This window comes from Propioniciclava sp. LT432 (genome assembly GCF_059515965.1).
On the sequence record NZ_JCAKNE010000021.1, the window covers coordinates 54,424 to 96,478 of the forward strand.

The window sequence follows — 42,055 nt, forward strand, 5'->3', positions numbered from 1 at the left end:
GTCCAGCTGGGCCAGGGAGGGGCGCCTGCGGGGTACGGAGAAGACGATCAGGCTGGCCAGCGTCATGATCCCGAGACCGCCGACCTGGATGAGGCCGAGGATGGTGAGCTCCCCGAAGGTGCTCCAGTGGCTCGCGGTGTCGACGACGGTCAGCCCCGTGATGCACAGGGCCGACATCGCGGTGAACCCGGCCTCCCAGAAGCTCGTGGGCCGTCCCGCCTCGGATGCGGCCGGCGACATGAGCAGCACCGTCCCGATGGACCAGCCGACGAGGTACGCACCGGGTGCGACACGGCCGGGGTGGGCCAACCAGCGGAGGATGCCGAGCACGGGCAGTCACGCTATACCCCGCGACCACGATCCTCCAGCGGGTTGCCGAGCCGGCGTCCCCAGCCACCCTGCCGGGACACGACGAAGGGCGCCCCCGGAGGGACGCCCTTCGTGGACTCGTTCAGATCACAGCTCGTTGGCGGTGCCGCCGGCAGCCTCGATCTTGCTCTTGGCCGACGCGGTGTAGGCGTGGGCGTCGATGTCGAACTTCACCGTGGACTCACCGGTGCCGAGGATCTTGACGAGCTTGCCCTTGCGGACGGCGCCCTTCTCGACCAGGTCGGCGACGGTGACCTTCCCGCCCTCGGGGAAGAGCTCGACCAGCTTCGCGATGTTCACGACCTGGTACTCCACCCGGAACGGGTTCTGGAAGCCACGGAGCTTCGGCAGCCGCATGTGCAGAGGCATCTGCCCGCCCTCGAACGCCGCGGGGACGTTCTTGCGCGCGCCGGTGCCCTTGGTGCCACGGCCGGCGGTCTTGCCGCCCTTGCCGGCCTCACCGCGACCCACGCGGTGCTTGTCGGTCTTGGCCCCGGGGGCCGGGCGCAGGTGGTGTGCCTTGAGCGCCATGTCAGTCAACCTCCTCGACGGAGACGAGGTGGATCACGGTGTTGACCATGCCGCGGTAGTGCGGGAGGTCCTCCCGCTCCACCACATCGCCGATCTTCCGCAGGCCGAGAGTCTTCAGGGTCTCGGCCTGGTTCTTCTTCGCGCTGTTCGCGCTCTTCACCTGGGTGACGCGGAGCGTGGCCATCAGGCTGCACCCTCCTTCCGAGCCCGCAGCAGCGCTGCCGGCGCGACGTCCTCGACGCGGAGACCGCGACGGCGGGCGACCTGCTCCGGCTCCTCGAGCTGCTGCAGGGCCTCCACCGTGGCGTGCACCACGTTGATGGCGTTGGCGCTGCCCAGCGACTTGGCGAGGACGTCGGTGATACCGGCGCACTCGAGCACGGCGCGGGCGGAACCACCGGCGATCACGCCGGTACCGGGCGAAGCCGGGCGCAGCATGACCACGCCAGCCGCCTTCTCACCCTGGACGGGGTGGGGGATGGTGCCCTGGATGCGGGGGACGCGGAAGAAGTTCTTCTTCGCCTCCTCGACACCCTTGGCGATCGCCGCGGGCACCTCCTTGGCCTTGCCGTACCCGACACCCACGGTGCCGTCACCGTCACCCACCACGACCAGCGCGGTGAAGCTGAACCGACGGCCACCCTGGACGACCTTGGCGACGCGGTTGATCGCGACGACCTTCTCCAGGTACTGGCTCTTCTCCTCACGGGCGGCGTTGTCCCGGCCGCCTCGACGATCGTCGCGGCCGCGACGCTCGCCACCGCCCTGGCCACCACGGCCACGGGCAGACGCGTTTTCGTTCGCCATTGTTTTCCTTTCCGCTTCGATCAGAATCCGAGGCCGGCCTCGCGCGCAGCATCAGCCAGCGCGGCGATCCGTCCGTGGTACTGGTTGCCGGCGCGGTCGAACACGACGGACTCGACGCCCGCCTTCTTCGCCCGCTCGGCCACGAGCGCACCGACCTGCTTGGCCTTCGCGCTCTTGTCGCCGTCCGCACCGCGCACGTCGGCCTCCATGGTGGAGGCGGACGCCAGCGTGTGGCCGGCCGTGTCGTCGATCACCTGCGCCAGGATGTGGCGCGCAGACCGGGTGACCACCAGGCGAGGACGCTCGGTGGTGCCGAAGATCTTCTTGCGGCCACGTGCCTGACGACGGAGGCGCGACTTGGTACGCGCCGCCATGCCCTTGTTGTTCACCGGGGTAGCCATCGTCACTTACCAGCCTTTCCGACCTTGCGGCGCACGCGTTCACCCGAGTAGCGAACGCCCTTGCCCTTGTAGGGCTCCGGCTTGCGGAGCTTGCGGATGTTGGCCGCGACCTCACCGACGACCTGCTTGTCGATGCCCTGCACCGAGAAGGCGGTCGGCTTCTCGACGGCGAACGTCACGCCCTCGGGGGCGTCGATGATCACCGGGTGGCTGAAGCCCAGCTGGAACTCCAGCTGCTGCGGGCCCTTGGAGATCACGCGGTAACCGACGCCGACGATCTCGAGCTTCTTCTCATAGCCCTCGGTGACACCGATGACCATGTTGTTGACCAGCGTGCGGGTCAGGCCGTGCAGCGAGCGCGACTCGCGCTCGTCGTCCGGACGGCTGACCTCGATCTGGCCCTCGTCGTTGCGCGCGATCTGGATCGGCTCGCGGACGGTCAGGGAGAGGGTGCCCTTCGGCCCCTTGACCTGGACATCCTGGCCGTCGAGGGTGACCTCGACGCCTGCCGGGATCGCGATGGGGAGCTTTCCAATACGAGACATGTTCAGCTACCTCCCCGTCACCAGACGTAGGCGAGCACTTCGCCGCCAACGCTCTTGAGGGACGCTTCCTTGTCGGTCAGCAGGCCCTGCGAAGTGGAGATGATGGCGATGCCGAGGCCACCGAGGACCTTGGGCAGCGCGTTGCTCTTCGCGTAGACCCGGAGACCGGGCTTGCTGATGCGGCGCAGGCCGGCGATGGAACGCTCGCGACCGTTGCCGTACTTCAGCGTGATCTTCAGGGTCTTGCCGACCTCGCCCTCGGCGGGCTCGACGACCTCGTAGGACGTGATGTAACCCTGCTGCTTCAGGATCTCGGCGATGCCGACCTTGATCTTGCTGTGGGGCATCGACGTCGAATCGTGGTACGCCTGATTGGCGTTGCGCAGACGCGTGAGCATGTCTGCGATCGGATCCGTCATTGTCATGGCTTGATGAGCCTCTTTCTCGCCGCGGTTTCCGCCGGGGTCTCTCCCCCGCCGGACCTACGACGTTTAGTGAATCGTGGGTTGGGAGTCGCTCACCAGGAGGACTTGATGACGCCGGGCAGCTCGCCCTTGTGCGCCAGCTCGCGGAGGCAGATGCGGCACAGCCCGAACTTGCGGTACACGGACTTGGGACGCCCGCAGCGGTTGCAACGGGTGTACGCGCGCACCTCGAACTTGGGCTTGCGGCTCTGCTTGACCTTCAGACCTGTCTTAGCCATCAGTGGGTCACCTTCTGCTCATCTGCTTCTTGATCTGGCTCTTCGAGCCGGTGAAGGCGCGACGGCGGGCCACGGCCTTCTTGGGGTCGTTCTCCGGAGCCTTGAACGGGAAGCCGAGCGCCTTGAGCAGCGCGCGCCCCTCCTCGTCGGTGGTGGCGGAGGTGACGAACGTGATGTCCATGCCGCGCACGCGATCGATCTTGTCCTGGTCGATCTCGTGGAACATGACCTGCTCGTTCAGGCCGAAGGTGTAGTTGCCCTGGCCGTCGAACTGGCGGGCCGACAGGCCGCGGAAGTCGCGGATGCGGGGCAGGGCCAGCGTCAGCAGGCGGTCGGCGAACTCCCACATGCGATCACCGCGGAGGGTGACGTGGCAGCCGATCGGCATGCCCTCACGCAGCTTGAACTGCGCGATCGACTTGCGGGCCTTGGTGACCTGCGGCTTCTGGCCGGTGATCGCAGTGAGGTCGCGGACGGCCCCGTCGATCACCTTGGAGTCACGCGCGGCCTCGCCCACACCCATGTTGACCACGATCTTGACCAGACCGGGGATCTGCATGACGTTGTCGTAGGAGAACTCGGAGTTCAGGGCGTCCCTGATCTCCTCGCGGTACTTCTTCTTCAGGCGGGGCAGTTCCTTGACAGCGGTCTCAGCCATCTCAGATCTCCTCTCCGGTGGCGCGGGCGATCCGGACGGAGCGCTCGGTGGTGTACTCGGTGCCGTCGGGACGACGCTTGGTCACCTCGACGCGCTTGTAGCCGATGCGCGTGAGCTTGGCCTTCTTGCCCGACCCGATCACCAGCTGGACGTTGCTGGCGTGGATCGGGGCCTCGGTCTCGATGATGCCGCCGGCGTTCTTGCCGCCCTGGGGGTTGGCCGGGGTGTGCTTCTTGACGAGGTTGACACCCTCGACGACGACGCGGTTCTCCTTCGGGAACACGGCGATGATCTCGCCGATCGCGCCCTTGTCGTCACCGGAGATCACCTTGACGGTGTCGCCTTTCTTCACGTGGAGCGAGTTCGCCATGTCAGATCACCTCCGGGGCCAGCGAGATGATGCGCATGTACTTCTTGTCACGCAGCTCACGGCCGACCGGGCCGAAGATGCGGGTCCCACGGGGCTCGCCGTCGTTCTTCAGGATGACGGCGGCGTTCTCGTCGAACTTGATGTAGGAGCCGTCCGGGCGACGGGTCTCCTTGGTGGTGCGGACGATGACGGCCTTGACCACATCACCCTTCTTGACGTTGCCACCGGGGATGGCGTCCTTGACCGTGGCGACGATCTTGTCGCCCAGGCCGGCGTAGCGACGCTTCGAGCCACCGAGGACACGGATGCAAAGGATTTCCTTCGCCCCCGTGTTGTCGGCGACCTTCAGTCGCGATTCCTGCTGAATCATTTCTTCTCCTCTGTTCGCCGGTTCCCACGAGGGGCCTTGCGGAACGATGTCGGATGCCACGCGCACGTGGCCCGCCGACGGTCTTCGCTGGTCGGGTTTCCAAGCCGGTGTCAGCTCGTCGTCGGCTCCGAACGGGCTCTGGAGAGGGGACCCTGAGGGCCCCCTCTCCATCAGTCGATGAGGCGTGCCGAAGCAAACCTCACCCATGCTACGGGATTACTTCGCCTTCTCCACAATTTCGAGGAGGCGCCACCGCTTGGTTGCCGAGAGCGGGCGGGTCTCCATCACCTTGACACGGTCGCCGATGCCCGCCGAGTTCTCCTCGTCGTGCGCCTTCAGCTTCAGCGTCTTGGTCATGACCTTGCCGTACAGGGCGTGCTTGACGCGCTGCTCGATGGCGACGGTGATGGTCTTGTCCATCTTGTCGCTGACGACGATGCCCTCACGCACCTTGCGTGCGTTGCGCTCAACAGTCTCACTCATGAATCAGGTGCCTTACTTCTCGAGGTCCGGGTCGGGGACGATGCCCAGGTTGCGCTCCTGGAGCACGGTGTAGACGCGGGCGATGTCCTTGCGGACCTCACGAAGGCGTCCGTGCGACTCGAGCTGGCCGGTCGCACCCTGGAAGCGGAGCGTGAACAGCTCCTCCTTCAGCTCCAGGACCTTCTTGTTCAGCTCCTCGCGGCTGAGGCCGCGCAGGTCTGCGGCGACAAGTGCCTTCGCCATCAGAGCTCACCTGCTTCCCGCTTGATGAAGCGTGCCTTGAACGGCAGCTTGTGGATGGCCAGACGCATGGCCTCGCGGGCCACGTCCTCCGGCACGCCGGCCAGCTCGAAGAGCACACGGCCCGGCTTGATGTTCGCGATCCACCACTCCGGCGAACCCTTGCCGGAACCCATGCGGGACTCGGCGGGGTGCTTGGTCATGGGGCGGTCGGGGTAGACGTTGATCCACACCTTGCCACCACGCTTGATGTGGCGGGTCATGGCGATACGAGCGGACTCGATCTGACGGTTGGTCAGGTACGAGGACTCCAGCGCCTGGATGCCGTACTCGCCGAAGGCGAGCTTGGTGCCACCCTTGGCCATGCCGTCACGCTTGGGGTGGTGCTGCTTGCGGTGCTTGACGCGACGCGGAATCAGCATGGTCACGCTCCTTCGGTGTTCGACGCCTCGGCCGGGGCCTCGGCGGCGGCTTCGGCGCGGCGGCGTCCGCCACGCTCCGGACGATCGCCCCGGGGGCCACGGTCATCGCGACGCGGGCCACGGCCCGGACGACGCTGACCGCCACCGGCGGCGGCGCGGGCGGCCTTCTGGGCGGCGCGCTCGGCGCGCGTCCCGGAGACATCACCCTTGTAGATCCAGACCTTCACGCCGATGCGGCCGAAGGTCGTGCGGGCCTCGTAGAAGCCGTAGTCGATGTCGGCGCGCAGCGTGTGCAGCGGCACGCGACCCTCGCGGTAGAACTCCGAGCGGCTCATCTCGGCGCCGCCGAGACGGCCGGAGCACTGGATCCGGATGCCCTGCGCGCCGGACCGCATCGCGGTCTGCTGCGCCTTGCGCATCGCGCGGCGGAAGGCCACGCGGGCGCCGAGCTGCTCGGCGATGCCCTGGGCGACGAGCTGCGCATCGGTCTCGGGGTTCTTGACCTCGATGATGTTCAGCTGCACCTGCTTGCCGGTCAGCTTCTCCAGCTGGGCACGCACGCGCTCCGCCTCGGCACCGTTGCGGCCGATGACGATGCCCGGACGGGCGGCCTGCAGGAAGATCGTGACGCGCTCGGAGCGACGCTCGATCTCGATACTGCTGACACCGGCCCGCTCGAGGTTCTTCGTCAGCCACTCACGGATCTTGACGTCCTCGGCGACCAGCTCGGCGTAGTTCTTGTCGGCGTACCAACGGGTCTTGTGGTCGGTCGTGATGCCCAGGCGGAAGCCATAGGGGTTGATCTTCTGTCCCATGCTCAGGCTCCCTTCGTGCCCTTGGGCTCGACGACGACGGTGATGTGCGACCCGCGCTTGTTGATCCGGCTGGCGGAGCCCTTGGCCCGCGGTCGGATGCGGCGGAGCGTCACGCCCTCGTCCACGAAGGCCTGGGAGATGAACAGGTCGTCCAGTCGCAGGCTCTCGGTGTTCTCGGCGTTGGCGGCGGCGGAGGCCACCACCTTGTAGACGGGCTCGGACGCGGCCTGCGGTGCGAACCGCAGGACGGCCAGGGCCTCGTTGACGTCCATGCCGCGGACGACGTCCACGACACGACGGACCTTGGTCGGGGACATCCGGACGTGACGCGCGATGGCGTACGAGCCCGGACGGTCCCCGAGCAGCGCAGCGCGGCGGCTGGGCCGGCTCTCGTTGTTGCTCATGTGTTGGTTTCCTCTTCTCAGACTCAGCGCCGGCGCGACTTCTTGTCGTCCTTGACGTGGCCGCGGTAGGTGCGCGTCGGGGCGAACTCGCCCAGCTTGTGACCCACCATGGCCTCGGAGACGAAGACCGGGATGTGCTTGCGACCGTCGTGCACCGCGATGGTGTGCCCGATCATGTCGGGGCTGATCATGGAGCGGCGTGACCAGGTCTTGATGACGTTCTTGGTGCCCTTCTCGTTCTGCACATCGACCTTCTTGGCCAGGTGCTCGTCGATGAAGGGACCCTTCTTCAGGCTGCGTGGCATTTCTTCCTACTCCCCGATCAGCGCTTCTTGCCGGACTTGCGGCGACGGATGATGAGCTTGGAGCTCGCCTTGTTCTTGTCGCGGGTGCGACCCTCGGGCTTGCCCCAGGGGCTGACCGGGTGACGGCCACCGGACGTACGGCCCTCGCCACCACCGTGCGGGTGGTCGATCGGGTTCATGACGACACCGCGGACGGTCGGGCGGATGCCCTTCCAGCGGTTGCGACCGGCCTTGCCCCAGTTGATGTTCGACTGCTCGGCGTTGCCGACCTCACCGACCGTCGCGCGGCAGCGCACGTCGACCATGCGCATTTCACCGGACGGCAGGCGCAGGGTGGCGAAGCGACCCTCACGGGCGACCAGCTGGACGCCCGCGCCGGCCGAACGGCCCATCTTCGCGCCGCCACCGGGGCGGAGCTCCACCGCGTGCACCGTGGTGCCCACGGGGATGTTGCGCAGCGGCAGGTTGTTGCCGGGCTTGATGTCGGCGCCCTCACCGGCCTCGACCATGGCGCCCTGCTTCAGGCCGTCGGGGGCGATGATGTAGCGCTTCGCGCCGTCGACGTAGTGCAGCAGCGCGATGCGGGCGGTGCGGTTCGGGTCGTACTCGATGTGAGCGACCTTGGCCGGAACCCCGTCCTTGTCGTACCGCTTGAAGTCGATGATGCGGTACGCCTGCTTGTGGCCACCACCGATGTGGCGGGTGGTGATGCGACCCTGGTTGTTGCGGCCACCGGTCTTCTTGATGGGGACCAGGAGCGACTTCTCAGGGGTCGAGCGGGTGATCTCGGCGAAGTCCGAGACCGACGAGCCGCGACGACCCGGGGTCGTGGGCTTGTACTTGCGAATGGCCATTGTTCTTCTCAGTCCTTCTGCCTCAGTTGCCCTGGCCGAAGATGTCGATCCGCTGGCCCTCGGCCACGGTGACGATCGCACGCTTGGTGTCGGGCCGCTTGCCCGTGCCATAGCGCAGGCGGCGGCTCTTGCCCTGGCGGTTGATGGTGTTGACCGCGGTGACCTTGACGCCGAAGACCTTCTCCACGGCGATCTTGATCTCGGTCTTGTTGGCGCTGGGGTCGACGAGGAACGTGTACTTGTTCTCGTCGAGCAGGCCGTAGCTCTTCTCGCTGACCACGGGCGCGAGCAGGATGTCGCGGTGGTCCTTGATCTTCAGGACGTTCACTTCTCGGTCTCCTCGGCAACCTCGACGGCGTCCACCTCGGAGGAGGCGGCGACGGCCTTGACGGACTTGCCCGTGGCAGGCCCGGCGACGAACGCGTCCAGCGCCGCGGTGGTGAACACCACGTCGTCAGCCACGACCACGTCGTAGGCGTTGAGCTGGTCGGGGGCGATCACGTGCACGCTGGCCACGTTGCGGAGGCTCAGCCACGCGATCTCCTCGTCGCGGGACAGGACGACCAGGACGCGCTTGCCCGACACCGTCTCCAGCGCCTGCAGCGCCGACTTGGTGGACGGCTTCTCGCCAGTCACCAGGGTGTCGATCACGTGGACGCGGCCGTCACGGGCGCGGTCGGACAGGGCCCCACGCAGGGCGGCGGCCACCATCTTCTTGGGGGTGCGCTGGGCGTACCCGTGGGGCGTCGGCCCGTGGACGATGCCACCGCCGGTCCACTGCGGGGCGCGGCGCGAACCCTGGCGGGCGCGGCCGGTGCCCTTCTGGCGCCACGGCTTCGCCCCACCGCCGCGGACCTCGCCGCGGGTCTTGGTGGAGTGCGTGCCCTGGCGAGCGGCCGCGAGCTGGGCCACCACGACCTGGTGGATCAGCGGAACGTTGGTCTGCACGCCGAACACCTCAGCGGGCAGCTCGGCCTTCTTCTTGGTGCCGATGATGGCGACACTCAGGGACTCGCTCATGCTCAGGCTCCCTTCTTGGCTGCGGTGCGCACGACGACGAGGGCGCCCTTGGGGCCGGGCACGGAGCCCTTGACCAGGATGAGCCCGCGCTCGGCGTCAACCGAGTGGATGGTGAGGTTCTGGACGGTCACCTTCTCGACGCCCATGCGGCCGGCCATCTTCATGCCCGGGAACACGCGGGAGGGGGTCGAGGACTGACCGATGGAGCCGGGCGAGCGGTGCTTGCGGTGCACACCGTGGCTGGCGCGCAGGCCGTGGAAGCCGTGGCGCTTCATGACGCCTGCGGTGCCCTTGCCCTTGGAGACGCCGGTGACGTCGATGACCTGACCGGCCTCGAACACGTCGGCGCCGACCTCCTGGCCGAGGGTGTACTCCGAGGCGTCAGCGGTGCGCAGCTCGACGAGGTGCTTGCGCGGGGTGACGCCGGCGGCCTCGAAGTGGCCCGTCTCCGGCTTGTTGATGTTCTTCGGCTTCACGGCGCCGAAGGCGAGCTGGACGGCGTTGTAGCCGTCCTTCTCCGGCGTGCGGACCTGGGTGACGACACAGGGACCGGCCTGGATCACGGTGACGGGGACGACCTTGTTGTTCTCGTCCCAGAGCTGGGTCATGCCGAGCTTGGAGCCCAGGATGCCCTTGACAGTGCGGTTGTTGTTCATGGCAGCGGACCTCACGGAAGCTTGATCTCGATGTCCACACCGGCCGGAAGGTCGAGACGCATCAGCGAGTCAACCGTCTTCGGCGTGGGGTCGAGGATGTCGATGAGCCGCTTGTGGGTGCGCATCTCGAAGTGCTCGCGGCTGTCCTTGTACTTGTGGGGCGACCGGATGACGCAGTACACGTTCTTCTCGGTCGGGAGGGGCACCGGCCCGGCGACCTGAGCGCCGGTACGCGTGACCGTGTCGACGATCTTCTTCGCCGACGTGTCGATGACCTCGTGGTCATAGGCCCGGAGTCGGATCCGGATCTTCTGTCCCGCCATGGGTTTCCTTCGTTGGTCGTGGTCGGGGGCATCACTCCCCTACCTCGCTTGGGGCTTCTCGGGTGAGAAACCCCTTGTCACTCCGACCCCCGCGGTCGGGCGTGTCGCGCCTTTCAGGCCGCACAAGCTGATCTTTTCGATGAACTTGGTTGGGCCCGGCGAGGACCGCCAGACTTGCTCGGGTTGGCTTTACCGGCGGAGCCACCTGCCCGGACACGCCGGAAGACGGCCTTGCCGCCACCGGCGTCAAAGCAACCCCGCAATGCTACGACGGAGGCCTTGTCCGGGGCAAATCTCGGGGCCACGCCGTCCACCCCGGCCGACACACGGCGGTGGGAGGATGGCCCCATGCGCGTGTTCAACTTCTCCGCCGGTCCTGCAACGCTGCCGCTCGAGGTGCTCGAGCAGGCCCAGTCCGAACTTCTCGACTGGCAGGGCTCCGGCATGTCCGTCCTCGAGGTCTCGCACCGGGGCAAGGCCTTCGTGGACGCCGCGGCCGCGGCCGAGGCATCCCTGCGGGAGGTCATGGGGATCAGCGACGACTACGCGTGCCTCTTCCTCCAGGGCGGGGCGATGGGCCAGTTCGCGGCCCTGCCCCTGAACCTGAGTTCCCCGGGCCAGACCATCGAGTTCCTGAACACGGGCGACTGGAGCACCAAGGCCATCAAGGAGGCGGGCAAGTACGCCGGCGTGCGCGTGCTGGCGGACGAGGCGGACAGCGGGTACACGCGCGTCCCCGCATCGGGTTCCTACACGGTGAGCCCCGACGCCGCCTACCTGCACTACACCCCCAACGAGACCATCCGCGGTGTGGAGTTCGACCACGTCCCCGACGCCGGTGACGTCCCGCTGGTGGCCGACATGAGTTCGACCATCCTGTCGCGCCCGGTGGACGTGTCGCGGTTCGGAGCCATCTTCGCCGGCGCCCAGAAGAACATGGGTCCGTCCGGACTGACCACGGTGGTCGTGCGCCGCGACCTGCTCGGACGCCCCCGCCCCGAGACCCCCACCGTCTGGGACTTCACCGCGCAGGCCGGGGCCGACTCGATGGTGAACACTCCCCCGGTGTTCGGCTGGTACCTGCTGGGCCTGGTGCTGGAGTGGGTCAAGGCCCACGGCGGTCTGGCCAGCATGGCCGAGCGCAACCGCGCCAAGGCGGAGTTGCTGTACGCCGCCATCGACGGCTCCGACTTCTACAGCAACCCCGTCGACCCCCCTGCCCGCTCGTGGATGAACGTTCCGTTCCTGGTCACCGACCCCGCCCTGGTGAAGCCCTTCGTAGCCGAGGCCGAGGCCGCGGGCCTGACCAACCTCGCCGGGCACCGGTCGGTCGGCGGCATGCGGGCCTCCCTCTACAACGCCATGCCGATCGAGGGCGTGCGGGCCCTGGTCGACTTCATGGCGGAGTTCGAGCGCACCCGCGGCTGACACTCCTCCTACCCCATGTAGGAGAAACCTGCTGCAACGGTCCACGCGGTAGGCGCAGGCCCTCGTCAGGCAATAGACTTGCCCTTGTCCGGCACCCGTCCGGGGTGTCGGCGGACAACACAGAGGTAGGTCCGCATGTCGGCTGAGTCCGATCAGCTCACGCTGGCCGGTGGCTTCGATCCCGCCACCGACGCCCAGTGGGAGCGAGAAGTCCTGAAGGTCCTGAACAGGGGGCGTCCCGAAGACAAGATGCTGACCGTCGAGCAGGGGCTCAAGCGCCTGACCTCGACGACACTCGACGGCATCGACGTCGCCCCCCTGTACACCGCGTCGGACGACGACGCCCCGCTGGGCCACCCGGGCGCGATGCCGTTCACCCGCGGCTCCGTCGTCCGCACCGGCGAGGCCGTGGCGTGGGGCGTCCGCCAGTACCACGAAGACCCGGACGTGGCCGTCACCCGCCACGCCATCCTGGACGACCTGGAGCGCGGCGCCACGTCCGTGTGGATCCGCGTCGACCCGGACGCGGTCGGCTTCAACTCCCTGGCGACGGTGCTCGCCGACGTCGAGGTCGACCTCGCCGCCGTGCGTGTGTTCAGCCGCACCGACCAGGCGCGCGCCGCCCAGGCGCTCCTCGACGTGATCCGGGGCTCCGGCAAGGACCTCACCCGCGTCAAGGGCAACCTCGGTATCGACCCGCTCGCGCACACCGCCCTCACCGGCGAGGAGCCCGACCTGTCCGAGCTGGCCCGTTGGGTGGCCGAGACGCAGCACAAGCTGCCGCTCGTGCAGGCGCTCAACGTGTCGGTGATGGTCCACCACAACGCCGGCGCCACGGATGTCCAGGAGTTGGCCTTCGCCGTCGCGACCGGCATCGAGTACCTGCGGGCTCTGGACGCAGCCGGGGTTCCCCCGACGCAGGCCGTCGCCCAGCTCGAGTTCCGGATGGCCGCCACCGCCGACCAGTTCGCCACCATCGCCAAGCTGCGTGCCATGCGTCGCCTGTGGGCGCGCGTGACGCAGGAGTGCGGCGTCCCGGAGTCCCGCCGCGGCGCGGGCATCCACGCGGTCACCAGCCCGCGGATGATGGCCAAGGTCGACCCCCATGTGAACCTGCTCCGCACGACGATCGCCACGTTCGGCGCCGCCGCGGGCGGGGCGGACGCCATCACCGTGTACCCGTTCGACCACGCCGCCGGGTTGCCGACGCCGTTCTCGCGACGCATCGCCCGCAACATCCAGGTCATCGCCGCTGAGGAGAGCCACCTGGGCCGCGTGCAGGATCCGGCGGGAGGCTCGTGGTACGTCGAGGCCCTCACCGACGACCTCGCCAAGGCCGCCTGGGCGCAGGTCCAGGAGATCGAGGCGGCCGGCGGCATGGCCGCGGCGCTGGCGTCCGGTGAGGTCGCCCGTCGCATCGACGCCGTGAACGCCGAGCGCGCCACCCAACTGGCCCACCGCACGATCGAGCTGACCGGCGTGAGCATGTTTCCGCTGGCCGGCGAGAAGCCCTACGAGGCCAAGCCCCGCCCCGAGGCCCCCGAGTACGGAGGTCTGAAGCAGATCCGTGACGCGGAGGTCTTCGAGGGGCTCCGCGACCGCGCCTGGGCCCACGAGGCGTCCACCGGGTCGGCCCCCGACGTGCTGCTCGCCTGCCTGGGCGCCCAGCGCGACTTCGGTGCACGGCAGGGCTTCGCCTCCAACGTGCTCCTGGTCGGCGGCATCGACGCCACCCAGAGCCACGGCGGCACGCCCGAGGAGATCGCCGGCAAGGCGTCCGAGCAGGGCCAGAAGGTGGCCGTGCTCGCCAGCTCCGCGAAGGTCTACGCCGAGCAGGCCGTGGCTGTCGCACGGGCGTTGAAGGACGCCGGCGTGCAGAAGGTCTACCTGGCCGGACAGCTGAAGGAGGCCGGGGAGGTTCCCGAGGGCCTGTTCGACGGCACCCTCGCGATGGGCATGGACGTCGTGAAGTTCCTTGAATCCGTCTTCGAGACCCTGGGAGTGGCCCGATGATCCCCCGCTTCGATTCCGTCGACCTCGGCGACGGCCGGCCGTCCGAGTCCGCCGCCCAGGCGTACGCGGACGCGCTGGCCGCGGCCGGGGCGTCCGACGCCGTCTGGGAGACCCCCGAGCTGATCGGCGTCAAGCCGTTGCTCGGCGAGGCCGACCTGGCGGGCCTGGACTTCCTGGACACCCGCCCCGGCATCCCGCCGTTCCTGCGTGGCCCGTACTCGACGATGTACGTGAACCGGCCGTGGACGATCCGGCAGTACGCCGGCTTCTCCACCGCCGCCGAGTCCAACGCGTTCTACCGCCGCAACCTGGCCGCCGGCCAGAAGGGCCTCTCGATCGCGTTCGACCTGGCGACCCACCGCGGCTACGACTCCGACCACCCGCGCGTGGCCGGCGACGTGGGCATGGCGGGCGTCGCCGTGGACTCGATCCTCGACATGCGCCAGTTGTTCGAGGGCATCCCGCTGGACCAGATGTCGGTGTCCATGACCATGAACGGCGCGGTGCTGCCGATCCTGGCGTTCTACGTGGTCGCCGCCGAGGAGCAGGGCGTCAAGCCCGAGCAGCTCGCGGGGACCATCCAGAACGACATCCTCAAGGAGTTCATGGTCCGCAACACCTACATCTACCCGCCGACGCCGTCGATGCGGATCATCTCCGACATCTTCGCGTTCACCTCCGCGAACATGCCGAAGTTCAACTCGATCTCGATCTCCGGCTACCACATGCAGGAGGCGGGCGCGACGGCCGACATCGAGATGGCCTACACGCTGGCCGACGGCATCGAGTACATCCGTGCGGGCCAGGAGGTGGGCCTGGAGGTCGACCAGTTCGCTCCACGACTGTCGTTCTTCTGGGCCATCGGCATGAACTTCTTCACCGAGGTGGCCAAGATGCGTGCCGCGCGCATGCTCTGGGCCCGGCTGGTGAAGGACGCCGGCGCGAAGAACCCCAAGTCGATGTCGCTGCGCACGCACAGCCAGACGTCGGGCTGGTCCCTCACCGCCCAGGACGTGTTCAACAACGTGACCCGCACCGCGCTGGAGGCCATGGCCGCCACGCAGGGCCACACGCAGTCGCTGCACACGAACGCGCTGGACGAGGCCATCGCCCTGCCGACCGACTTCTCCGCCCGCATCGCCCGCAACACCCAGCTGTTCATCCAGCAGGAGTCGGGCACCGTGCGCCCGATCGACCCGTGGGGTGGCTCGGCCTACGTGGAGCGCCTGACGGCCGACCTGGCCGCGAAGGCGTGGGCACTGATCCAGGAGGTCGAGCAGGCCGGCGGCATGGCCAAGGCCATCGAGGCCGGCATCCCGAAGATGCGCATCGAGGAGGCGGCAGCCCGCACCCAGGCCCGCATCGACTCCGGCCGCCAGCCCGTCATCGGCGTGAACAAGTACACGCTGGACGAGGAGGAGGGCATCGAGGTCCTGAAGGTCGACAACGCCCAGGTGCGCGCCGAGCAGGTCGCCAAGCTCGCGAAGCTCCGTGAGACGCGCGACGAGGCGGTCACGCAGGAGGCACTGCGGAAGCTGACCTGGGCCGCGGGCAACCCCGACCCGACCGACCCCGAGCGCAACCTGCTCAAGCTCGCCATCGACGCCGCGCGTGCGATGGCGTCCCTCGGCGAGATCTCGGACGCCCTGGAGTCGGAGTTCGGGCGCTACACCGCGCAGATCCGTACGATCAGCGGGGTGTACAACAAGGAGTCGGGCGCGACGGTCGCAACCGAGGCCACCAAGGCGCTGGTGGAGAAGTTCGAGGAGCTGGAGGGACGCCGTCCGCGCATCCTGGTCGCCAAGATGGGCCAGGACGGGCACGACCGCGGCCAGAAGGTGATCTCGACGGCGTACGCCGACCTCGGCTTCGACGTGGACGTGGGCCCGCTGTTCCAGACGCCGGAGGAGGTCGCCCGCCAGGCGGTCGAGGCGGACGTGCACGTGGTGGGCGTGAGCTCGCTGGCGGCCGGCCACCTCACCCTCGTCCCGGCCCTGCGGGCCGAGCTCGACAAGCTCGGACGTGACGACCTGATGATCATCGTCGGTGGCGTCATCCCCAGCCAGGACTTCGACGAGCTTCGTGAGCACGGTGCGGATGCGATCTACCCGCCCGGCACGAAGATCCCGGAGTCCGCGCAGGAGCTGCTCGAGATCCTCATCAAGCGTCTGGAGGAGACCCAGTAATGCGGCAAGCACTGGACCCGGCGGCCCTGGCAGACCAGGTTGTCGCCGGGTCTCGTGCTCACGTGGCCCGTGCGCTGACGCTGGTGGAGTCGAGCAGGCCCGACCACCGCGCGCGAGCCCGTGAGCTCCTGGCCCTCCTCCGTCCCCACACGGGCGACGCCGTCCGCGTCGGCGTCTCGGGGGTGCCCGGGGCCGGCAAGTCGACCTTCATCAACGCGATGGGCACCCGGCTCATCGAGCGCGGCCACAAGGTGGCCGTCCTGGCCGTCGACCCGTCGTCGTCCCGGTCGGGCGGGTCGGTGCTCGGCGACCGGACGCGCATGGCCGACCTGGCCGTCACGGACAACGCGTTCATCCGGCCCTCCCCCTCCGGAAACCACCTCGGCGGCGTCGCCCGAGCCACCCGCGAGGGCATGCTCATCATGGAGGCGGCCGGCTTCGACACGATCATCGTGGAGACGGTCGGCGTCGGGCAGTCCGAGGTGGCCGTCGCCGGGATGGTCGACACCTTCCTGCTCCTGATGATCGCGCGCACGGGCGACCAACTGCAGGGCATCAAGCGCGGCATCCTGGAGATGGCCGACGTCATCACCGTCAACAAGGCCGACGGTGACGGGCTCACCGAGGCCCGGGTCGCCGCGCGGGAGCTCACCATTGCCATGCGGCTGATCAAGCCCGAGGGCGAGCGCCGGACGCCGGTGCTCACGTCGTCGTCCTACACCGGCGACGGCCTGGACGAGGTCTGGCAGGCGGTGCTCGACCACCGGGCCCGCCTGGCATCGGAGGGCCACCTCGACGAACGCCGGGCCGCCCAGCAGCAGGAGTGGATGTGGGCGCTGGTCCGCGACGAGCTCTCCACGGCGCTGCTGCGCAGCGCGTCCGTCAAGAGGATCCGGAAGGGGTTGGAACAGAGGGTGGGGGCCGGCGAACTCTCGGCCCTGGAGGCCAGCCAGGAGATCCTGGACGCCTTCACCCACGACTTGGCCGAATCCGGCTGGCAGCTCTAGGGGCTTCGCTTCGGACCCGGAGCACTCTCTCCCAGGACTGTACGAGTGATGCACACCTGCATCACTCGTACAGGTCGCTGAACCTCACCCAGCGGCCGCCACAGACCTGACCGTCCACGTCACCGACGGCTTGGGCGCCTTGCCGCAGGAATCGGGGACCTCCTCCCCCACGGCCTGCTCGGGCACGAGTTCCCACGTCCGGCCGTCGACGTGTTGGACGGTGACGCTGTCGCCCCCACCCATCACCGTCAGGGCCGCCGGGTCGACGACGCCCTCGTGGGCGCGGACCCACGACGCAGCCGCCTGCTCCGGTGGCGAGAGGTGGGTGATGCCACGGTCGTGGCGCTCGTCGAGCGTTCCGATCGCCAACTGGCCGGACGCCGCGGCGTCCAGCACGTGCACGCCCAGCTCGGGGGTCAACCGGGCCAGCATCTGCCCCAGCGGAAGGATGATCCCGGTCGGCGCGAAGCGGTGCCCGCCAGTGTGGGAGCACTCCCAGACCTGGCCGGGGCGCCGGCCCGCGACCGCGTGGGCGACCGGACGCCCCTTGAGCGCGCAGCAGACGTCGCGCTTGGAGTTCGCGCAGACCAACAGCACGGGGGCCTCGGCGGGCCGCAGCCACGGGCAGGCCTCGAGCGCGGCGTCCGCACCGCCGGCGGACAGCTCGTGCCACGGCAGTGCCTCGAGGAGAGCCGGGTCGTCGATCCTGCCCGACAGCAACCACGGCCGTCCGGCCAGGGCGCCGGCCACGAAGACCTGGCGCGTCGCCACGCCGCTGCGGTCGCGGTGCGCCCCCGGGGTGCGGATGAGCAGGACCCGGCCCCCCGCACCGGCCGAGGCCTCGGCGAGGCGCGCCCCCAGCCGCGGGTCCAGGTGGGACTGCGTCAGCGCGTCCCGCCCCCAGGGGCCGGCCTGCTCGACAGCCACCCAGAAACTCGCGCGAGTGGCGCTCCCCCAAGCGGGCAGGGAGTCCCAGAGCGAGGAGCAGGCACGCGTGTCCTTGGTCGGCTGGTCCATGGACCCAACCTACTCGTTGGCCTCAGGGCCGGCCGGTCACCGCGGCATGCGCCGCCACACCGGCCGTGGCACGAAGGGCGCCACGGAGAACAGAGCACGCAGCTGCCACGGAATCCAGAGGACCGGGGATCCTCCCTTGGCGAGGCGCTCGACCACGGCGTCCGCGACCTGGGCGGGCGTGGAGCTGAACGGGGCCGGGTCCATGCCGTGGGTCATCCGGCCGATGACGAACCCCGGGCGCGCGATGACCAGGTCGACGCCGGAACCGTGGAGAGCGTCGGCGAGACCGGACGCGAAGCCGTCCAGCCCCGCCTTCGCCGAGCCGTAGACGTAATTCGCCCGCCGGACGCGCACGCCGGCGACCGAGCTGAACGCGACGATGCGACCGCGATGACGGGGACGCAGCACATCGGCGAGCACAGTGAGGAGCGCCGCTTGGGCGACGAAGTCGGTGTGCAGGATGCGGGTGACCTCGGTCTCGTCGTGCTCCGCCACGCCCTGGTCGCCCAGGACCCCGAAGGCGAGCACCGCGGTGTCGATCTCACCGAAACGGGCCTCGATGTCCGCGACGACGGCGCGGTGCCGGCTGGTGTCGTCGGCCTCGAAGTCCACGACCTCGACCCGGGGAGCCCCGGCGGCGCGCACCTGCTCCACCGCACCCGCGGCGTCCGACTGCGGCCGGACGGCCAACACCACGACGGACGCGCTGGGCGCGAGCCGCTCGGCGATGGCCACCCCGATCTCGGAGCGGCCACCGAAGATGACGACGACGTCGCCGGCTCCCCGGCTCACAGGACGGCGCGCAGCGCCCGCAGGCGGGTCAGCGAGGAGTCGCGGCCCAGGATCTCCATCGACTCGAACAGCGGCGGCGACACGCGCGAGCCGGTGATGCCGACGCGCGCCGGGCCGAACGCGAACTTGGCCTTGATGCCCAGGTCGTCCACGAGGCGCGCACGCAGGGCGGCCTGGATGGCCTCGGCGTCCCACGTCGGAAGCCCCTCCAAGACGGCCAGAGAGGCGTCGAGGATGCCCGCCGCGTTGTCGGGCAGCCTGTCCACCGAGTCGGCGTCGAGTTCGAGCTCGTCGTCGGGCGTGAGGAGGAACTGCACCTTCTCCAGCGCCTCGCCCAGCAGGACGAGGCGCTCCTGGATCAGCGGGGTGGCCGCGCGCAGGGTCGCCGCGTCGGCGTCCGACACCTCGGTGCCGGTGAAGCGGAGGTGCTCGACGATCCGGTCGGCCAGGTCGTCCGAGGACAAGGAACGGATGTAGTGCCCGTTCAGCCAGTTGAGCTTGTCGAGGTCGAAGACCGGGCCCACCGTGTTGACCTTGGCCCAGTCGAAGGCCGCCACGAAGTCCTCGAACGACTGGACCTCCCCCTCGTCGTCGCCGGCGTACCCGAGCAGCTGCAGGAAGTTCACCAGCGCCTCGGGCAGGTAGCCCTGTTCCCGGAACCACATCAGCCGCGCGGCCGGGTTCTTGCGCTTGGAGATCTTGCTCTTGTCGGTGTTGCGCAGCAACGGCATGTGGGCGAACGCCGGGACGTCCCAGCCGAGCCACTGGTACAGCAGCACGTGCTTGGGCGTGGAGCTGATCCACTCCTCCCCCCGGACGACGTGGGTGATGTTCATGAGGTGGTCGTCGACCACGACGGCCAAGTGGTAGGTCGGGAAGCCGTCCGTCTTGAGGATCACCTGGTCGTCCGGCACGGGCGCGGCCACCGGACCCCGGATGAGGTCCTCGAAAGTGGTTTCCACGTCGTCGGGGATGAGCATGCGGACGACCGGCGTCTCGCTGAAGCCGGGCAGGGCCGCCCGCTCCTCGCGGGTCAATCCGAGGCAGAGGCGGTCGTACCCCGTGACGGCCTGCTTGGACGCCTGCTGCTCGGCCCGCATCGCGGCCAGTCGATCCGAGGAGCACCAGCAGTGGTAGGCGTGCCCGGAATCGATCAGCTGGTCGACGTAGGGCCGGTAGGTGTCGAGGCGCTCGGACTGCCGGTACGGGGCGTACGGGCCGCCGACGTCGGGGCCCTCGTCCCAGACGAGGTCGAGCCAGCGAAGCGTGTCGAAGATCTGCTGCTCAGACTCGGCGATGTAGCGGGCGTTGTCGGTGTCCTCGATGCGGAGGACGAACTGTCCCCCCGTCTTGCGGGCCCACGCCAAGTTGAACAGCGACATGTAGGCCGTCCCGACATGCGGGTCACCGGTCGGGGACGGCGCCACGCGCAGGCGCGCGGGCTGGAGAGCGGCATCAGTCATGGTGCGGTCCAGACTATCGTTTCGGCCGTGACCTCCCGACTCGCGCCGTACACCGTCCCCGACCTGACGGGGCGCACCGCCCTGGTGACCGGGGGGTCCAGTGGCATCGGGCTGGAGACCGCCCGAGCCCTGGCCGCGGCCGGAGCGACCGTGGTGCTCACGTCCCGCACGCTCGCCCGCGCAACGGACGCCGCGGACGCCGTTGGCGGCCGCCCCGAGGTGCTGGACACGTCCTCGTTCGCGTCCGTGGAGGGGCTGGTCGAACGCTGGGGCAGCCGTGGGCTCGACATCCTGGTGCTCAACGCCGGAATCGCCGCCCCACTGCGCCGGACGGACAGCGTCGACGGCCACGAGTTGACGCTGGCCACCAACATCCTGGGGCACATCCGCCTGGCCCATGGGTTGCGGACGGCCCTGCGCGCCGCGTCCGGTCGCGTGGTGACCGTCGGTTCGGTCGCAGCACTGGCGGCGGACGGCACGCCGCGTGACCTGGAACTGAGAAGGCGCTGGGCCCGCGGCCCGGCCTATGCCCGCAGCAAGCTCGCCTGCATCATGTTCGGCCTCGAACTGCCCGGACGCACCGGCATCGCCGCGACCCCCGCCCACCCGGGCTGGGCGACGACCCCGTTCTTCGGGTCCGCGGGTCCCATGCAGGTGCTGGCCCCCGTCGGGCGCGCCCTGCGGATCGGGCAGGACGCGGCGGACGGAGCGCAGCCCCTGGTGGCGGCGGCCCTGGGCGCGACGTTCGACCGCGACACGGGCTACATCGGCCCCCGCCGGGGTCTGGCTGGTTCCCCCGGCCCTGCCACAGTGCCCCGCCCGGCGCGCGAGGCGTCCGTCAGGGAGGCCTGGTGGCACGCCCTGTGCGCCCTGGCAGGCGTCCCTCAGGACTGGCGGTAACGGCCGCGCTCGTGCACGAGCGGCCGGCCCTCACCAAGGCGCACGTGCTCGATCGCGCCGACGACCTCACGCGACCAGCCGATGCCGCGGGTCGACTCAACACGGACGCCGGCCCACGAGTGGCCGGGCATGATGGGCCCCCAGTCGGTGTCCTCGAAGCCTTCCCGGAAGAGCCCCCCGGGCGCCGGTGCGAGCCCGGCGAAGGCGTCGGCCAGACCCTGCTCTCCGGGCTCGAGGAGCACGACGGTGAAGGTCTCGTCCAGCGCGTGGGCGAAGTCGGAATCCGGGTCGACCAGCCCGATCACACGGGCGGGCTCGCCCAGGGCGACGAGCATGGAGGAGACGGTGAGGCCCGCGCGTCCGGCTCCGGCACCGGTGAGCCAGAGCGTGACGGTCGGGGAGAGCCGCCCTCGCAGGCGTCGTGCGGCGTCGCGCTGCTCGGGCGGCGTGGCGAACGGGTGCTCGGAATGGATGGTCACCCTCCCACCTTAGGTCTTGGGTCCGAAGACGACATCAGGGGGCACCGGCGAACCGGTGCCCCCTGATGAGGGGAATCAGCTGAGGGTCACACGCGCGAGGCGCCCTCGGTGGAGCGGGCAGCCGCGACGGACTGGCCACCGACCTTGTTGAGGGCCCAGCCCAGGACGAGCAGGGTGGCACCGACACCGATGGCGAACAGCGAGACACCGTAGGCCAGGACGGAGGTGAACAGCGACGCACGGAGGAACGAACCGTTCATGACGGTGGTGCGCTGCTTGGTGAGCTCCTCGGCCTTGGCGGTGTCGCCGGCGTTCCGGGCCTTGGTGGCCTCGGCGCCGAGCTCGGCGTAGGTGAGGCCGTTGCTGCCCTTGAGGGCGTGCTTGTTGATGATGTCGGCCTGCGCGAGCGCGGCGAGCGGGTTGTTGACGGCGGCCCCCGGCAGGAAGGCGTCACTCGGCGTGGTGATGCGCTCGTCGTTCAGCTGCGCGGTGATCACACCCCACGTGACGGCACCGGTGAGGACGAACAGGATACCCATGACCAGTGAGACGAGACCGGCGGTCTTCAGGGGCTTGAGGTTCATTGGAGTTGCTCCCTTCGAGCACTTGCTGTGGTGGCTCATCCCTGAGCCTCTGACCAATGAAAAGTTTACTACTACCTGTCGTAGCAGAGCAACTTTTACCCGGGGGGGGTATGTCTCGAAACGGTAACAGGCCCGTACCCCCATCAGGGGACACGGGCCTGTTGAGCCTGGCGTGGGCCTAGATCACTTGAGGATCTTGGTCACGTTGCCGGCGCCGACGGTGCGGCCACCCTCACGGATGGCGAACTTCAGCGCCTCCTCCATGGCGATCGGCTTGTTGAGGTGCACGGTCATGCCGGTGTTGTCACCGGGCATGACCATCTCGGTGCCCTCGGGCAGCTGGACGACACCAGTCACGTCCGTGGTGCGGAAGTAGAACTGGGGGCTGTAGTTCGAGAAGAACGGCTTGTGGCGGCCCCCCTCCTCCTTGTTCAGGATGTAGACCTGAGCCTCGAAGTCGGTGTGCGGGGTGACCGAACCCGGCTTGCAGACGACCATGCCGCGCTCGACGTCGTCCTTCTTGGTACCGCGGAGCAGCAGGCCGACGTTCTCGCCCGCGCGACCCTCGTCGAGGATCTTGCGGAACATCTCGACACCGGTGATGGTCGAGGTTTGCTTCTGCTCGCGGATGCCGATGATGTCGACGGTCTCGCCGGTGCGGACGATGCCGCGCTCGATACGACCGGTGATGACGGTGCCACGACCGGTGATCGTGAAGACGTCCTCAACGGGCATCAGGAAGGGCTTCTCGGTGTCGCGCTCGGGCTGCGGGATGTACTCGTCCACCGCGTCCATGAGCTCGAGGATGGTGTTGCCCCACTTCTCGTCGCCGTTCAGCGCCGGGAAGGCCGCGACGCGGACGATCGGCAGGTTGTCGCCGTCGAACTCCTGCGAGGAGAGCAGCTCACGGAGCTCCATCTCGACGAGCTCGATGAGCTCCTCGTCGTCGACCATGTCGCACTTGTTCAGCGCGACGACGATCGCCGGCACGCCGACCTGGCGGGCGAGCAGGATGTGCTCACGGGTCTGCGCCATCGGGCCGTCGGTGGCGGCGACCACGAGAATCGCGCCGTCCATCTGGGCCGCACCGGTGATCATGTTCTTCACGTAGTCGGCGTGACCGGGGCAGTCGACGTGCGCGTAGTGGCGCTTCTCGGTCTGGTACTCGACGTGCGCGATGGAGATCGTGATACCGCGCTGGCGCTCCTCGGGGGCCTTGTCGATCTGATCGAAGGCGGACACGGCGTTGAGGTCCGGGTACTTGTCGTGGAGCACCTTCGTGATCGCCGCCGTGAGCGTGGTCTTGCCGTGGTCGACGTGCCCGATGGTGCCGATGTTGCAGTGCGGCTTGGTCCGCTCAAACTTGGCCTTTGCCACTTGTGGCTCCTCCTGGGATCTTCCGCCACGCGTTCGCGGGGCGTGCTTTTCGCCCCGCAGGTTGCGAGGCAAGTTCTAAGGCTGCGCCGCCCGGGCGAACACCCACGCGACAACCTTTCCAATCGTATCGTTCGGAGCCCCCCAGTCAAACTCGGTCACGACTGGTTGCTGCGCGCGACGTCCGGCGTCCGCCCCGGGCTCGCTGCGCCGGGACGCCGACGGCCCCGCAACCGATCAGGTTGCGGGGCCGGCGGGTTGTCACAGGGACCGCGGCGTCACTCGTTGCTGCCGCCGCGACCCTTCTCGATGATCTCCTCGGCCACCGACTTCGGCACCTCACCGTAGGAGTGGAACTCCATGGAGTACGACGCCTGGCCGGAGGTCTTCGACCGCAGGTCGCCGACGTAGCCGAACATCTCCGACAGCGGGACGAGCGCGCGGACGACCTGGTTGCCGTGCGCCTCCTCCATGCCCTGGACATGGCCACGGCGGGAGTTGATGTCACCGATCACGGTGCCGAGGTAGTCGTCCGGCGTGGTGACCTCGACGGCCATCAGCGGCTCCAGCAGGGCCGGGTCGGCCTTGCGCGCGGCCTCCTTGAAGACCATCGAGCCGGCGATCTTGAACGCGAGTTCGGAGGAGTCGACGTCGTGGTAGGCGCCATCCATCAGCGTGACCTTGATGTCCTCGACCGGGTAGCCGGCGAGCGGGCCGAAGGCCATGGCCTCCTGGATGCCCTGGTCCACCGCGGGGATGTACTCCTTCGGGATGCGGCCACCGGTGACGCCGTTGACGAACTCGTAGCCCGCGCCCGCCTCCTGCGGCTCCAGGGCGACGAGCACCTTGGCGTACTGGCCCGAACCACCCGACTGCTTCTTGTGGGTGTACTCGACCTTCTCAACCGGGCGGCGGAGGGTCTCACGGTAGGCCACCTGCGGCTTGCCGATGTTGGCCTCGACCTTGAACTCGCGGCGCATGCGGTCGATCAGCACCTCGAGGTGCAGCTCGCCCATGCCGGCGATGATGGTCTGACCGGTCTCCTCGTCGGTGTGGACGCGGAAGGTGGGATCCTCCTCGGCGAGGCGCTGGATGGCCGTGCCGAGCTTCTCCTGGTCGGACTTGGTCTTCGGCTCGATCGCCTGCTCGATGACGGGGTTCGGGAACTCCATCGACTCGAGGATGATCGGGTTGCCCGGGTCGGAGAGGGTCTCACCGGTGGTGGTGTCCTTGAGGCCCATGACCGCACAGATCATGCCGGCGCCGATCTCTTCGATCTCCTGACGCTTGTTGGCGTGCATCTGGTAGATCTTGCCGATCCGCTCCTTCTTGCCCTTGGTCGCGTTCAGCACCTGCATGCCCGACTTCAGCACCCCGGAGTAGACACGGACGTACGTGAGGCGACCCAGGTGGGGGTCCGCGGCAATCTTGAACGCCAGCACCGAGAGGGGCTCGTCGTTCGACGGATGCCGCTCGAGCCTCACAGACTCGTCGCCGGGCTTGAAGCCGTCGATGGCGGGGATGTCCAGCGGGGACGGCAGGTAGTCGATGACCGCATCCAGCATCGGCTGGACACCCTTGTTCTTGAACGAGGTGCCACAGACGACGGCGGTGAACTTCGACGCCAGCACACCGCGGCGGATGGCCGCCTTGATGGTCGGAACGTCGAGCTCATCCCCCGAGTCCTCGGCCAGCAGCCAAGCCTCGGCGAACTCGTCGTCGTGGTCGGCCAGGGTCTGGATGAGCTCCTCGCGAGCCTCGGCGGCGCGATCGGCCATGTCGGCCGGGATCTCCTCGACGGTGTAGTCCTCGCCGATCTTCGTCTCGCCGCGCCACATGAGGGCGCGCATGCCGACCAGGTCGATGACACCCTGGAAGTCAGCCTCGGCCCCCACGGGCAGCTGGAGGACGGCGGCGACGGCGTTGAGGCGCTCGCGGATGGTCTTGACGACGAAGTCGAAGGACGCACCGGTGCGGTCGAGCTTGTTGACGTAGCAGATGCGGGGGACGCCGTACTTGTTGGCTTGCCGCCACACGGTCATGGACTGCGGCTCGACGCCGGCGACGCCGTCGAACACCGTGACCGCACCGTCGAGGACGCGGAGCGAACGCTCCACCTCGACCGTGAAGTCCACGTGGCCGGGGGTGTCGATGATGTTGATCTGGTTGTCGTGCCAGAAGCAGGTCGTCGCGGCGGACGTGATGGTGATGCCGCGCTCCTGCTCCTGCTCCATCCAGTCCATCGTGGCCGAGCCCTCGTGCGTCTCACCGATCTTGTAGTTGATGCCGGTGTAGAACAGGATGCGCTCGGTGGTCGTGGTCTTGCCCGCGTCGATGTGGGCCATGATGCCGATGTTGCGGACCTTGGCCAGGTCGGTCTTGATGTCAATGGCCACGGGTTGTTTCCCCTCTAGTTACGTATTGTTCGTGTCGACTCGGGACAGCCGTGAAGCTCCCTCCCGCCTCGCGGCGGGAGAGAGCTTCAAGGAATTCACCAGCGGTAGTGGGCGAAGGCGCGGTTCGCCTCGGCCATCTTGTGCGTGTCCTCACGCTTCTTGACGCTGGCGCCCAGGCCGTTCGAGGCATCCAGCAGCTCGTTCATGAGACGCTCGGTCATCGTCTTCTCGCGGCGCTGACGCGAGTAGCTGACCAGCCAGCGCATCGCCAGGGTGGTGGCGCGGGCGGGCTTGACCTCGACGGGGACCTGGTAGGTCGCGCCACCGACGCGGCGGGACTTGACCTCGACCGCCGGACGGATGTTGTCGAGCGCCTTCTTCAGCGTCTGCACCGGGTCGACGCCGGACTTGGCTCGGGTACCCTCGAGCGCACCGTAGACGATGTGCTGGGCGGTGGTCTTCTTGCCGTCGAGCAGGATCTTGCTCACCAGCTGGGAGACCAGCGGGGAGCCGTAGACGGGGTCGACGACGAGCGGCCGCTTGGGGGCCGGTCCCTTGCGAGGCATTACTTCTCCTTCTTCGCGCCGTAGCGGCTGCGGGCCTGCTTGCGGTTCTTGACACCCTGGGTGTCGAGCGAACCGCGGATGATCTTGTACCGAACGCCCGGGAGATCCTTCACGCGGCCGCCGCGCACGAGCACCATCGAGTGCTCCTGCAAGTTGTGACCGACGCCGGGGATGTATGCGGTCACCTCGATGCCCGAGGACAGGCGGACACGTGCAACCTTGCGAAGGGCCGAGTTCGGCTTCTTCGGGGTCGTGGTGTACACGCGCGTGCACACACCGCGGCGCTGGGGCGAGCCCTTCAGCGCGGGGGTGTTGCTGGTCGTCTTCTTGTCACTGCGGCCCTTGCGGACCAACTGCTGGATTGTGGGCACCGGCTGGAAATCCTTCGTTCGAGTTTGTCTGGCCCCCTACCGGGCGCCAAGCACTTGGTGCACGCCGACCTCTGACGAGAGCTCGCAGGGCTCCACGGACATCAACCGACGTGGGGACGAACCCGCCGGTCACACCCACGCGGGGGAGCCACGGCTGGCACGAAGTTGTTCAGTTGCCTGAACACAACGACAAAGACTAGTGGTTAGACCCGGAGGCGGTCAAAAGACGGACCGTGGGTACCTCGGGACATGACTAGCCGAAGAGCGTTGTTCCCAGTCTAGCCGGGTGGGCCGCACGCCCCCAACTCGGGTTGCAGGACGGGGCCGACAGCCATCCGTAGTGTGTGGCATTTCCGGGTGGAATGACCCCAAGGATCCTTGGGGTCATTCCACCCGGAAATGCCTCAGGGGGAGCCGCAGACCCGTCAGCACGAGAAGGGCCCCGGAACCACTGGGTTCCGGGGCCCTCCGCGCTCAGCCGAGCAAGGATCAGCTGAAGTCGCCCAGGTCGAACTCGTCGCTCGGCATGACCGGCGCGACGCCGGCGATGTCGTAGTCGTACGGGTCGTAGCTGAGGTCGTACGCCGCGGCGCGCGCCTCGGCGGTCGGCTCCACCCGGATGTTGCGGTAGCGGTCGAGACCGGTGCCCGCCGGGATGAGCTTGCCCAGGATGACGTTCTCCTTGAGGCCGACCAAGGAGTCCGACTTGGCCTGGATGGCCGCGTCGGTGAGCACCTTGGTGGTCTCCTGGAAGGACGCCGCCGACAGCCAGCTCTCGGTGGCCAGCGACGCCTTGGTGATGCCCATGAGGACGGGACGGCCCTGCGCGGGCGTCCGGCCCTCGGTGATGGCCTTGCGGTTCTCGGCCTCGAAGAGGGCACGGTCGACCAGGTCACCCGGCAGGATGTTGGTCTCGCCCGACTCGATGACCGTCACGCGGCGCAGCATCTGGCGGATGATGATCTCGATGTGCTTGTCGTGGATCGGAGCGCCCTGCGTCCGGTACACGGCCTGCACCTCGTCGACCAGGTGCTCCTGGACCTTGCGGAGTCCGTTGACGCGCAGGATGTCCTGCGGGTCGAGCGTGCCGGCCCAGAGCTGCTGGCCCGCCTCGACGTGGTCGCCATCGCCGATCGAGTGGCGGACCATGGCGGCGTCCTCCCACTCCAGGCGCACACGACGCGGCAGCGGGTACTCCAAGTCCTCCTCTCCGTCGTCGCGGACGAGGACGAGCTTGCGTGTGCGCTCCCCCTCCTCCAGCCGCAGGCGGCCGGCCGCCTCGGCGATCGGGGCCTTGCCCTTGGGCGTCCGGGCCTCGAAGAGCTCGCCGACACGCGGCAGGCCCTGCGTGATGTCGTCGCCGGCCACACCACCGGTGTGGAAGGTACGCATGGTCAGCTGGGTGCCGGGCTCGCCGATGGACTGCGCCGCGACGATGCCAACGGCCTCGCCCACGTCGACGAGCTTGCCGGACGCCAGCGAGCGGCCGTAGCACAGCGCGCAGGTACCGACCTTCGACTCACAGGTCAGGACCGAGCGGACCTTGACCTCGGTCACGCCGGCGGAGATCAGCTTGTTGATCTCCTGGTCACCGAGGTCGGTGCCGGCTGCGACCAGCACCTCGCCGTTGGCGTCCGTGACGTCGGAGGCCAGCGTGCGGGCGTAGACCGAGGTCTCGACGTTGAACGCCGGACCGACCTTGCCGTCACGGCCCGTGGCCACGATGACCTTGGTCAGGCCACGCTCGGTGCCACAGTCCTCCTCGCGGATGATGACGTCCTGGCTGACGTCGACCAGACGACGGGTCAGGTAACCCGAGTCGGCCGTGCGCAGGGCGGTGTCGGCCTGCCCCTTGCGTCCACCGTGGGTGGAGATGAAGTACTCCAGGACGGACAGGCCCTCGCGGAAGTTCGACTTGATCGGACGCGCGATGATCTCGCCCTTCGGGTTGGCCACGAGGCCGCGCATGGCGGCGATCTGACGCATCTGCGTCATGTTTCCTCGCGCACCCGAGTTCACCATCATGAAGATCGGGTTCTCGGAGGTGAAGTTCGCCTCCATGGCCGCGGTCAGCTCGGCGGTGGCGTCGGTCCACAGCTGGACGAGCTCCTGCTGGCGCTCCTCCTCCGTGACCTTGCCGCGCTCGAACTGGCGGGTGATCTTCGTGGCCCGTGCGTCGTAGGACGCCAGGATCTCGGGCTTGGACGGCGGGGTCTGGATGTCCGAGATGGACACGGTGACGCCGGAGCGGGTCGCCCAGCGGAAGCCGATGTCCTTCAGGCGGTCCAGCGTGCGGGCCACGTCGACCTTCGGGTAGCGCTCGGCGAGGTCGTTGACGATCTGGCCCAGCTGCTTCTTGCCCACGCTGTTGTTCACGTAGGGGTAGTCGGCCGGGAGCGCCTCGTTGAACAGGGCGCGACCCAGGGTCGTCTCCAGCATGTAGGTGCCGTCCTCGCGGACCTGGACCCCCACGGGCGGCTCGAGCCCGGAGATGCGGATCGTGATCTTGGTGTTGATCTTGATCTCGCCCCGGTCGAACGCCATGTAGGCCTCGTCCTTGCTGACGAACACGCGTCCCTCGCCGGGCTGCCCGTCACGGGCGGTGGTGAGGAAGTAGTGGCCGATGATCATGTCCTGCGTCGGCAGGGTGACCGGGCGGCCGTCAGCCGGCTTGAGGATGTTGTTCGTCGACAGCATGAGGATGCGCGCCTCGGCCTGGGCCTCGGCGGACAGCGGCAGGTGGACAGCCATCTGGTCGCCGTCGAAGTCGGCGTTGAACGCGGTGCAGACGAGCGGGTGCAGCTGGATGGCCTTGCCCTCGATCAGCTGCGGCTCGAACGCCTGGATGCCGAGGCGGTGCAGGGTGGGTGCACGGTTCAGCAGGACCGGGTGCTCCTGGATGACCTCTTCGAGGACGTCCCACACCACCGGGCGCTGGCGCTCGACCATGCGCTTGGCCGACTTGATGTTCTGGGCCAGGTTCAGGTCGTCCAGTCGCTTCATGACGAACGGCTTGAACAGCTCCAGCGCCATGTTCTTCGGCAGGCCGCACTGGTGCAGCTTGAGCTGCGGGCCGACGACGATGACCGAACGGCCGGAGTAGTCGACGCGCTTGCCCAGCAGGTTCTGGCGGAACCGGCCCTGCTTGCCCTTGAGCATGTCCGAGATGGACTTCAGCGGACGGTTGCCGGGGCCGGTCACCGGACGCCCACGGCGTCCGTTGTCGAACAGCGAGTCGACGGCCTCCTGGAGCATCCGCTTCTCGTTGTTCACGATGATCTCGGGGGCACCGAGGTCGAGCAGGCGCTTGAGGCGGTTGTTGCGGTTGATGACGCGGCGGTACAGGTCGTTGAGGTCGGAGGTCGCGAAGCGGCCACCGTCCAGCTGCACCATCGGACGCAGGTCCGGCGGGATGACCGGGACGGCGTCCAGCACCATGCCCACCGGGCTGTTGGTGGTGGTCAGGAAAGCGGACACGACCTTGAGGCGCTTGAGCGCGCGGGTCTTGCGCTGGCCCTTGCCGGTCGCGATCGTCTCACGCAGGCGCTCCGACTCGGCCTGGAGGTCGAAGTCGGTGAGGCGACGCTTGATCGCCTCGGCGCCCATGAAGCCCTCGAAGTACTTGCCGAAGCGGCTCTTCATCTCGCGGTAGAGGATCTCGTCACCCTCGAGGTCCTGGACCTTCAGGCTCTTGAAGCGGGCCCACACGGCGTCCAGGCGGTCGAGTTCGCGCTGGGCACGATCACGGCTCAGCTTGACCTCACGCTCGCCCATGTCGCGGACGCGCTTCTTCTGGTCGGCCTTGGCACCCTCGGCCTCCAGGGCGGCGAGGTCCTCCTCGATCTTCTGCAGGCGCGCCTCGACGTCGGCGTTCATGCGGGCGGTGATCTGCTTGCGCTCGACCTCGACCTTGCCCTCGAGCGAGGTCAGGTCACGGTGGCGGGCCTCCTCGTCGACCGAGGTGATCATGTACGCGGCGAAGTAGATGACCTTCTCGAGGTCCTTCGGCGCGATGTCGAGCAGGTAGCCCAGACGGCTCGGGACACCCTTGAAGTACCAGATGTGGGTGACCGGCGCGGCCAGCTCGATGTGGCCCATGCGCTCGCGGCGGACGTTGGAGCGGGTGACCTCGACGCCACAGCGCTCGCAGATGATGCCCTTGAAGCGCACACGCTTGTACTTGCCGCAGTAGCACTCCCAGTCCCGGGTGGGACCGAAGATCTTCTCGCAGAACAGGCCGTCACGCTCGGGCTTGAGCGTGCGGTAGTTGATCGTCTCAGGCTTCTTGACCTCGCCGTGGCTCCACTCGCGGATCTGGTCCGCGGTGGCCAGCCCGATGCGCAACTTGTCGTAGAAGTTGACGTCCAGCACGTTTCTTCCTTCTCTCCCCTGCCGGGGGATTTCTGTTCAGACCAGTGGCCGCTGGTCCGGACGGCCCGCGCGAGGCGCCTCGCGCGGGGGGTGCAGGTTCAGGTTCCTGCGGGGTGGGCGGACGCCGAGGGGCACCCCGGCGTCCGCTTGGCCTTGCTCAGACCTCGTCGATGTCGGCGAACGAGTCCGCACCGGGGCGACGGCTCAGGTCGATCCCGAACTCGTCGGCGCGGTGGTAGTCGTCCTCGGAATCCTTCAGTTCGACCACGGTGCCGTCGGAGGACAGGACCTCGACGTTCAGGCAGAGCGACTTCATCTCCTTGACGAGAACCTTGAACGACTCGGGGATACCGGGTTCGGGGATGTTCTCGCCCTTGACGATCGCCTCGTAGACCTTCACGCGGCCCGGGACGTCGTCGGACTTGATGGTGAGGAGCTCCTGCAGGGCCCAGGCGGCGCCGTAGGCCTCCATCGCCCACACCTCCATCTCACCGAAGCGCTGGCCACCGAACTGCGCCTTGCCACCCAGCGGCTGCTGCGTGATCATCGAGTACGGGCCGGTCGAACGGGCGTGGATCTTGTCGTCGACCAGGTGGTGCAGCTTCAGCATGTAGATGTAGCCGACGCCCACGCGCTCCGGGTACGGCTCGCCGGAGCGACCGTCGAAGAGCTGCGCCTTGCCACCGGCGTCCACCATCTTGAGGCCGTCGCGCTGCGGCAGGCCGTTCTCGAGCAGGCCGGCGATCTCCCCCTCGTTCGCACCGTCGAACACCGGCGTCGCCAGGTTGGTCTTCGGCTCGACGTGGCCGAGGCCGACGTCCTTGAGGCGGTTGGCCCAGGGCTCGTCGACGCCCTCGATGTCCCAGCCGCTGTGGGCGATCCAGCCGAGGTGCGTCTCGAGCACCTGGCCGACGTTCATGCGGCTCGGCACGCCGAGCGGGTTGAGGACGATGTCCACGGGGGTGCCGTCCTCGAGGAACGGCATGTCCTCGACGGGCAGAATCTTCGAGATGACGCCCTTGTTGCCGTGGCGTCCGGCCAGCTTGTCGCCGTCGGAGATCTTGCGCTTCTGGGCCACGTAGACGCGGACCAACTGGTTCACGCCGGGGGGCAGCTCGTCGCCCTCGTCGCGGTCGAACACGCGGACGCCGATGACCGTGCCGGTCTCGCCGTGCGGCACCTTCATGGAGGTGTCGCGGACCTCCCGGGCCTTCTCACCGAAGATGGCGCGCAGCAGGCGCTCCTCCGGGGTCAGCTCGGTCTCGCCCTTCGGGGTGACCTTGCCGACGAGGATGTCGCCCGTACCCACCTCGGCGCCGATGCGGACGATGCCGCGCTCGTCGAGGTCGGCGAGCATGTCGTCGCCGACGTTGGGGATGTCACGGGTGATCTCCTCGGGGCCCAGCTTGGTGTCGCGGGCGTCGATCTCGTGCTCCTCGATGTGGATCGAGGTGAGCACGTCGTCCTGGACGAGGCGCTGGCTGAGGATGATCGCATCCTCGTAGTTGTGGCCCTCCCACGGCATGAACGCCACGAGGAGGTTGCGGCCGAGAGCCATCTCGCCGTTGTCGGTGCAGGCGCCGTCGGCGAGCGGGGTGCCCACCTCGACCCGGTCACCGTCGGCGACCAGCGGGCGCTGGTTGATGCAGGTCGTCTGGTTGGACCGGACGAACTTCGCCATGCGGTAGCTGGTCTGCGTGCCGTCGTCGTTCATCACGTCGATGATGTCGCCCGAGACGGAGGTCACCACACCGGCCTTGTTGGCCACGGTCACCTCGCCGGCGTCGACCGCACCGCGGTACTCCATGCCGGTGCCCACGTACGGGGCCTCGTTGCGGAGCAGCGGGACGGCCTGGCGCTGCATGTTCGCGCCCATGAGCGCACGGGACGCGTCGTCGTGCTCGAGGAACGGGATCAGCGCGGTGGCGACCGACACCATCTGGCGCGGGGAGACGTCCATGTAGTGCACCTCGGACGCCGGGACCTCAGCGGCGTCGCCGTCCTTGACACGGACGAGCACGCGCTCCTCGGTGAACCGGCCCTGGTCGTCGAGCACGGCGTTGGCCTGCGCGACGATGTAGCGGTCCTCCTCGTCGGCGGTGAGGTAGTCGATCTGGTCGGTCACGTGGCCGTCGACGACCTTGCGGTACGGCGTCTCGATGAAGCCGAACGCGTTGACGCGGGCGAAGGACGCCAGCGAGCCGATCAGGCCGATGTTCGGGCCTTCAGGGGTCTCGATGGGGCACATGCGGCCGTAGTGCGACGGGTGGACGTCGCGGACCTCCATGCCGGCGCGATCACGGGACAGACCGCCGGGCCCCAGGGCCGACAGGCGACGCTTGTGGGTCAGGCCCGCCAGCGGGTTGTTCTGGTCCATGAACTGCGACAGCTGCGAGGTGCCGAAGAACTCCTTCAGCGCCGCCACGACGGGACGGATGTTGATCAGCGTCTGCGGCGTGATCGCCTCGATGTCCTGCGTGGTCATGCGGTCGCGGACCGTGCGCTCGAGGCGGCCGAGGCCGATGCGGAGCTGGTTCTGGATCAGCTCGCCGACCGTGCGGAGGCGACGGTTGCCGAAGTGGTCGATGTCGTCCGTCTCGACGGGGACGTCACCGAGCATCTCCTGGCCGTCGTGCAGGGCCACCACGTAGCGGATGGACGCGACGATGTCCTCCATCGTCAGCACCTGCTGGTCGAACGGCAGCGACAGGCCGAGCTTCTTGTTGATCTTGTAGCGACCGACCTTGGCGGTGTCGTACCGCTTCGGGTTGAAGTAGTAGTTGTCGAGCATCGCCTGCGCGGCCTCACGCGTCGGCGGCTCGCCCGGGCGCAGCTTGCGGTACAGGTCGAGCAGCGCCTCGTCCGTGTTGGCAGTGTTGTCCTTCTCCAGGGTGAGCCGGATGGACTCGTACTCGCCGAACTCCTCGAGGATCTGCTCGTTCGTCCAGCCCAGGGCCTTCAGCAGGACGGTCACGTTCTGCTTGCGCTTGCGGTCGAGGCGAACGCCGACCATGTCGCGCTTGTCGACCTCGAACTCGAGCCACGCGCCGCGCGAGGGGATGATCTTGCAGCTGAAGATGTCCTTGTCGGACGTCTTGTCCGGGGTCTGCTCGAAGTAGACACCCGGGCTGCGGACGAGCTGCGACACGACGACACGCTCGGTGCCGTTGATGACGAATGTGCCCTTGTCGGTCATCAGGGGGAAGTCACCCATGAACACGGTCTGGGACTTGATCTCACCGGTCTCGTTGTTCACGAACTCGGCGGTGACGAAGAGGGGCGCCGCGTACGTGACGTCGCGGTCCTTGCACTCCTCGACCGTGTACTTCGGCTCCTCGAAGCGGTGGTCGCGGAAGCTCAGCGACATCGTCTCGGAGAGGTCCTCGATCGGGGAGATCTCCTCGAAGATCTCCTCCAGACCGGACTTCGTGTTGATGTCGGTGCGTCCCTCCGCCAAGGCATCCGCGACGCGCTGGCGCCACACGTCGTTGCCGACGAGCCAGTCGAAGGAGTCGACCTGCAGATCAAGGAGGTTGGGTACTTCCATGGGCTCGTGGATCTTCGCGAACGAGATCCGGCCAACACTGGAAACGACGTTGGTGTTCTTCGACGCAGTGCGCGAGACGGCCAAGACTATGGTCCTTCCAATAGAACCCGGGCTGGGAGGTTCTTTGCATGCGAAACGCCCCGCGTCAAATCGTCACGGGTCGTCAATTGGGGCAAAGCCTGATGCTAGCCTGCCTGGAAGGATCGCGCAAGTCTCACCACGCCCCACCCTGCCTCCGCGAGCCACGTTGCTCCGGGGGCGGACGCGAGAAGCTTACAGCTCCCTCGGGCCGAACGCACCCACCACAGGGGTGTCGGCGGACGCGAAAGGGCCCGCAGGACGGATCCCGCGGGCCCTTCTGTGCTCTGCGTCAGTGCGCAGGCGCCGAGGTCACTTGACGGTGACGGTGGCGCCGGCGGCCTCGAGCTGCTCCTTGGCCTTGTTGGCCGCGTCGCGGGCAACCTTCTCCAGGACTGCCTTCGGGGCGGCCTCGACGAGGTCCTTGGCCTCCTTGAGGCCGAGGGACGTGAGGGCGCGCACCTCCTTGATGACCTGGATCTTCTTCTCGCCGGCGGACTCGAGGATGACGTCGACCTCGTTGGAGACCTCCTCCTCCTCGACCGCGGCGGCGGCGGGGGCAGCGCCGGCGGCGGCCACGGCCACCGGGGCGGCGGCGGTGACGCCGAAGGCATCCTCGAACAGCTTGACGAACTCGGAGAGCTCGATCAGGGTCATCTCCTTGAAGGCGTCAAGGAGCTCGTCGTTGGTGAGCTTCGCCATGGTGTGGCTTCCTTTCAATTACTCCGCGGACTCGGCCGCGGTGTCGTCTGCCTCGGCAGCGGGCGCTGCCTCGGGTGCCGAGGCAGCCTCGGCGGTGTCGGGCTTCTGGTCAGTCTCGGGGGCAGCCTCGCCGGCGCCACCGATGAGGGACGGGTTCTCCCCCGCCGCGGCCTCCAGGGCGCCGAAGGCACGAGCGGCCTGCGACAGCGGAGCAGCGATGAGGTACACAGCCTTGCTGAGGTTCGCCTGCATGGCACCAGCCAGCTTGGCGAGAAGGACCTCGCGCGACTCGAGGTCGGCGAGCTTCTTCACAGCATCGGCGTCGAGGACACGACCGTCCATGACGCCACCCTTGATGACCAGAAGCGGGTTGTCCTTCGCGAAGTCGCGCAGACCCTTCGCAACGGTGGCAACGTCACCGTTGATGAAGGCGATCGCCGTCGGACCGGTGAGCTGCTCGTCGAGCCCCTCGATTCCGGCTTCCTTGGCGGCGATCTGGGTCAGAGTGTTCTTCGCGACGGCGTATGTGGCGTCCTCACCGAGAGCACGGCGCAGGGCCTTGATGCTCTTCACGGTGAGACCGCGGTACTCGGTCAGCACTGCAGCGTTCGCGCTGCTGAAGGCATCCTTCAGCTCAGCGACCGCAGCTGCCTTGTCCGGCCTCGCCATGGGTCTCCTTCCCACTTCTTGTAGTCAGGCCCAAGACATGGAAAAACCCCGAGCGCAAGCGCACGGGGCACGCTGGAGGCCAGCGATTCGATCGTGACACCTGCGCGGGATTTACACTGCCCGGGGGCAGACACCAGCGGTCTTCGGCTTCGAGGACCCACTCTACGCCAAAGGCGCGGCCACGCCCAAATCGGCGGGCTCCCTGTTGCCGAGGGCTCGGGTTCAGTGCGCAGAGGGCTCGGGTTCAGTGCGTCGAGGGGCTCGGGTTCACTGCGTCGAGGGCTCGGGTTCAGTGCGTCCAGGGCCGTGCTACGCCGTCCGGCCACCGTGCGCCTGGGTGCGCGAAAGGGCCCCCAGCCTAGCTGGGGGCCCTTTCTTGTCACCCCTTTTGGGGGGTGTGTTCGGCGGTGTCCTACTCTCCCACACCCTCGCGAGTGCAGTACCATCGGCGCTGCAAGGCTTAGCTTCCGGGTTCGGAATGGGACCGGGCGTTTCCCTTGCGCAATGGCCACCGAAACAATCTGTAATTGTCGTCCCACACCTGGGTGTGGGGGGAAACAACCAACTGTTTGCTGGTCAAGATATCGTATAGTGGACGCGAGCGTTAGCAGATATTGTTGGGTCTCGTCACTGTTTGGTGTAGTGACAAGCCCTCGGCCTATTAGTACCAGTCAGCTCCACACATTACTGTGCTTCCACATCTGGCCTATCAACCCCATGGTCTGTAGGGGGCCTTACCCACTCAAGGTGGTGAGAGTCCTCATCTTGAAGCGTGCTTCCCGCTTAGATGCTTTCAGCGGTTATCATTTCCCAACGTAGCCAACCAGCCGTGCCCTTGGCAGGACAACTGGCACACCAGAGGTTGGTCCGTCCCGGTCCTCTCGTACTAAGGACAGCCCTTCTCAAGACTCTAACGCGCGCAGCGGATAGGGACCGAACTGTCTCACGACGTTCTAAACCCAGCTCGCGTGCCGCTTTAATGGGCGAACAGCCCAACCCTTGGGACCGACTCCAGCCCCAGGATGCGACGAGCCGACATCGAGGTGCCAAACCATGCCGTCGCTATGGACGCTCGGGCAAGATCAGCCTGTTATCCCCGGGGTACCTTTTATCCGTTGAGTGACGGCGCTTCCACACGCCACCGTCAGATCACTAGTCCCGACTTTCGTCCCTGCTCGACATGTCTGTCTCACAGTCAAGCTCCCTTGTGCACTTACACTCAACACCTGATTGCCAACCAGGCTGAGGGAACCTTTGGGCGCCTCCGTTACCTTTTGGGAGGCGACCGCCCCAGTCAAACTACCCATCAGGCACTGTCCCTGAACCCGATCAGGGTCCGAGGTTAGATAACCAGAACGACCAGAGTGGTATTTCAACGATGACTCCACCATCACTGGCGTGACAGCTTCAAAGTCTCCCACCTATCCTACACAAGTCGTACCGATCACCAATACCAAACTATAGTAAAGGTCCCGGGGTCTTTCCGTCCTGCTGCGCGTAACGAGCATCTTTACTCGTAATGCAATTTCGCCGAGTTCGTGGTGGAGACAGCGCCCAAATCGTTACTCCATTCGTGCAGGTCGGAACTTACCCGACAAGGAATTTCGCTACCTTAGGATGGTTATAGTTACCACCGCCGTTTACTGGGGCTTAAGTTCACCGCTTCGCTTGCGCTAACAGTTCCCCTTAACCTTCCAGCACCGGGCAGGAGTCAGTCCGTATACATCGTCTTTCAACTTCGCACGGACCTGTGTTTTTAGTAAACAGTCGCTTGGGCCTGGTCTCTGCGACCCTCACCGCTACCCTGCGCAAGGCAGTTGACGGATCAGGTCCCCCTTATCCCGAAGTTACGGGGGTATTTTGCCGAGTTCCTTCACCACGATTCTCTCGATCGCCTTGGTATTCTCTACCTATCCACCTGTGTCGGTTTGGGGTACGGGCGGCTCACAACTCGCTCACGAAGCTTTTCTAGGCAGCATAGGATCACCCACACCAGGGACAAGTCCCCAGTGCCATCACGTCTCAACCACACAGCACACGGATTTGCCAATGTGCCGGCCTACACGCTTAGCCCACGACAACCATCGCGTGGGATGGGCTACCTTCCTGCGTCCCTCCGCAGCTTGCCTACTACCGGCTCAGGTCACAGACTCAACCAACCAGACACCCCGAAGGGCACCACGGAAGGCCTCGCGTGCTTAGTATCACCGGCCTCGACACGGGCGTTGCTTCGCCGGTACCAGAATATCAACTGGTTGTCCATCGACTACGCCTGTCGGCCTCGCCTTAGGTCCCGACTCACCCAGGGCAGATTAGCTTGACCCTGGAACCCTTGGATATTCGGCGGACGGGTTTCCCACCCGTCTTTCGCTACTCATGCCTGCATTCTCACTCGTGTGCACTCCACGACTGGGTCACCCCGCCGCTTCACAGCACACACGACGCTCCCCTACCCAACCACACACCTGGCCCGAAGGCAGGTACACGCATGATTGCCACAGCTTCGGCGGACTGCTTGAGCCCCGCTACATTGTCGGCGCAGAATCACTTGACCAGTGAGCTATTACGCACTCTTTCAAGGGTGGCTGCTTCCAAGCCAACCTCCTGGTTGTCTTCGCAACTCCACATCCTTTTCCACTTAGCAGTCCCTTAGGGGCCTTAGCTGGTGATCTGGGCTGTTTCCCTCTCGACTATGAAGCTTATCCCCCACAGTCTCACTGCCGCCCTTCACTTACCGGCATTCGGAGTTTGGCTGATTTCGGTAAGCTTGTGGGCCCCCTAGACCATCCAGTGCTCTACCTCCGGCAAGAAACAGGCGACGCTGCACCTAAATGCATTTCGGGGAGAACCAGCTATCACGGAGTTTGATTGGCCTTTCACCCCTATCCACAGCTCATCCCCTCGGTTTTCAACCCAAGTGGGTTCGGTCCTCCACGACGTCTTACCGTCGCTTCAACCTGGCCATGGATAGATCACTCCGCTTCGGGTCCAGACCCGGCGACTCAAACGCCCTATTCGGACTCGCTTTCGCTACGGCTCCCCCACACGGGTTAACCTCGCCACCGAGCACTGACTCGCAGGCTCATTCTTCAAAAGGCACGCCGTCACCCCACAAAGAGGCTCCGACGGATTGTAGGCGGTCGGTTTCAGGTACTATTTCACTCCCCTCCCGGGGTACTTTTCACCTTTCCCTCACGGTACTTGTCCGCTATCGGTCATCAAGGAGTATTTAGGCTTGACGGGTGGTCCCGCCGGATTCACACAGAATTTCAGGGGTTCCGTGCTACTTGGGGTAACGACAACGAGGCAAACACATACGCCTACACGACTGTCACGCACTCTGGTACACCCTCCCAGGTGTTTCAGCTTCATGTTTGCTTTATCACTCGATGGGAGATCAGCAGCCCTCCCGAGTCGGCCCCACAACCCCCAACGTGCAACGCCTGCCAGCTATCACACACGCCAGGTTTGGCCTCTTCCGCTTTCGCTCGCCACTACTCACGGAATCACAATTGTTTTCTCTTCCTGTGGGTACTGAGATGTTTCACTTCCCCACGTTCCCTCCAACACCCCTATATATTCAGGATGAGGTCGCCCGACACAACTCGGGTCATTCGAGGTTTCCCTATTCGGAAATCCACGGATCAAAGCTCGTTTACCAGCTCCCCATGGCTTATCGCAGGTTACAACGTCCTTCATCGGCTCTTGATGCCAAGGCATCCACCGACCGCCCTTAGTAGCTTGTCACCAAACAAAAACGATCAACAAAATCTACAAAGATGCTCGCGTCCACTATACAATTCTCAAACAACAAACAAACACCAGAACCCAACCCCCAAACTGGGGACCAAACCCTGGCATCATCGTTGCGACACCCACCAAACCACGGCGGAAGTCCCAGAACCCAACAACGTGCCACCGCCCCCACCAGACTCCGAACACCCCACCCGTTCCACACACCACACGGTGCAGTACTAGACACGAAGCGCTCATCCCTGGCCGGGACTCGGTCAACACCATCCACAATTCAGTCACCCCGCCCCGCACACCACACTCGGATGTGAACGAGGACGACCCCCCACCCGTGACGGTGGATGAGGCACAGAGGCTCCCTAGAAAGGAGGTGATCCAGCCGCACCTTCCGGTACGGCTACCTTGTTACGACTTAGTCCTAATTACCGATCCCACCTTCGACAGCTCCCTCCACAAGGGTTGGGCCACCGGCTTCGGGTGTTACCGACTTTCATGACTTGACGGGCGGTGTGTACAAGGCCCGGGAACGTATTCACCGCAGCAATGCTGATCTGCGATTACTAGCGACTCCGACTTCATGGGGTCGAGTTGCAGACCCCAATCCGAACTGAGACTGGCTTTACGTGATTCGCTCACCCTCACGGGATCGCAACACTTTGTACCAGCCATTGTAGCATGCGTGAAGCCCTGGACATAAGGGGCATGATGACTTGACGTCATCCCCACCTTCCTCCGAGTTGACCCCGGCAGTCTCCCATGAGTTCCCGGCATAACCCGCTGGCAACATAGGACGAGGGTTGCGCTCGTTGCGGGACTTAACCCAACATCTCACGACACGAGCTGACGACAGCCATGCACCACCTGCACACCAGCCCGAAGGAAACAACATCTCTGCTGTCGTCTGGTGCATGTCAAACCCAGGTAAGGTTCTTCGCGTTGCATCGAATTAATCCGCATGCTCCGCCGCTTGTGCGGGCCCCCGTCAATTCCTTTGAGTTTTAGCCTTGCGGCCGTACTCCCCAGGCGGGGCACTTAATGCGTTAGCTACGGCACGGAGAACGTGGAAGTCCCCCACACCTAGTGCCCACCGTTTACGGCGTGGACTACCAGGGTATCTAAGCCTGTTCGCTCCCCACGCTTTCGCTCCTCAGCGTCAGGAAATGTCCAGAGAACCGCCTTCGCCACCGGTGTTCCTCCTGATATCTGCGCATTCCACCGCTCCACCAGGAATTCCGTTCTCCCCTACATCCCTCAAGTCTGCCCGTATCGAATGCAAGCACACAGTTAAGCTGTCTGTTTTCACATCCGACGCAACAAACCACCTACGAGCTCTTTACGCCCAATAAATCCGGACAACGCTCGCACCCTACGTATCACCGCGGCTGCTGGCACGTAGTTAGCCGGTGCTTCTTCTCCAGGTACCGTCAAATTCGCCCCTGGTGAAAGCGGTTTACAACCCGAAGGCCGTCATCCCGCACGCGGCGTTGCTGCATCAGGCTTCCGCCCATTGTGCAATATTCCCCACTGCTGCCTCCCGTAGGAGTCTGGGCCGTATCTCAGTCCCAGTGTGGCCGGTCGCCCTCTCAGGCCGGCTACCCGTCAAAGCCTTGGTAGGCCACTACCCCACCAACAAGCTGATAGGCCGCGAGTCCATCCCCCACCGAAAAAACTTTCCAAACACCCCCATGCGAAGACATCTGAATATGCGGTATTAGCAAGAATTTCTCCTCGTTATCCCACAGTGAAGGGCAGGTTACTCACGTGTTACTCACCCGTTCGCCACTAACCACCAAACAAGTTTGATGATCCGTTCGACTTGCATGTGTTAAGCACGCCGCCAGCGTTCGTCCTGAGCCAGGATCAAACTCTCCATCGAAAAACTGGAAAGCAATCACACTGACAAACCAACCCAAAAGTTGGCAATCAATCAATCACTCAAAGTGTCAGCCAAAACTGACAACGAGGACACACAAAAACCAAAGGTTATGTGTGCAAAAAATGAACCACAACACCCCAAAAGATGTCATAGCCACTGGCATTGACCTAAGCACGCTGTTGAGTTCTCAAACTTCCGACACACACC

The 42,055-nt window shown here is 66.6% G+C and carries 40 protein-coding genes and 3 rRNA genes (1 of these 43 cut by a window edge); 5 read left to right on the forward strand and 38 right to left on the reverse strand.

Annotated features, from left to right (window positions below; all coding sequences use genetic code 11):
* The 22 genes from AC5YDV_RS12935 to rpsJ form a co-directional block, all read right to left on the reverse strand.
* Positions 1 to 330, reverse strand: partial view of a TrkH family potassium uptake protein gene (locus AC5YDV_RS12935; RefSeq protein WP_496183656.1) — the start only. Its footprint begins 1,017 nt before the window's first position; only the first 330 of its 1,347 coding nucleotides appear in the window; its start codon is at positions 328 to 330; the stop codon falls past the left edge of the window.
* A gap of 126 nt (positions 331 to 456) precedes the next feature.
* A complete protein-coding gene (gene rplO / locus AC5YDV_RS12940) occupies positions 457 to 900 on the reverse strand; it encodes a 50S ribosomal protein L15 (protein WP_496183657.1) in 444 nt (147 codons plus the stop codon).
* A 1-nt stretch (position 901) separates the two neighbouring features.
* Positions 902 to 1,084, reverse strand: coding sequence for a 50S ribosomal protein L30 (gene rpmD, locus AC5YDV_RS12945; RefSeq protein ID WP_496183658.1), 183 nt, complete (start codon positions 1,082 to 1,084; stop codon positions 902 to 904).
* A complete protein-coding gene (rpsE, locus tag AC5YDV_RS12950; RefSeq protein WP_496183659.1) occupies positions 1,084 to 1,707 on the reverse strand; it encodes a 30S ribosomal protein S5 in 624 nt (207 codons plus the stop codon). The genes rpmD and rpsE overlap by 1 nt, the downstream gene beginning before the upstream one ends.
* Before the next feature lie 20 nt (positions 1,708 to 1,727).
* Positions 1,728 to 2,108 (reverse strand): 50S ribosomal protein L18, encoded by a 381-nt coding sequence (gene rplR, locus AC5YDV_RS12955; RefSeq protein ID WP_496183698.1) that lies wholly within the window; start codon positions 2,106 to 2,108, stop codon positions 1,728 to 1,730.
* Positions 2,109 to 2,110: 2 nt separating this feature from the next.
* Positions 2,111 to 2,653 (reverse strand): 50S ribosomal protein L6, encoded by a 543-nt coding sequence (gene rplF / locus AC5YDV_RS12960; RefSeq protein ID WP_496183660.1) that lies wholly within the window; start codon positions 2,651 to 2,653, stop codon positions 2,111 to 2,113.
* Between the two features lie 17 nt (positions 2,654 to 2,670).
* Positions 2,671 to 3,078: a 30S ribosomal protein S8 gene (rpsH, locus tag AC5YDV_RS12965; RefSeq protein WP_496183661.1), complete on the reverse strand. Its 408-nt coding sequence runs from the start codon at positions 3,076 to 3,078 to the stop codon at positions 2,671 to 2,673.
* 92 nt (positions 3,079 to 3,170) lie between these two features.
* Positions 3,171 to 3,356 carry a type Z 30S ribosomal protein S14 gene (locus AC5YDV_RS12970; RefSeq protein ID WP_496183662.1) on the reverse strand — a complete coding sequence of 62 codons (186 nt, stop codon included), beginning with the start codon at positions 3,354 to 3,356 and terminating at the stop codon, positions 3,171 to 3,173.
* Between the two features lie 7 nt (positions 3,357 to 3,363).
* Positions 3,364 to 4,014 carry a 50S ribosomal protein L5 gene (gene rplE, locus AC5YDV_RS12975; RefSeq protein ID WP_496183663.1) on the reverse strand — a complete coding sequence of 217 codons (651 nt, stop codon included), beginning with the start codon at positions 4,012 to 4,014 and terminating at the stop codon, positions 3,364 to 3,366.
* A gap of 1 nt (position 4,015) precedes the next feature.
* On the reverse strand, positions 4,016 to 4,384 hold the full coding sequence (rplX, locus tag AC5YDV_RS12980; RefSeq protein WP_496183664.1) for a 50S ribosomal protein L24: 369 nt from the start codon (positions 4,382 to 4,384) through the stop codon (positions 4,016 to 4,018).
* Position 4,385: 1 nt separating this feature from the next.
* The gene (gene rplN / locus AC5YDV_RS12985; RefSeq protein WP_496183665.1) at positions 4,386 to 4,754 is read right to left on the reverse strand and encodes a 50S ribosomal protein L14; all 369 of its coding nucleotides are present in this window, start codon (positions 4,752 to 4,754) and stop codon (positions 4,386 to 4,388) included.
* Positions 4,755 to 4,970: 216 nt separating this feature from the next.
* Entirely contained in the window at positions 4,971 to 5,237 is a 267-nt protein-coding gene (gene rpsQ / locus AC5YDV_RS12990; RefSeq protein WP_496183666.1) for a 30S ribosomal protein S17, read from the reverse strand.
* Positions 5,238 to 5,249: 12 nt separating this feature from the next.
* Positions 5,250 to 5,480: a 50S ribosomal protein L29 gene (rpmC, locus tag AC5YDV_RS12995; protein WP_496183667.1), complete on the reverse strand. Its 231-nt coding sequence runs from the start codon at positions 5,478 to 5,480 to the stop codon at positions 5,250 to 5,252.
* The gene (gene rplP, locus AC5YDV_RS13000; protein ID WP_496183668.1) at positions 5,480 to 5,899 is read right to left on the reverse strand and encodes a 50S ribosomal protein L16; all 420 of its coding nucleotides are present in this window, start codon (positions 5,897 to 5,899) and stop codon (positions 5,480 to 5,482) included. Before rplP ends, rpmC begins: the two co-directional genes overlap by 1 nt.
* A gap of 2 nt (positions 5,900 to 5,901) precedes the next feature.
* A complete protein-coding gene (gene rpsC, locus AC5YDV_RS13005; protein WP_496183669.1) occupies positions 5,902 to 6,714 on the reverse strand; it encodes a 30S ribosomal protein S3 in 813 nt (270 codons plus the stop codon).
* Between the two features lie 2 nt (positions 6,715 to 6,716).
* Positions 6,717 to 7,118, reverse strand: a complete 402-nt coding sequence (rplV, locus tag AC5YDV_RS13010) for a 50S ribosomal protein L22 (RefSeq protein WP_496183670.1) — start codon at positions 7,116 to 7,118, stop codon at positions 6,717 to 6,719.
* Positions 7,119 to 7,141: 23 nt separating this feature from the next.
* Positions 7,142 to 7,423 carry a 30S ribosomal protein S19 gene (rpsS, locus tag AC5YDV_RS13015; RefSeq protein ID WP_496183671.1) on the reverse strand — a complete coding sequence of 94 codons (282 nt, stop codon included), beginning with the start codon at positions 7,421 to 7,423 and terminating at the stop codon, positions 7,142 to 7,144.
* Positions 7,424 to 7,440: 17 nt separating this feature from the next.
* Positions 7,441 to 8,277: a 50S ribosomal protein L2 gene (gene rplB / locus AC5YDV_RS13020; protein WP_496183672.1), complete on the reverse strand. Its 837-nt coding sequence runs from the start codon at positions 8,275 to 8,277 to the stop codon at positions 7,441 to 7,443.
* Between the two features lie 22 nt (positions 8,278 to 8,299).
* Entirely contained in the window at positions 8,300 to 8,605 is a 306-nt protein-coding gene (gene rplW, locus AC5YDV_RS13025; protein WP_496183673.1) for a 50S ribosomal protein L23, read from the reverse strand.
* Positions 8,602 to 9,297: a 50S ribosomal protein L4 gene (gene rplD / locus AC5YDV_RS13030; protein ID WP_496183674.1), complete on the reverse strand. Its 696-nt coding sequence runs from the start codon at positions 9,295 to 9,297 to the stop codon at positions 8,602 to 8,604. The genes rplW and rplD overlap by 4 nt, the downstream gene beginning before the upstream one ends.
* Positions 9,298 to 9,299: 2 nt before the next feature.
* Positions 9,300 to 9,953 (reverse strand): 50S ribosomal protein L3, encoded by a 654-nt coding sequence (gene rplC / locus AC5YDV_RS13035; RefSeq protein ID WP_496183675.1) that lies wholly within the window; start codon positions 9,951 to 9,953, stop codon positions 9,300 to 9,302.
* Positions 9,954 to 9,964: 11 nt separating this feature from the next.
* Positions 9,965 to 10,276: a 30S ribosomal protein S10 gene (rpsJ, locus tag AC5YDV_RS13040; RefSeq protein ID WP_129459144.1), complete on the reverse strand. Its 312-nt coding sequence runs from the start codon at positions 10,274 to 10,276 to the stop codon at positions 9,965 to 9,967.
* 348 nt (positions 10,277 to 10,624) lie between these two features.
* Between rpsJ and serC the strand changes: the two genes are divergently transcribed.
* From serC to meaB, 4 genes are all read left to right on the forward strand, one after another.
* Positions 10,625 to 11,704: a 3-phosphoserine/phosphohydroxythreonine transaminase gene (serC, locus tag AC5YDV_RS13045; RefSeq protein WP_496183676.1), complete on the forward strand. Its 1,080-nt coding sequence runs from the start codon at positions 10,625 to 10,627 to the stop codon at positions 11,702 to 11,704.
* A 135-nt stretch (positions 11,705 to 11,839) separates the two neighbouring features.
* A complete protein-coding gene (gene mutA, locus AC5YDV_RS13050) occupies positions 11,840 to 13,717 on the forward strand; it encodes a methylmalonyl-CoA mutase small subunit (RefSeq protein WP_496183677.1) in 1,878 nt (625 codons plus the stop codon).
* Positions 13,714 to 15,903: a methylmalonyl-CoA mutase gene (gene scpA / locus AC5YDV_RS13055; protein ID WP_496183678.1), complete on the forward strand. Its 2,190-nt coding sequence runs from the start codon at positions 13,714 to 13,716 to the stop codon at positions 15,901 to 15,903. Before mutA ends, scpA begins: the two co-directional genes overlap by 4 nt.
* Complete coding sequence (gene meaB / locus AC5YDV_RS13060; protein ID WP_496183679.1) at positions 15,903 to 16,910, forward strand: methylmalonyl Co-A mutase-associated GTPase MeaB; 1,008 nt, start codon at positions 15,903 to 15,905, stop codon at positions 16,908 to 16,910. The genes scpA and meaB overlap by 1 nt, the downstream gene beginning before the upstream one ends.
* A gap of 84 nt (positions 16,911 to 16,994) precedes the next feature.
* On the opposite strand, the gene AC5YDV_RS13065 is transcribed toward meaB, so the two are convergent.
* Genes AC5YDV_RS13065 through gltX form a run of 3 tightly spaced genes read right to left on the reverse strand, consistent with a single transcriptional unit; the run spans position 16,995 to position 20,182 of the window.
* Positions 16,995 to 17,927, reverse strand: a complete 933-nt coding sequence (locus tag AC5YDV_RS13065) for a ferredoxin family protein (protein ID WP_496183680.1) — start codon at positions 17,925 to 17,927, stop codon at positions 16,995 to 16,997.
* 36 nt (positions 17,928 to 17,963) lie between these two features.
* Positions 17,964 to 18,719 carry an SDR family NAD(P)-dependent oxidoreductase gene (locus AC5YDV_RS13070; RefSeq protein ID WP_496183681.1) on the reverse strand — a complete coding sequence of 252 codons (756 nt, stop codon included), beginning with the start codon at positions 18,717 to 18,719 and terminating at the stop codon, positions 17,964 to 17,966.
* The gene (gltX, locus tag AC5YDV_RS13075; protein ID WP_496183682.1) at positions 18,716 to 20,182 is read right to left on the reverse strand and encodes a glutamate--tRNA ligase; all 1,467 of its coding nucleotides are present in this window, start codon (positions 20,180 to 20,182) and stop codon (positions 18,716 to 18,718) included. Before gltX ends, AC5YDV_RS13070 begins: the two co-directional genes overlap by 4 nt.
* 27 nt (positions 20,183 to 20,209) lie before the next feature.
* Between gltX and AC5YDV_RS13080 the strand changes: the two genes are divergently transcribed.
* Positions 20,210 to 21,082 carry an SDR family NAD(P)-dependent oxidoreductase gene (locus tag AC5YDV_RS13080; protein WP_496183683.1) on the forward strand — a complete coding sequence of 291 codons (873 nt, stop codon included), beginning with the start codon at positions 20,210 to 20,212 and terminating at the stop codon, positions 21,080 to 21,082.
* On the opposite strand, the gene AC5YDV_RS13085 is transcribed toward AC5YDV_RS13080, so the two are convergent.
* The 13 genes from AC5YDV_RS13085 to AC5YDV_RS13145 form a co-directional block, all read right to left on the reverse strand.
* The gene (locus AC5YDV_RS13085) at positions 21,067 to 21,561 is read right to left on the reverse strand and encodes a flavin reductase (RefSeq protein WP_496183684.1); all 495 of its coding nucleotides are present in this window, start codon (positions 21,559 to 21,561) and stop codon (positions 21,067 to 21,069) included. The two genes, AC5YDV_RS13080 and AC5YDV_RS13085, sit on opposite strands and share 16 nt — an antisense overlap.
* 86 nt (positions 21,562 to 21,647) lie before the next feature.
* Positions 21,648 to 22,145 carry a hypothetical protein gene (locus AC5YDV_RS13090; protein WP_496183685.1) on the reverse strand — a complete coding sequence of 166 codons (498 nt, stop codon included), beginning with the start codon at positions 22,143 to 22,145 and terminating at the stop codon, positions 21,648 to 21,650.
* A gap of 183 nt (positions 22,146 to 22,328) precedes the next feature.
* Positions 22,329 to 23,522, reverse strand: coding sequence for an elongation factor Tu (tuf, locus tag AC5YDV_RS13095; protein ID WP_496183686.1), 1,194 nt, complete (start codon positions 23,520 to 23,522; stop codon positions 22,329 to 22,331).
* A 275-nt stretch (positions 23,523 to 23,797) separates the two neighbouring features.
* Entirely contained in the window at positions 23,798 to 25,915 is a 2,118-nt protein-coding gene (gene fusA / locus AC5YDV_RS13100) for an elongation factor G (RefSeq protein WP_496183687.1), read from the reverse strand.
* 95 nt (positions 25,916 to 26,010) lie between these two features.
* Positions 26,011 to 26,481: a 30S ribosomal protein S7 gene (gene rpsG, locus AC5YDV_RS13105; protein WP_496183688.1), complete on the reverse strand. Its 471-nt coding sequence runs from the start codon at positions 26,479 to 26,481 to the stop codon at positions 26,011 to 26,013.
* Positions 26,481 to 26,852 carry a 30S ribosomal protein S12 gene (rpsL, locus tag AC5YDV_RS13110; protein ID WP_496183689.1) on the reverse strand — a complete coding sequence of 124 codons (372 nt, stop codon included), beginning with the start codon at positions 26,850 to 26,852 and terminating at the stop codon, positions 26,481 to 26,483. The genes rpsG and rpsL overlap by 1 nt, the downstream gene beginning before the upstream one ends.
* 489 nt (positions 26,853 to 27,341) lie before the next feature.
* Positions 27,342 to 31,223 (reverse strand): DNA-directed RNA polymerase subunit beta', encoded by a 3,882-nt coding sequence (locus AC5YDV_RS13115; RefSeq protein WP_496183690.1) that lies wholly within the window; start codon positions 31,221 to 31,223, stop codon positions 27,342 to 27,344.
* A gap of 157 nt (positions 31,224 to 31,380) precedes the next feature.
* Complete coding sequence (rpoB, locus tag AC5YDV_RS13120; RefSeq protein ID WP_496183691.1) at positions 31,381 to 34,854, reverse strand: DNA-directed RNA polymerase subunit beta; 3,474 nt, start codon at positions 34,852 to 34,854, stop codon at positions 31,381 to 31,383.
* Positions 34,855 to 35,160: 306 nt separating this feature from the next.
* Positions 35,161 to 35,550: a 50S ribosomal protein L7/L12 gene (rplL, locus tag AC5YDV_RS13125; protein WP_496183692.1), complete on the reverse strand. Its 390-nt coding sequence runs from the start codon at positions 35,548 to 35,550 to the stop codon at positions 35,161 to 35,163.
* Positions 35,551 to 35,568: 18 nt separating this feature from the next.
* Positions 35,569 to 36,219, reverse strand: coding sequence for a 50S ribosomal protein L10 (gene rplJ / locus AC5YDV_RS13130; RefSeq protein ID WP_496183693.1), 651 nt, complete (start codon positions 36,217 to 36,219; stop codon positions 35,569 to 35,571).
* A 399-nt stretch (positions 36,220 to 36,618) separates the two neighbouring features.
* Positions 36,619 to 36,735 (reverse strand): 5S ribosomal RNA (gene rrf, locus AC5YDV_RS13135).
* 125 nt (positions 36,736 to 36,860) lie between these two features.
* A 23S ribosomal RNA gene (locus AC5YDV_RS13140) occupies positions 36,861 to 39,966 on the reverse strand.
* A gap of 369 nt (positions 39,967 to 40,335) precedes the next feature.
* A 16S ribosomal RNA gene (locus AC5YDV_RS13145) occupies positions 40,336 to 41,848 on the reverse strand.
* The 16S, 23S and 5S rRNA genes sit together here, the layout of an rRNA operon.
* Between the last annotated feature and the right edge of the window lie 207 nt (positions 41,849 to 42,055).

Bases quoted from the DNA above. Each gene is read 5' to 3' on its own strand.
- rplO (WP_496183657.1), bottom strand. From the start codon at position 900: ATGGCGCTCAAGGCACACCACCTGCGCCCGGCCCCCGGGGCCAAGACC.
- rpmD (WP_496183658.1), bottom strand. From the start codon at position 1,084: ATGGCCACGCTCCGCGTCACCCAGGTGAAGAGCGCGAACAGCGCGAAG.
- rpsE (WP_496183659.1), bottom strand. From the start codon at position 1,707: ATGGCGAACGAAAACGCGTCTGCCCGTGGCCGTGGTGGCCAGGGCGGT.
- rplR (WP_496183698.1), bottom strand. From the start codon at position 2,108: ATGGCTACCCCGGTGAACAACAAGGGCATGGCGGCGCGTACCAAGTCG.
- rplF (WP_496183660.1), bottom strand. From the start codon at position 2,653: ATGTCTCGTATTGGAAAGCTCCCCATCGCGATCCCGGCAGGCGTCGAG.
- rpsH (WP_496183661.1), bottom strand. From the start codon at position 3,078: ATGACAATGACGGATCCGATCGCAGACATGCTCACGCGTCTGCGCAAC.
- AC5YDV_RS12970 (WP_496183662.1), bottom strand. From the start codon at position 3,356: ATGGCTAAGACAGGTCTGAAGGTCAAGCAGAGCCGCAAGCCCAAGTTC.
- rplE (WP_496183663.1), bottom strand. From the start codon at position 4,014: ATGGCTGAGACCGCTGTCAAGGAACTGCCCCGCCTGAAGAAGAAGTAC.
- rplX (WP_496183664.1), bottom strand. From the start codon at position 4,384: ATGGCGAACTCGCTCCACGTGAAGAAAGGCGACACCGTCAAGGTGATC.
- rplN (WP_496183665.1), bottom strand. From the start codon at position 4,754: ATGATTCAGCAGGAATCGCGACTGAAGGTCGCCGACAACACGGGGGCG.
- rpsQ (WP_496183666.1), bottom strand. From the start codon at position 5,237: ATGAGTGAGACTGTTGAGCGCAACGCACGCAAGGTGCGTGAGGGCATC.
- rpmC (WP_496183667.1), bottom strand. From the start codon at position 5,480: ATGGCGAAGGCACTTGTCGCCGCAGACCTGCGCGGCCTCAGCCGCGAG.
- rplP (WP_496183668.1), bottom strand. From the start codon at position 5,899: ATGCTGATTCCGCGTCGCGTCAAGCACCGCAAGCAGCACCACCCCAAG.
- rpsC (WP_496183669.1), bottom strand. From the start codon at position 6,714: ATGGGACAGAAGATCAACCCCTATGGCTTCCGCCTGGGCATCACGACC.
- rplV (WP_496183670.1), bottom strand. From the start codon at position 7,118: ATGAGCAACAACGAGAGCCGGCCCAGCCGCCGCGCTGCGCTGCTCGGG.
- rpsS (WP_496183671.1), bottom strand. From the start codon at position 7,423: ATGCCACGCAGCCTGAAGAAGGGTCCCTTCATCGACGAGCACCTGGCC.
- rplB (WP_496183672.1), bottom strand. From the start codon at position 8,277: ATGGCCATTCGCAAGTACAAGCCCACGACCCCGGGTCGTCGCGGCTCG.
- rplD (WP_496183674.1), bottom strand. From the start codon at position 9,297: ATGAGCGAGTCCCTGAGTGTCGCCATCATCGGCACCAAGAAGAAGGCC.
- rplC (WP_496183675.1), bottom strand. From the start codon at position 9,953: ATGAACAACAACCGCACTGTCAAGGGCATCCTGGGCTCCAAGCTCGGC.
- rpsJ (WP_129459144.1), bottom strand. From the start codon at position 10,276: ATGGCGGGACAGAAGATCCGGATCCGACTCCGGGCCTATGACCACGAG.
- serC (WP_496183676.1), top strand. From the start codon at position 10,625: ATGCGCGTGTTCAACTTCTCCGCCGGTCCTGCAACGCTGCCGCTCGAG.
- mutA (WP_496183677.1), top strand. From the start codon at position 11,840: ATGTCGGCTGAGTCCGATCAGCTCACGCTGGCCGGTGGCTTCGATCCC.
- scpA (WP_496183678.1), top strand. From the start codon at position 13,714: ATGATCCCCCGCTTCGATTCCGTCGACCTCGGCGACGGCCGGCCGTCC.
- meaB (WP_496183679.1), top strand. From the start codon at position 15,903: ATGCGGCAAGCACTGGACCCGGCGGCCCTGGCAGACCAGGTTGTCGCC.
- AC5YDV_RS13065 (WP_496183680.1), bottom strand. From the start codon at position 17,927: ATGGACCAGCCGACCAAGGACACGCGTGCCTGCTCCTCGCTCTGGGAC.
- gltX (WP_496183682.1), bottom strand. From the start codon at position 20,182: ATGACTGATGCCGCTCTCCAGCCCGCGCGCCTGCGCGTGGCGCCGTCC.
- AC5YDV_RS13090 (WP_496183685.1), bottom strand. From the start codon at position 22,145: ATGAACCTCAAGCCCCTGAAGACCGCCGGTCTCGTCTCACTGGTCATG.
- rpsG (WP_496183688.1), bottom strand. From the start codon at position 26,481: ATGCCTCGCAAGGGACCGGCCCCCAAGCGGCCGCTCGTCGTCGACCCC.
- rplL (WP_496183692.1), bottom strand. From the start codon at position 35,550: ATGGCGAAGCTCACCAACGACGAGCTCCTTGACGCCTTCAAGGAGATG.
- rplJ (WP_496183693.1), bottom strand. From the start codon at position 36,219: ATGGCGAGGCCGGACAAGGCAGCTGCGGTCGCTGAGCTGAAGGATGCC.